The sequence below is a fragment of the Pantoea nemavictus genome (assembly GCF_037479095.1).
GTDB lineage: Bacteria > Pseudomonadota > Gammaproteobacteria > Enterobacterales > Enterobacteriaceae > Pantoea > Pantoea nemavictus.
Window position 1 is genome coordinate 1,383,422 of sequence record NZ_JBBGZW010000001.1, and the last position, 56,696, is coordinate 1,440,117.

Here is a 56,696-nt window from a genome sequence, read left to right on the forward strand (position 1 = left end):
CCGGACGGAACACCTGCACCGCGCCCTCTTCCGACAGCTGCACCAGCCCTTTCAGCAGCTGTTTCTGCTTCAGCGGATCGCGCAGACGAATGCGGCGGAACAGCTCTGGCGCGAAGTTCGGAATGCCGGTGAACTTCATGTTTTCACCCTGAGTAAAGGTGTCGCCGATCTGGATGGTGCCGTGGTTGTGCAAGCCAATGATGTCGCCCGGATAGGCCTCTTCCACGTGCGAACGGTCGCCCGCCATGAAGGTCAGCGCATCGGAGATCACCACATCTTTACCGGTACGTACCTGACGCAGCTTCATGCCTTTTTCGTACTTGCCGGACACCACGCGCATAAATGCCACGCGGTCGCGGTGTTTCGGGTCCATGTTTGCCTGGATCTTAAACACGAAGCCGCTGAATTTCTCTTCTTTCGCTTCCACCAGACGCGTGTCGGTGTTGCGCGGCATCGGACGTGGCGCCCACGAAACCAGGCCATCGAGCATATGATCAACGCCGAAGTTACCCAGCGCGGTACCGAAGAATACCGGGGTGATTTCGCCGCTCAGGAACAGCTCCTGATCGAACTCGTGCGAAGCGCCCTGCACCAGTTCCAGCTCATCGCGCAGCTGCTGTGCCAGATCTTCACCTACCGCCGCGTCCAGCCCTGGATTCGCCAGACCTTTAACAATGCGCACTTCCTGAATGGTGTGGCCTTTACCGGTTTGATACAGGTAGATTTCGTCGTTATAGAGGTGATAAACCCCTTTGAACAACTTGCCACAGCCAATCGGCCAGGTGATTGGCGCGCAGGCGATTTTCAGCTCGCTCTCCACTTCATCCAGCAGCTCCATCGGATCGCGGATGTCACGGTCGAGTTTGTTCATGAAAGTGATGATCGGCGTATCACGCAGGCGCGTTACTTCCATCAACTTTCGGGTACGATCTTCGACGCCTTTCGCGGCATCGATCACCATCAGGCAGCAGTCGACCGCCGTCAGCGTACGGTAGGTATCTTCGGAGAAGTCTTCGTGTCCTGGGGTATCCAGCAGGTTAACGAGGCTATCGCGATACGGGAACTGCATCACCGAGGTGGTGATGGAGATACCACGTTGTTTCTCCATCTCCATCCAGTCTGATTTCGCGTGCTGATTGGAGCCGCGGCCTTTGACGGTACCGGCGGTTTGAATCGCCTGTCCGAACAGCAGCACTTTTTCGGTGATTGTGGTTTTACCGGCGTCCGGGTGCGAGATGATCGCAAAGGTACGGCGGCGCGCCACTTCTTCTAAAAAGGGAGCATTAGACATGAGTGAATTCTTCTTCAAGGGCAACGCGCGGGCGGCGCGCTGCGATAAATCGTTTCGGGGTCATTCCTCGGGATAACGCGGCCAATGGCGACGCAGTAGCGTCAGTTCACAGCAAGAGGTGCGCGATCTACATTGGCGGCAGTCCTGAAATCCCATCAGTAATTGAGGCGGCATAGCATACAATATTTCGCCGAGGGGGGGAATCGCTGGCCAGGGCGAGGGGAAACAATCACAACTAACCCAGAACCCGCACCACCGCCGCCTTAAAGATCTTCACGCCAATCTCCAGCGAGCTCAATTCAAAGCGCATATCAGGATGATGCAGGCCCGGCACCAGATTGGTTCCCAGCCCCCAGAAACCGGCTTTCACCTGCGGATTTTTCACCGGGTAATAGAAGAAATCCTCGCTGCCCGGCGTGGTTTTAGTATCCAGCAAACCCTCTTCGCCCAGTACATCAACAATCGCCGCGCGAATCACCGCTGTGGCTTCCTCGTGAATTTCCGCGGCCGGCATCTCTTTCAGCACCACCACGTCCGCCGAGGCACCCAGCGCCGCCACGCTGTGCTGAATCGCCAGCGTCACCTTCTCTTTCAGCAGGTCCATGGGCGCGTTTTCCTGCGAACGCAGATCCCACACCACGCGCGCCTCATCCGGCACCGAGTTGGTCACACCGGCATCACACAGGAAGCGCGTCGCTTTGACGCTCCAGGTCAAACCTGGCGGCAGATGGATGGCGTTAACCGCCTGCACCGCTTGTACCGCCGCGTCCAGCGCGTTAACGCCCAAATGCGGACGCGCAGCGTGCGCGGGAGTCCCTTTAATCGTCGCTTCCAGCGTACTGCAGGCGGAGTAGATCACCGCCGGCGTCGCCTGCCCCACGTGACACTCCTCCAGCGGGCGCACATGGAAGCCAAGAATCATCTCCACATCATCAAGCGCGCCGCCTTCTATCATCGCCAGCGCCCCGGCACCCAGTTCTTCGGCTGGCTGGAACAGCAGTTTCAGGCGTCCTCTCTTAATTGCGCCCTCTTTCAGCAGCTGTTGCGCCGCCGTCAGCACCACCGAGGAGTGACCATCGTGACCGCAGGTGTGGCGAGCACAAGCCACGCCATTAATGATATGCCCCAGCGCATCCATATCCGCACGCAGCGCCAGCACCGGGCCAGGTTTGCCGCTGTCGATTTCCGCCACAATGCCGGTGGTGTTATTAATGCCGCGCGTCACCTTAATGCCGGCACTTTCCAGCTGATCGGCAATATAAGCGGAGGTTTTAAATTCCTGAAAACCCAGCTCAGGGATTTCATGCAGATAATGGTAATGCTCTAAGACGTTGGACACCGCTAAGCTCCTGACAAGTAAAGGCAAGCCTCAGCATCGCCCGATGTGCAGCTATAATCAATCCAGCGTGAATGAAAATTAGTCAAAGTTGAGAACTCCTCGCATTCAACAAGTGGAATAATTCCATTTACAATCAATAAGATAAATTCAACCTTTTTACGAAAAAGCCTTCACAAAAAAGTATAGATTGATGCATAATTCGCCGTACTTCACCTAATAAATTAAAAAGGAATCAGCCATGTTAACTGCTGAAATGACCTCTCGTTTGAACGACCAGCTGAACCTCGAATTCTTCTCTGCCAACCTGTATCTGCAGATGAGCGCCTGGTGCAGCGACAAAGGTTACGAAGGTGCCGCTTCATTCCTGAAAATGCACTCACGCGAAGAGATGCAGCACATGCAGAAGCTGTTCGATTACGTCAGCGATGCAGGTGCTCTGCCGGTTCTGGGCAGCATTGCCGCACCGGCAATTAGCTGGACTTCATTGAATGACGTGCTGGAAGAAGCGCTGAAGCATGAGCAGTTGATCACCAAAAAAATCAACGAGCTGGTGCACACCGCATTAACCACCCAGGATTACTCGACCTTCAACTTCCTGCAGTGGTACGTGGCAGAGCAGCATGAAGAAGAGAAACTGTTCAAAACCGTGCTGGATAAACTGGCGCTGGTGGGCAACAAAGGCGAAGGCCTGTTCCTGGTGGACAAAGATCTCGGCCACATGTCCGTCGACGGCCACGGCGCATAATAATAAAGATTACCCACAGCAAAACAGCAAACGCCCGACATGTCGGGCGTTTTTTTATGGCTGCGTTCAACATTGCGCAATAAATTGCGCCGCTACACTACATGCACGAATCTGTAGCGGCGCGATTGATCGCGCGATTTTAATCCAGCTCTTTCAAACGCAGTTCCGATGGCTGTGGACGCCCAAAGAAATAGCCCTGGAACAGCGTACAGCCCTCTTCGCGCAGCTTGGCGAACTGCTCGCTGCTCTCCACACCTTCGGCGGTGATCTGAATATCCAGGCTGCGGCTCATGCCGGTAATGGCGCGGATAATCGCCAGCGCCTCGCGGCTGTCGCCCATATCGTTGATAAACGACTTGTCGATTTTGATCTTGTCGAACGGGAACGAGCGCAAATAGCTCAGCGATGAATAGCCGGTGCCGAAATCATCCAGCGCAATCTGCACGCCAAGGGTTTTCAGGCTTTGCAGCGTGCGGATATTGCCAAGCGTATCGTCCAGCAGTACCGATTCGGTGATCTCCACTTCCAGCCGATGTGGCGCCAGCCCTGATTCCCGTAACGCCCCTTCCACCACCGAAACCAGCGAGCTGTTCTTGAACTGCAGCGGCGACAGGTTAACCGACACCGATTGTTGCGTGCCCCAGCTCTGCGCTTCGCGGCAGGCTTCATACAGCGCATACGCGCCGAGCATATGGATCAAGCCGGTCTCTTCAGCAATGGGGATGAAATCATTCGGCATGATCAGCCCCTTAATCGGGTGATGCCAGCGCATCAGCGCTTCATAGCCAATAATGCCTTTCTCGTCGGTGATCGGTTGGTAATAGAGTTTGAGCTGGCGACCGGTGATGGCTTCCCGCAGATCGTTCTCGATCACGCGACGGCTGCGCGCCTGATCGTCCATCTCCATGGTGAAGTGCTCGAAGCGGTTACGCCCATTGCGCTTGGCTTCATACAGCGCCATGTCGGCGCAGCGCAGCATATGTTCCGGCGTATTGGTGGCTTGCGAGGTCAGCGCGATGCCAACGCTCAAGCCCACCGACAAGTTATGCCCTTCCACGTTAATCGGCGGACGAATCGCTTCGATCAAACGTTGTGCCACCACCGCCGCTTCATCTGCGCTGCGCACATTCGGCAGCACAATGGCAAACTCATCGCCGCCGATGCGGGCCAGGGTATCGTGATCGCGCAGCGCAGTTCGCAGGCGCTTTGCCACCACGCGCAGCAGGTCGTCACCAATCTGGTGGCCGAGCGCATCGTTGACGTTTTTAAAGTTGTCGAGATCGAGACACAGCGTGGCGCTGGTGTGGCCGTTCTGGTTATCCACGCGCAGCGCTTCGCTCAGCTTCTGGCGGAACAGCACGCGGTTTGGCAGGCTGGTGAGGTTATCGTGGTGCGCCATATGGCGGATGCGCGCATCGGCTTCGCGCTGGTCGGTCACATCTTCCACAATCAGCATCACGTAGTTCTGCCGCATATCTTTGCCGCTGATGGTGGTGGCGCGGGTATGCAGAATGCGCTCGCCGCCGGCGGTTAGCATCAGCTGTTCGCGCGCATGAATACCTTCGCTGCGCAAGGCCACATCCGCCAGACTATTGAAGTAATCCCCCAGCTCGGCCGACATGCACTCATGCGGACGTTTATGCATGATCAGCGCTTTATTGACGCCAAACAGCTGCTCTGCTTTGTCATTCACCATCAAAATTTCGCGGCTGATGGCGTCTTCAACAATCACGCACGACGGAATATTACTGATGATGGTGTCGAGGAAGCCCGACAGCTCAGACATCTTCGCGCTCTGCGTCTGCGCTAAATCGCGCGCACGCAGCAGCTGCTGCTCATTCTCACGCCGTTCAGTGATATCGCGGGTAATTTTGGCGAAACCAATCAGTTTGCCGGTTTCATCGTGAATGGCCTCGATAACCACATGCGCCCAAAACGCCGAGCCGTCTTTGCGGTAGCGCCAGCCCTCATCTTCGAAACGGCCGGTTTTTAACGCAATCCCGAGGTTGGCTTCAGGCGAGTTAGCATTGCGTTCGGCGGAGCTGTAAAACACCGAGAAGTGCTGACCGACAATCTCATCAGCGATATAGCCTTTGGCGCGCTGAGCACCACTATTCCAGTTCACCACGCGGCCCTGCACATCCAGCATATAGATGGCGTAATCGCGCACGCCCTCCACCAGCAGGCGGAAGTTTTTCTCCTGCTCATGCTGTTTGCGCAGCAGCGCCTGCTGCTCAGTACAATCGCGGGTGATTTTGGCGTAGCCGATCAATTTACCGGCATCATCGCGAATCGCATCAATAATCACGTGCGCCCAGAACGCGCTGCCATCTTTGCGATAGCGGTAGCCTTCATCTTCGAAACGGCCAGTTTTAAACGCGGTGGTAAGGTTTTTTTCCGGGATGTGATTGAGGCGATCCTGCGCGCTATAGAAGCGTGAGAAGTGCTGTCCGACGATCTCTTCGGCCAGGTAGCCTTTCGCGCGCTGGGCGCCTACGTTCCAATTTTCAACGTTGCCGTCCAAATCGAGCATGTAGATGGCGTAATCGCTGACGCCCTCCACCAGCATGCGAAAGCGCTGCTCCTGCTCGCGCTGTTTACGCTGTTGTTCCTGCTGTTCGGTGCAGTCGCGGGTGATTTTGGCAAAACCTAACAGCTCGCCATACTCATCCCGAATCGCGTCGATCACCACATGCGCCCAAAACGCGCTGCCATCTTTGCGATAGCGCCAGCCTTCGGTTTCGAAGCGCCCCGTCGCTGTCGCCCCCGCCAGCCCGCGCTGCGGCGCGCCGTTTTTACGATCGTCTTCGCTGTAGAACAGCGCAAAATTCTTCCCAACAATTTCATCGGGCGTGTAGCCTTTGGCGCGTTGTGCCCCGGCGTTCCAGTTCGCCACGGTGCCATCGGGTTTGAGCATGTAAATGGCGTAATCCACCACGCTCTGCACCAATAATCGGTACATGACGTCAGAGTTATTATTCATTGTTATTCGCCTATTGCTGGCCTGGTATTATTCAGAAATATTAAGAAAATTCTTAATTAGCATGCAGACTTAAGCGCAAATACGCAGCGCTGACAAGCGCTATTCATCCACAGACAAATGTTGGTAGGTCAGTTATCGGCAGTGGCGAGAAAATGTTCAGCGGGATACTTCAGCAATCAGCAACTGTTGACGGTAAAAACCGTTATGCCTGCCACGGCAAAACGCCCTGCGGCAGGCGGCGCGTCAGCCTGCTAGCAAGCGCCATTAATAAGAAAACCACGAGGATCATCAGGCAGCCCACCGCCGCCGCCAGCGAAGCCGATCCGCCTTCATCAAGAAACACGATGGTCGGTCCGATAGTTTGCGTTTGCGAGGTCACCAGCAGTATCGAGACCTGAATCTCATTCAGCGCCGTGAGAAATACCAGTACGCTGCCGGCCAGGGCCGACGGCGCCGCCAGCGGCAGTAAAATATCGCGCATGCGGCGCATGAAACCCGCACCGCACAACCGCGCTGCTTCATCCAGCGCCGGTTCCAGTTGCGCAAATCCCGCCAGCGTCGGACGCAACACCAGTGCGAGAAAGTTCGCCAGATAAGCGGCAAGGATGATCCATACCGTGCCGTACAGCGAAATATTGATCATCGGCAGCGGACGCAGAAAGAACAGCATCGCCGCCACGCCGGTGACAATGCCCGGCAGCGCGTAGGTCAGTTCACTTGCCAGCCACAGGCCGCGCACTAATTTGCTGCGACGCCAGCTGAGGAAGTAAGCGAGAAACAGCGCGCAGAAGGTCAGCAGCAGCGCCGTTAGCGTGGTCAAGCCCAGGCTGGTGAGAAAAGCGTGACGCACCGCCGGATATCCCCATAACGCGGCGCGGAAGTTCTCCAGCGTCAGGGTTTGCCAGCTCAGCGCCTGGCCGAAACCACGAGTTAATGCGGTGATCAGTAAGGCGCTGAGCGGTAATAGCAAGGTCAGCGCCATCCACAGCCAGGCGACGCCGGCAATCGCCATCCGGCCACGCCCCAGCGATTGCTGCCACACACGCGGCGCACCGTTGACGCGCACATCATGTCGCCCACCTAACCACGCGCTCGCCGCCATGCCCGCCAGCGTAATCACGGCAATCAACAAGGCGTAAACGGCGGTATTCGGCAGCGCACTCGGACCAATGCCATTCAGCTGTTGATACACCAGCGTGATCAGCGTCGGGACGCGCGCCGGAATCCCCAGCATCGCCTGAATGCCGAAGTTGCCTGCCGCCGCGACAAAGGTCAGCGCGGCACCGGCAAAAATCGCCGGGCGCGCCAACGGCAGCACAATGGTGAACAGTATGCGCGCGCGTGACGCACCGCTGGCCTGCGCCGCTTCCACCAAATCGGCAGGTAAACGGCGCAAACCCGCGCGCACGGTGAGAAACACCAGCGGCGCATTATGGGTACCCAGCAGCAACACCATACCGCTTAAGGAGTAGAGCGGCTGTTCGCCCGGCGCAAACCACGGCCATCCCAGACGGGCAAACAGCAGCGCCAGCGGACTGCCGGGCGCCAGCGCCTGCAGCCACGCCAGCGCCGTCACCTGCGGCGGAATCATCAGCGGCAGAATAAAGGCAAACACCCAGGCGGTTTTGCCGCGCATATCGCTGAGTGCCACCAGCCACGCGGCGACCGTGCCCAGCAGCACCGAGATAAGGGTCGAACTGAGCGCAATGAACAAGGTATTGAAGCTGGCGATCAGCACGCGATCGCTCGCCAGCAGACGCGTCAAGCGCGCCAGATCCGGCACGCCGTGCGGCGCAATCGCGGTCCACACCAGCCGCAGCAGCGGCGCGACCGAGAGCAGGCCAATCAATAGCACCAGCAGCGCCAGGATGAGCCGTTCGCTGTTAAAGCCCAGGCGTTTAGCGCCGCGCGCCGTGCTGCGCCATTCGTTGCTCACCACGCTCATGATTAGCCGCCAAACAGCGCGGTAAACTGGTCGCGCACTGCGGCGTCTTCTTTAATCGCTTGCGCTACGTCCGGCGACAGCAGCTTAATTTTGTTGATGGGCGTGAAACCTTCCGGCGCCGCGATGCGATCGTCAACCGGACGGTTGCCCTGCTCAACCACGAGTTTCTGGCCCGGCTCGGACAGCAAAAAGTTCACGAACGCTTTGGCGGCAGGCAGGTTATGTACCGATTTCATGATCGCCACCGGTTCGGTGACGTAGGAGACGCCCTCTTGCGGATAAACCAGATCAACCGGCGAGCCCTTTTTCTTCGCCAGAATCACGTCGGCGTCGGTGATGATGCCGTATTTATCCAGCCCGCTGGCCACCGCCTTCAGCGCCGGACCGTTGCCGCCCTGCGGCGCAACACCCAGCGCCGCCAGCTTTTTATAGAAGCTCCAACCAATTGACGGCGTGTTGATATCGGTGTGCAGCTTGTAGAGCGCCGCGCCGGAGTACAGCGGGCTTGGCACCGCGATCTGGCCTTTATTGGCTTCGACCGCCAACGCACTCCAGCTGTCAACCGGCTGCGCGAGCTGGGTGTTATACGCAATCACCGTGGCGATAATTTTGGTGCCAAAGAAGGTCTTGTCCTGGTCGTAGAACGACGGATTGATGTGGCTGAGCGGCGCATCGCTGTAGGTGTAGAGCTGGTTCTCATTTTTCAGCGCGCCAAGGTTAATGGCATCGGCAATCAGCAGCACGTCCGGTTTGGCCTGGCCGCTCAGCATTTCGGTACGCAGTACGTTCATCAACTGCGTGGTGCCGTTGCGCGTCCACTCCACCTGCACATTGGGATAAGCGGCCTTGAATGCATCCATGGTTTGCTGCGCAATCTCCGGCGCTTGCGAGGTGTAGACCACCAGCTTGCCCGCTGGCGCCGGTTCGGCATGAGTGACGGCAGAAACCAGTAAACCGCTGGCTAACATCAAAACGTTGAAGGTAGTACGCATCGCATGTCCCTGAGTAGAAGAAGGTTAAGAAGGAAGAATCCAGCCGTCGCGCAGCGCCACACCGAGGGTCGCGTCGACAGCGGGTAAAGATTGATCGGCCAGCAGCAGCGTGAGGCGGGATTCGGGGGCAGCCAGCGGCGTGACGTTGAGCTGATGATGGCCGCCGCGATAGATCACCCGCTGTACGCGAGCGGCAAATTGCGGCTCGCCGGGCTGCGCCAGACGAAAATCCACCGCGTGGAAACTGGCCTGCGCCTGCGGCTGCGGACGCTGATGTGGCGCACAGCGTAACGCCATGCGCACCCCAAACAGCGTGGCAAAGGCGCGGCCCTCGCCGAGCGGTTCAACGTCGCTGATGGGCAGAACTTTGCCGTCATCAATAAAGCGCGCGACCATGGCATTCGCCGGCTCGCGCCACAGCGTTTGCGGCGTGGCGAACTGCATTACGCGTCCGCCATCCATCACCACAATGCGATCGGCCAGCGCCATCGCTTCATGCTGATCGTGGGTGATGTAAAGCAGGGTGGCGTGACTGTGGTGATGGAAGCGGCGGAACTCCTCTTCCATGGTAGCGCGCAGATGGACATCGAGGTTCGCCAGCGGCTCGTCGAGCAGCACCAGCGTCGGCTGCGCCACCAAACAACGGGCGAGCGCCACGCGCTGACGCTGGCCGCCGGAGAGATCGGCAGGACGACGTGCCGCGAAGTGTTCTAATCCCACCAGCTCCAGCGCCTGCTGGGTGCGGCGCTCGCGCTCAGCACGTGCTACGCCGTTCACCTTCAGGCTGTAGGAGACATTCTCCGCCACCGTCATATGCGGCCACAGCGCGTAGCTCTGGAACACCACGCCAAGCTGACGATCTTCCGGCGGCAGATGCACGCCCGGTGCGGCAAAGCAGCGATCGCCAACGTGGATTTCGCCGCCATCGGCGGTTTCGAAACCGGCCAGCAGGCGTAGCAGCGTGGTCTTGCCGCAGCCCGACGGGCCCAATACGGCGATAAATTCTCCCTGCGCAATCTGCAGCGAGATGTCTTGCAATACCGGCTGCGCCGCAAAGGATTTGCACAGCCCGCGCAGTGTGATTGACGCCATGTTTACGGCCTTTCTCTGACAGTCCGGCTAAGACCCTACGACACTCAGATGACAGCGCCGTGACATCATTGTCCGCCCAGGTTGTAGCGGCGCAATTTATTGCGCGTTCTCCAGGAGAGCGGAGTGTACAGAGCGCGATAAATCGCGCCGCAACGAGGACGTGCGTGCTGCAAGCCGATTCACAGATGCATCCCGATATAGCGCTCATAGCGCGCGGGCTTCACGCGGGTGAGATCCACCAGCACCAGGCCATCGATGCAGTTATTGAAATCGGGATCGCTGCCGAAATCGATAAACTGCACGCCGCCCGGTTCGCACACCTCGGAGTACTGTTTGTAGAGCGTAGGAATGGCAGTACCGAGATTGGCCAGCAGATGTTTGAGACGCCGCAAATCTTCGCTGTAGTTATCGCCGGTGAACTGGGCCAGCACTTCTGGCAGCGATGCCGGATAGGGACGACGTGAGGTGGCCAGCGGCAGTTCGGTGGGGAAGTAGAGGCGATAAAACGCCACCAGCAGATCGCGTGCCGCCAGCGGCATACCGCCGGAAATCGAGACCGGACCAAACAGATAGCGAGTTTCCGGATAGCGGGCGATGTAGGCACCGATGCCCATCCACAGATAATCGAGGCCGCGTTTGCCCCAATAAGCGGGCTGAATAAAACTGCGCCCCAGCTCCAATCCCTGATTAATGATCGGCAACATGCGCGCGTCGTAGTGGAACAGGCTGTCGCTGTAAATCCCCTCCAGCCCACGGCGCGCCAGCTGTTCGGCACCCGGAATAAAGCGATAAGCACCGACGATCTCCAGCGCATCGTCATCCCACAGAATCAGGTGATAGTAATCATCATCGTATTTATCAAGATCGCGACGGCGACCGCTGCCCTCGCCCACCGCGCGGAACGCGACTTCGCGCAAACGTCCCAGTTCACGCAGCAGCGGTACCCAGCTGGCGCCGTTGCGCCGCCACAGATAGATCTGTTTGCCATCGGGCAGCGTGCCCAGACGCTCGCTCTCCATGAGCGCTTTTTTCAGTTCGGCGCGATCTTCAGGACGCGCAATCGCCGCTTCGGTCTGGAACAGGCCGCGACGGCCCTGACCAATCCGGTAGAGATGTTTGCGCAGCCGCTTCGCCAGCTCTTTGCCCGGCGTGTGGCCATCGTGCCAATTGGCAAACGGGATCTGCTCGCCGATATGCAGTTTGATGCGTGACCCGCGCTGGCGGAACATCTCGCGTACCAGCATTAACAGCGCCAGCGGCGAGGCGATTTTGGCCGCCGCGTAGAACGCCAGGCTGTTACGGCCCACCACGTGCACCGGCACAATCGGCGCACGGGCGCGGGCCGCGAGGCGCAGGAAGCTGTGATGCCAGTGACGATCGCGCACGCCACGGCTGGAGAGGCGCGACACTTCGCCCGCCGGGAAGATAATCAGCACGCCCTGATTATCAAGATGCTGCTGCATGCGCGTGAGCTGCTCGCGGCTGGTGCGGTTGCCCATGTTATCCACCGGCAGCATCATGTTGTTGATCGGCTCCAGCATCATCAACATGCGGTTAGCCACGATTTTCACATCGCGCCGCACCTGTGAAACCGCCGCCAGCAGCGCCAATCCATCCAACGCACCGAGCGGATGATTCGCCACAATCACCACCGGCCCGCGCGTGGGGATCTGCTCTAAATCACGCTCACTCAGTTCGCAGCGCACATCCAGGTGATCCAGCACTTGCTCCACCATGTCCACGCCTTTGAGGTGGCGATAACGCGCGGCAAATGCCTGGAATTCATGCTCGCGAACCGCCCATTTCAGCGCGCTTTTTTGCCAGTTCGCCGCCTGATGACCTGGCCAGTAACTATCGAGAAGCTGATCAACTGAAAACATCATTCACCTTTTATGCGCAGCGGTTTATCGCCTCGACGTTAAAACGGCTTGTTTTCAGATTTATGACTCGTGTCCTGTTACGGCGGAAAAAAAAGCAACGTGCTTTGTTCTCGCACATAAAATCGATCAATTGATCTTAAATTCCCAAATTCAAGACAGAGCTTAAATCTTATTGTTAAGCCCCGTGAATTAATCTGGTCACACCTCTGGTTGTGTTTTTTTTATGGGTGTTTTTCACCCTTGGGTTTTTTCTTTTTTTTCTGGGCTACACATATGATTCATTCGGTATTTATTGTTGATGACCATCCGTTAATTTGTGCGGGTATCCAGGCACTTTTAGACTCTTATCACTATGCAATTGTTGGCATTGCGCAGAAAGGAGATATGCTGATTACCGAGCTGCACCAGCTGCGTCCAGACGTCCTGCTACTCGATCTCACCATGCCCGGCCGCGCCGGCATTCCGCTGATTGCCGATATTAAACGCGCGCTTCCTGAACAGAAAATCATCATATTTACCGCCTCAGAAAGTCTTTTTTATCAACGCTGTTGCCTGCAATTAGGCGTTGAGGGTTATGTCTACAAACGGGGGGAATTAGACACGCTCATTACCGCCATAAAAGAAGTCGAGCGCGGTAATCGTTTTTATCCGGTGACCCATGCCGCCGCGGATGCCGGAGAATTGATCGAGAGCGAGAAATTGATGAGCCTGACGCGACGCGAATTGGTGGTGTTAGTTAAACTGGCTTCGGGGATGAGTAATAAAGAGATCGCTTCGCAATTACAGCTGAGCAGTAAAACCGTCAGCACTTATAAAATAAAAATCCTGCGCAAATTAGGATTAAAAGGGATTAGCGGTATTAATATGACCGCCAAACTCAATGCGCTGATTTAATTGCGCGGTAACACGTTTTCTTATCTCATCATCGTTGCCTGATACGTAGGGTCGCCATTCATGGCGACCTGGTTACAACTTCAACGGGGGCAACTGCGAAAACACGCTCAACAACCCTTTGCTCCACAGCTGGCGAATCTGCGAATAATAGGGATGCTGTTCGGTGATGTGATATTGCTCGCTGTCGCTAAAACTGTCGCTGCGATACACCATCACATCCAGCGGCAGGCCAACGGAAATATTACTCGCCAGCGTAGAGTCCATCGAAATCAGCGCGCACTGCATCGCCTGGCTTAAGGGCGTTTCGTAGCGCAACACGCGGTCAATAATCGGTTTACCGTATTTGCTCTCACCAATCTGGAAATAGGGCGTATCGACGCTCGCCTCAATGAAGTTGCCCTGCGGATAGATCTGAAACAGACGTGGCTCCTCGCCGCGAATCTGGCCGCCCAGCAGCAGCGTGCCGCCAAACTCCTCGCCATCGCGCTTAATCACTTCACGCAGCGTTTCACCCACCATCAGCGCAATGTCATACAGCGATCGTCCATTCAGCAGATTGGGCTGATCGCCATCGCCGTTGTTACGTCGCAGCAGGCTCAGCACGCTCTGCGTGGTCGCCAGATTGCCAGCGCTTTGCAGCACCAGCGTGCGCTCATCATCCACCTGAAACACATGCAATTTACGGAACGAGGAAATATGATCAACGCCCGCGTTGGTACGTGAATCGGAAACAAAAATCATCCCTGACGATAAACGCATTGCCACACAATAAGTCATAGTTAAGCCTGCCAAGAAAATTACTGCTGCCCGTGCACCTGCAGCACCGCAGCCACCGCCAGCATATCTTCACCGCCGCCGCCCAGTCGCATACCGCGCACCGGACACGCATCGAGATAATCCACGCCGACTGCCAGCCGCAAATGCTGGCGCGTGCTACGGGTATTATTGGTGATATCAAAGCTGTGCCAACTGCCATCCAGCCAGGCTTCAACCCAGGCATGAGTGGCGACGTGCTCCACGTTTTCAGTATAGAGATAGCCGCTGACATAGCGCGCCGGAATCCCCAGGCTGCGACAGCAGGCGAGAAACACGTGACTGTGATCCTGGCAAACGCCGCTGCCGGCAGCAAATACTTTCGCCGCGTTATCACTCACCTGGGTGCTGCCGGGACGATACGGCATCTTCAGCAGCAGTTCATCCATCAATTTTTCCAGGCTGGCCAGCGGCTTTTCCGGCCGCCAGTAGCGCTGAGCAAACTCGCGGATTTCGGCATCGGGCTGGGTCAGCGGCGTGGCGCGCAGAAACACCAGCGGCGACAAGGCGCATTCCGGATCGGGCGCCCATTCGCCGGCATCAAGAATCTCCACCACGCCACGCGCCGCGATATCGAGCTGCTGATGCGGCGTATCCAGCGTCAGCACATGCATCACATTGCCATAGGCATCTTGCGTGCAGGTAGCTGCGCACGGCAGCTCCAGATCCCACGAGATAATCCGTTGATGCACCGAGTTTTGCGGCGTCAGGCGCAGATACTGGGTACTGAGTGTCACCTGCTGCTCATAGGCGTAGCGGGTTTTATGCTCGATGTTCAGTCTCATTTCGCCTCCAGATAGGTGTGATTGATGCTGTCTGCCAGCGCGTTGAGGCGCGTCAGGAAAGCCGTGAGCCAGTGCGTTAACCCTTCCTGCGTCAGGCTTTCCCAGGTGCTGAAACGCATCTCCGCCAGCAGCACGGTGATCAAATAGCGCGGTCGATCTTCCCCGCTGCTGCCGAGCTGCTCCAGCTGCGTAGCGATCTCATCAATGCAGGAGTGCAGCGATCGCGGGCTTTCGCTGCGCAGGATCAGCATCTCATTCACCAGATCCGGCAACAGCTGCTGCTTGAATATGGCGTTATAGGCTTCGCGGGCGGATACCGCGCGCAGCAGGGTGTCGAGGCGATAATATTCACGTACCGAATCCGACTGCTGCTCCATCAGTTGCTGATTGACACTCAACAGACGCGCGGTGCCGTCGCTGCGCTCCATTAATGTGCCGATGCGGATAAAGCTCATGGCATCGCCGCGTAGCAAGGTGCCGAACATCGCGCCGCGAAACAGGTGCGAGCGCTCTTTAACCCAATCAAAAAAGCTATCGGCATTGGCGCTGGTGATGCCGCGCCGCCGCGTGTTGCGCATCTCGATCCAGGTCGAGTTGATGCTCTCCCACACTTCCGATGACAAACTGCCGCGCACCGCATGCGCGTTGTTCCACGCCTCCTGCCAGCAGCTGAAAATGCTGCACGGATTGCGATCGTCAAGCGCGAAGAAGTTGAACAGCTGCGACATAGTGAAGCGACCGTTGAGGGTTTCGAACAGTTCACGCGTGCCGGTGAGGTTGAGCGGCAGCAGCAGATCTTCACCCTGATTACCGCGTACCGGCATTAACGACAAACGGTTGGTGACATCCAACACGCGAGCGAGTTGTTCTGCGCGCTCCAGATAGCGCGCCATCCAATAAAGGCCACTGGCCGTGCGGCTTAGCATGATGCGTCATCCTCCAGAACCCACGTGTCCTTGGTGCCGCCGCCCTGCGACGAGTTCACCACCAGCGAACCTTCGTTGAGCGCCACGCGGGTTAAGCCGCCAGGCACCAGCCGGATATCCGCGCCACACAGGGCAAACGGCCGCAGATCGATATGACGCGGCGCGAGGCCGTTATCAATAAAGGTTGGGCAGGTAGAGAGCGACAGCGTGTCCTGGGCGATGTAGTTTTCCGGCCGCGCTTTGAGGCGATCGCGGAAATCACTCAGCTCCTGCTGGCTCGCCACCGGGCCAATCAACATGCCGTAGCCGCCCGCGCCGTGCACCTCTTTCACCACCATTTTCGCCAGGTTGGCCAGCACATAAGTCAAATCCTGTGGTTTGCGGCACTGCCAGGTAGGAACGTTATTCAGGATCGGCTCTTCATCGAGGTAGTAGCGGATCATCTCCGGCACATAGGGATAGATCGACTTATCATCAGCGACGCCGGTGCCGATGGCATTCGCCAGCACCACGTTGCCGGATCGATACACTGACAGCAGGCCCGGCACGCCGAGCATCGAATCCGGACGGAATGCCAGCGGATCGAGGAAAGCGTCATCGACGCGGCGATAAATCACATCAATTTTGCACGGGCCCGCGGTGGTACGCATCATCACCGCGCCATCCTTAACAAACAGATCGGCGCTCTCCACCAACTCCACGCCCATCTGCTGCGCGAGGAAACTGTGTTCGAAGTAGGCGCTGTTAAAGCGGCCCGGCGTGAGCACCACCACCACCGGATCGTTGACCGGCGAGCTTTCACGCAGCGTTTGCAGCAGATGAGAAGGATAGCGTTCCACCGGCGCGATGTGGCGCTCGGCGAACAGCTCCGGATAGAGGCGCATCATCATCTTACGATTCTCCAGCATGTAGGAGACGCCAGATGGCGTGCGCAGATTGTCCTCCAGCACGTAATATTCGCCGTCGTTATTGCGCACCATATCTACGCCGACGATGTGCGCGTAGATATTGCGATGCAGATCGACGCCGTGCATGCAGGGCTGATATTGATCGTTCACCAGCACCTGCTCGGCGGGTACGATGCCTGCTTTGAGGATGAATTGCTGATGGTAGATGTCATGCAGAAAGGCGTTGAGCGCCTGCACGCGCTGGCGAATGCCGCGATCGAGCATCGCCCACTCGCTAGCAGGAATAATGCGCGGCACGCTATCGAAAGGAATTAAACGCTCTGCCCCGCCGTCGTCACCGTACACGTTGAAGGTGATGCCGACGCGATGAAACAGCAGTTCCGCCTCTTCGCGCTTGCGCGCCACGGCATCTTTGTCCGCCTGTTGTAACCATTCCCAGTAATGCTGGTAGTGAGCGCGGTGTTGGCCATCGCTCAGCAACATCTCATCATAGAAGTGCGGTGCTATCTGGTAGCTTTCTTTCATGATTTACCCGGCGCTTGTCAGAGGACATCACTCTCTCCTGCACAAACTGTGCCAGAGGCTTGCCCCGGCATGGCACACGCGCCGCGCGGCTGGAAATGGCGAAATTGCACTTTACTGGTGCATCAGCTGCTGCGCGATCGGCAGCCAAATCTCCGTCATCGCGCCTTCGCCACCGGTAAACGGATCGCGCTGCGGCAGTGGAACCTGCTGGATCTTCTCCTTCGACGCACGCAATCGCGACGGCTCATCGCGCATGGTTTCAGGAGACATTCCTTCAGGATAGGCGCCAACGGTGAAAAAATCCTCCGAGGCAAACACCTGCTTGTGGCCGACGCCAGCGGGAATCAGCACCGCATCGCCTTCGCGCAGCGTCACCATGCGGCCGCTATCGCCGCCAAACAGCACCTCCGCCCAACCGGCCGCTACGCCTAACACTTCATGGGTGTTGGGATGATAATGGGTGTACGGGAAGATCGGCGAACGCCAGGCGGCGGGCCAGCCGTTGCGGGTAAAGGTTTTTTCAAACCAGGCGGCGCTATCTTCCGCTTCATCTTCATCCGGCACGATCCCGGGCCAGATGATCAGCGGCAGCGGGCTATTGGGCACGCCACCGGAGGGCAGCGACAGCATCAAATGTTGCGGATTGCTGGACGATCCCGCGGAAAAGGTACCGGCGGCGAAAGACATCAGTAACAGCAGGCTGGAGTGGTTGGCAGTCATACTCTTTCTCCGGTTAAACACGATGCTTAATTGTGGCTTACCCAACCCACAATGCAATGTGCGCCCGCCAACAAAATTCACACAAAAGAATGATTTAGCTAACTAAAGCCAAATTACTGCGCAACATATTTAACATGATGTGCCGGCGTTAATTCGGTCGCCATCAATGGCGTAATGCCGATCAGTTAAGCGCTGAGCGACTTTCGTTCGCCATCGGCTGAGGCAGTTTCATCTACGCCGTGCGGCGACCGAGAAGAGGGCGTCTGGGCTGAACTGAACCCCGGATCCTGGACTTATTATCCAGAATCCGGAGATTTAAAAATGAAGCATCCTTTTTCTGTCAGGCTTGCAGCCGTCACAGAGTATCTGTCCGGTAAATCCACTCTTGCCGAAACAGCGCTTCAGTTCAATGTTGGGCAAACACCGCTAAGACGCTGGGTACGTGCTCTCAAGCATCAGGGAGAGGAAGGACTGGTCCCCCGGCGTCCGCGTATTTATCCTCCTGAATTCAGGTTAAGCGTTGTTCGTTATGTTCTTGATAATCGATGCAGCAGCGCGGATGCTGCAGCACACTTTGGTATTCCTAATGAGACAGTGATCCAGAACTGGTTGCGTAAATACCGGGCGGGAGGCAGTGTGGCACTTACTCCATCCAGAACCGGCCCTGCCATGATGAAAAAGAGTGCTCCTGACGACAAACCCCTTACCGAAATGACGCACAAAGAGCTGCTCAAAGAGCTTGAGTACCTGCGGGCAGAGAACGCTGTTCTAAAAAAGTTGAAAGCCCTGAGAGAAGAAAAGGCGCTCGGGGCTCAGCAGAAAAAACAAAAATAGTGTGCTCATTACTGCCTGAACATAGGCTTGCCAGCCTGCTACGGGCTATCGGTCTGCCCCGCAGCTCGTACTACTACCATGTCTCAAAAGACGCTACTGAAACCGACCGGTATGCCGCTGTCATACCGGTGATGACTGCACTTCACAGAAAGCATTCCGCCCGTTACGGCTATCGGCGTATGACGATAATGCTCAGACGAGAAGGCTTCACGCTGAATCACAAAACGGTACGAAAACTCATGAAGCAACATGGGCTGACATGCCAGATTCGCCGCAGAAAATACCGCCCGTGGATGAATGATGGCAACAAATCCTCAGCCAATCTGCTTTCCCGCCACTTTGAGGCAGAAAGAAGTGGTATGAAATGGTGTACTGATGTCACTGAGTTCAGGGCTGGAGGGGAAACGCTGTATCTTTCGGTCGTTCAGGATCTGTTCAACAGGGAAATAGTGGCCTGGGAAATGTCGACAAGGCCAGCCCTTAGTCTGACGTGTAAAATGCTGGAGAAAGCGTTGAAAACAGGCCTCCAGAAAGAGGGGATAATGCTGCACAGCGACCAGGGTTGGCAGTATCGAACGCCGATGTGGCGTTCCATGCTGGCAGAAGGTCAGGTATTGCAGAGCATGTCTCGCAAAGGCAACTGTCTGGATAATGCAGTGATGGAAAACTTCTTCAGCCACCTTAAAGTGGAAATGTATCATCGTAAAAAGTATGAGTCTGTTAATGCACTGAAGCGGGATATAGACAGGTATATCCGGTATTACAACTGTGAACGCATTAATCTTAGGATGGGAATGAGCCCGGCAGAATACCGGGCAATGAAAGAAAACCAGTAAAAGGTGTCCAGGTTTTGGGGTTCAGTTCATGGGCCACGCCCTCTTCACTCCCCGGCCCTGCGCCAGCCCATCCCGCCGCTACGCGGTGCCTTCGCTCCCTCACGATTCCTGACGGACCGGCGGCGATTCGCTCCTGCTCAGCGCCGCCTCTCGCCGCATCCCTGCGGCTCGCCCTGGAATCCCTCACTCGCTCAGCGGGCTGGGATGTCGCCTCAACACCCGCGCTGCAGCATCAATGCTTATCCCTGAATCATCATTGCTGTAACGCCTGTCGGGTCGCCATCAATGGCGCCCCTACGCTGGGATCGAGTGGTTTTGTCGGGGCGACATTTATGCGCACCTGGCCGCAAGGCGCATGGATTTCAGGCAAAAAAAAACCGGTGGATTTCGCCACCGGTCGAATCAAAGATGATTCAAAGGCACTGACAGGTTATCGCAGGCGTTCAGCGATGGGTTTTACGACGTTCTCCCCTTCGCGGCCATAAAATTGGAACAGGGTTTCGGCTGCTGCATCGGTTAATACCAGAATCTCGATGCGGCGGTTGCGCGCACTCATTGGATCCTCTCTGTCACGCGGCATGCGTGATGCCATGGCATTGACTTGCAATACGCGCGCACTCTCCAGCCCGCCACGCTCCAGCGCACGGCGCGCCGCCAGCGCACGATCACCAGACAGGTTCCAGTTGTTGTAAGCCGCATTACCGCTGTATTGCGCGGCATCGGTATGACCGCTGATCATGATTTTGTTGTCGATGCGGTTAAATACCGGACCGAGTTCCGTCAGCAGTTTCTGGAAGAACGGGGTTAACACCGCGCTACCGCGCGGGAACATCATGCGATCCTGATCGTCCTGAATCAGGATGCGCAGGCCCTGCGGCAGGGTTTCCAGCATCAGATAATTTTGCGCGTGATAGCTATTGATCAACTGCTGGATCTGGCTCTGTAACAGCGTCAGTTCGGCATCAGAACGCGATAATACGCTGTCTAAATCTTCCTGCGGCTTGCTGCCGCTCTCCAGCGTGTTATCCGCCGGTGAAGCGCTAACGGTCGCACTCTGCGTCGGCGGTGAAACCGCGAGGGTTTCGCCAATGATCGACGATCCCGCTGAGCCCATGGACTTCTCGACGTCAAACGGATTGAAGCCGGAGCCCTCAAACACCGACGTGCCGTTCAGCTGCGCCACAATCTCTTTGCGCTCGTCTTCGGTCACCGCACCCATAATCCACAGCACCATAAACAGCGCCATCATCGCCAGGGTAAAGTCGGCAAACGCCACTTTCCACGCACCGCCATGATGAGCGTGGTGCGCCTTCTTGCCGCCGCGTTTGATGATGGTGGTGTGATGCGCATTGTGTTTCATTACGCACCTTCAGTGAGCTGATTGACCCAGCCATCCAGCGTGGCAAAGGTCGGCTTGGTGTCGAGCGGCAGCATTTTGCGACCTGCATCCACCGCCAGCAGCGTGGGTTTACCCGCCACCTGATTGACCAGCACGGTACGAATACACTCCAGCACCGCCAGACGTTTTTTCTGGTTCTGCTCCATGGCGTTGGCTAAAGGATCCATCAGGCAGTAGCAGAAGAATACGCCGAGGAAGGTGCCCACCAGCGCAGCCGCCACTTTCACGCCGATCAAGGCAATGGAACCGTCGATGGACTGCATGGTAATGATGATGCCAAGTACCGCCGCACAGATACCAAAGCCCGGCATCGCTTCAGCGGTACGCTGCATCGAGCGGGACGGCTTCAGCAGCTCTTCTTCCACCGCCTGCAGCTCTGATTCAAGAATGCCTTCCAGCTCGTGCTCATTAATCTTGCCCATCGCCATCAAACGGAAGTTGTCCGAGACGAAGGAGATAAAGCTACGATCGGCGAGGATCAGCGGATATTTTTGGAACAGCTCGCTGTTTTCCGGCACTTCGATATGCGCATCCAGCGCTTTCAAACCGCCGTCCTGCACCAGCTCCAGCAGCTCATACAGCAGCATCAGCAACTGCTGCTGAAACTCTGCGGTGTAGATATTGCCTTTCACCGTGCCGCGCACCTGCGCCCACATATCTTTCAGTACGCTTTTGGAGTTACCAATCACCATGGCACCCGCGCCCGAGCCGAGAATGATCAACAGCTCGCCAGGTTGCCAGAAGGCGCTCAGCAAGCCACCGGCGTGCGTATAGCCGCCAATCACGCTGCCCAGCACCACAATCAGTCCTAATAGTTTCTGCATGATGTTTTACTCGAAGAATTGTTTAATCTTTTCGCCGATCTTTTTATTGATCTGGCAGACGCGCGCTTCGGTCAGTTCCAGCACCAGAGCGATCTCTTTCAGGCTCATTTCGTGCTGGTAATAGAGGCTCAGAATCAGCTGTTCGCGCTCACTCAGCGACGCCAGCGCGGCTTTCAGCGTGCGCTGAATCCCCACTTCTTCCTCCAGTGCCCGACCACTCAAGGCATGGCCGAGGCCCTCGCCCGCCAGCAGGTCATCAAAACTCTCCATGGCACTGGCCGATTCGAGCAGCAGATACTCCTGCACCTCTTCTGCCGTGAGCTTGAGGTGCAGACGCAGCTCTTCTTCGCTGGGCTCGTGCCCCAAACGCCGCGTTAACTCACGCACCGCATCGTTAATTTTGTGGGTTTTCTGACGTAACCGGCGCGGACGCCAGTCGTGCAGACGCAGCTGATCCAGCACCGCACCGCGCACGCGCTGTAAGGCGTAACCGGCAAAGTGATCGTCGGGATGGCCGTAGCGACGCAGCGATTCCAGCAGGCCCATTAAGGCGATCTGCTCCAGATCTTCACGATCCATAACCGCATCGGTTTGCGCCGAGAGCTGGCGAACCACGCGCTTAACCAGCGGCAGCCACTGTTGTAAATAGCGGCTCTCCTCCAGCGGGGTCAGCTCGGTGACTTCATTGAATACGCTCATGATCGCCCCTTACTGGAAAACCATTTTGGAGATCATCACGTCGGAGAACGGCTGATTGGTGCCGAACACGCCTTCATAACGCGCCATCATCTGCATATGGATGTCATCAATGGTCATGGTGCGCACCGCGTCGTACTCCATGCCGGAGAACATCGACACCAGCACGTTTTTCAACTTCGGCAGATTGTGTTCCGTGGCTTTCAGGCCTTCATCGCTGTTGGCAACGTAAGCCAGATCGAGCAGCAGATAGCGCTCTTTCGCGCTGCTGCCTTTCAGCGTGACCACCTGGTTTTTCACTTCCAGATAGAGGGTTTGCGTCGGCTGCTCTTTTTTCGCAAACAGCGAAGAGAAGCGGCTGGTTTCGCCGGTGCTGCTGGCGGGATTGATCAGTTCAGTGCCTGCCACAACCAGCGCGGCGGTCAGCACAGAGCTAGACACCACCATCGCAACGCTGCGAGCAATGTTTTTAGTTTTCATAAAATTAGACCGTTGTCAGTATGGAAAGATCGCGGTGACGTTGTTCTTCCGTCACTTCTGCAATGTTGTTACTCAACACCGCATCCTGCGCGTGTTGTTGTCGCGGCGCATGGCGTTGCTCGCCCTGCTGCTGCTGTGAAATCTGGACGTTAACCGCCACCTGATTTTGTTCACTCAAGGCACCGCGCAGCTCCTGGCTCACCTGCTGCAACGCGCGATAAACCTCTGGCTGTGCGGCCTGAATCTGTACCTGCAGTTTGCCGCCCTCGTAATGCAGGGAGATATCCAGCTTGCCGAGGTTCGGTGGATCGAGGCGGATGGTGGCTTTCTGGCTACGCTGATCGATCTGCATCTGCAGGCGTTCACCTAACGCTTCCCGCAGCACGGCGGCTTTCTCGTGGGCGGCTTCGGGCAACATCAGCGGCGCCTGCGTTTTGACGCCAGGCTGTACCGGCGGCTGGTTGGCAGCGATCAACGCATGGGTTTGCGCCAGCGCCTGCGCCGGCAACATTTTTGCCAGCGGCTCATCCGGCTGCGCCTGCATCAGCGCCAGCACCTGCTTGCTGGCTTCACGCGCATCCTGCGGCGTACGCAGTTTTACTGGCTGACCCGGCGCGGTGTCCGTTGGCGTCACCACCTGCCCGGCGAGCGTGGCGGGCTGGGCGTTTTGCGGCAGTGCCGCTGGGCGCGTCAGCGTCGCCAGCTCAGGCAGTGATGACGAGGTAATCTGCGGAGCCTGAGCCATCCCAGCCGCAGATGGCTGCGGCAAGGGCGCAGGCTGCGGTGGCAAAGGCGTGGTCATTGGCGCCGTCAGCGTCGGATCCAGCAACAGCTGCATCAACTGCTCGGGATCGCTGGTTTCCGGCAGCGCGGCCTCTTCACTCAGCTCAGGCTGCGGAGTCTGAAGCGTTGCTGGCACGTTGCCACCGAGCATAAACATCGGTACCAGCGGCAAGGGCGCATTGGTCGTCGACGGTGCGCCCGGCATAGCCGGTGCGGCAGCGGGCGCGCTGCCCGTCGGCAGGACGAAAGAGGAGAGTGACGGAATCATCATGACTCTCCCATTTCGTCGCTAAACAGGCTGTACGCCTGTAAAACAGGACGTTGGGTCTGAACCTGCTGCAGTTTGTGGCTCAGCTCATCAACACGCGCCCGGCACTGCGCCGCAACCTGCTGATGGCGCTGCTGGAGCATTTTTACCTGCGCTAACGCCGCCGCACTCAGACTCTGCTGACGCAGTTGCAGTAACAGTGCATTGATCTGCTTATCGACCTGCATCACCTGCAACCAGTCATCGTTGTGCGCGGCCTGCTCTAACGCGGTGCCCAGCGCCACAATCTGCTGCTGGATCATGACTGCATCCCCTCCCAGCCTTCGCGCAGGGTGACCAGCACCGCTTCCACTTCTTCTACCTGGGCGACAGAAAGATTGTGGCTGGCGTCATACAGGCGATAGACGCAGTAGTCATACAGCGACGCCAAACGCAGCGCCAATTCGCCACCGCGTTCAAAATCCAATGCGCTGGTGAGCGCATTGAGAATGTCGATGCTTTTAGAAATGCTGCTGGCTTTGCGTTCAAAGCGTTTCGCGGCAATGTGCCCTTTGGCACGCACCAGTTCATCCTGCAAACCGGTGAACAGCATCAGCACCAGCTGATGCGGCGTGGCGGCGGCGGTGCGGATCGCCAGATCCGCATCGTTATAGCCATGAATTTCCGAAGAGTTACCGTACATATTTCACCTTCATTACTGATTTTTGTTCTGACTGAAGAAGCTTCCCAGCGTGTTCTCCATCTGCGCCATGGCGGCTTGCGCGCGCGAAAACTGCTTCAGGTAGCGGGCGTAGCTGGTGTCGTAGCGCTGCTTCAATTGCTCGGTTTTGGTGGTTAGCTGGCTGTTTTGGCGGTCAAGCGACTCCTGACGGCTCTTGATCGAACCCGTCGAGGTGCTAAGGAAGCTATCCAGACTCTTGTCCATCTGCTTGATCATGCCGTCCGCGCCGCCGAACATCGCATCGAGCGCGGAGGGGTTATCACGCACCGCGTCGAGGAATTTTTCGCTGTCGATCTCCAGCTTGCCTTCCTTGTCGGTGGCAATACCAAAATCCGACAGCTTTTTGCCGTTGGTGGTCTGACGCAGCAGCGAAGTCATCTGCTGTTCCAGCACGCGCAGGCCGGAGTCGCCAGCCAGGGCGCCGCGTTTATCTTTATCGCCGCCGCTCTTGGTCAGCTCATCGAGTGTGGTAAACAGCGCGTTGTAGGCGTCGGCGAACTTCTGCGCCTGCTCTTTGGTTTGCGCCTCATCGTTTTCCACGCTGATCACCAGCGGACGCGCCGGATCGGTTTTCTGCACCACGTTGATTTCAACGCCGGGGATCACGTCCTTGAAGGTGTTGGTGGCGCTTTTGATTTTCATGTCGCCAATCGAAATCTCTGCATCACGTGCTTCGGAAATGGTTTTGGCGTCAGTAATGGCATTTTGGAAGTCCGCACCCACGGCACCGCTGACGTCAATCTCAAAGCTGTTGGCAAAACCGGTTTTTTCGCTGCCCATCAACATGCGCGTTTCGCCGTTGACCTTCATCAGCGACGCGGTCACACCCGGATTATCCGGATGCTTATTAATTGCATCACGCAGCTCAGCCATGCTGTTGACGTCAGCGAGATCGATTTCGATCTCTTTGTCATCACCCACCGTGATTTTCATGATGCCGCTGGCGTCTTTCACGCTGTCATCAGTCATCTTTTCAAATGACTGCTGCTGCGCGGCCGCCGTTTCGGTGACCTTCACTTCATACAGCCCTTTGCTGGCACTGGCGCTGGCTTTCAGGTTGACGTAGCCTTCCTGGTTGGATTTGGCGATGTTTTTCACCAGCTCGCCATTGGTACCAAAACCTTTCAGCGCGGTACGAAAATCGTTCAGCGCGGTTTTCAGTGCGGTTAACGCACTCTGCTGGTCGGTGACTTTCTTCTGCTGCGCATTCAGACGCGATTGCATCGCAGCAACACTGTTTGAAGCTAAAATTTCCGCCCACTGGGACGGGTCCATATCCAGGTTCATACTGTTCTCCTCGAGAATGACTGTCTTATAGCAATCAGCGTGCCAGTTTTTATTTTCGAATTAATTCAAATAGTTAAACATAAATGCAGGAAAAGTTGCTTCCGCTGCAGGGGAAGGCCATTTACGCCCAGGCGGAAACAAAAACACCGCTGCATGAGCGGTGTTTTTCACTACAAAAGGGGGGGGTTAACCCAGCATGCCCAGAACCATTGAGCCCATGCCGTTAGCTTGTTTCAGCATCGCCTGGCTGCTCTGCATCAACATGTTCTGACGGCTCATTTTTGACGCTTCGTCAGCGAAGTCAGCATCACGGATGGTGCCGAGGTTCAGATCGGTGTTGTCTTTCATGTTGGCCAGGTTAGCCGCGGTGTGACCCAGACGGTTGATGTTGGCACCCAGGTCAGAACGGATAGAACCCACAGCGTCCAGCGCGCCAGTCACTTCCTTCAGCATGGCGTTACCCTCTGCTGCACCACCCGAGATACCTGAAGCAGTCAGCTTGGCCAGCGCACCGCTAACAGCTGTCAATTTAGTGCTCAGGTCAACGCTCAGTTTCTCTTCTGCAGACGCACCGATCTGGAACTGCATCGCAGTGCTCATCTTGCCGCTGGCGCCGAACATTTTTTCGGTGCCGTAAGAGGTGTTGTCCATGATGTTTTTCAGTTCTGCGTTCAGCGCAGTGAACTCAGACTGCAGCGCAGTGCGGTCGTCGGCGTTGTTAGTGTCATCGGCAGCCTGAGTGGCCAGGTCTTTCATACGGAACAGAATGTTGTTCACTTCATCGAAAGCACCTTCAGCGGTCTGCAGCAGCGCTGTGCCTTTCGCAATTTTGTTCTGTGCAACAGCCATGCCACGAGACTGACCGTCGAGGCGGGTAGCGATCTGCAGGCCGGCAGCATCGTCAGCGGCTGAGTTAATACGTTTGCCAGTACCCAGACGCTCCATGGCGGTGGACAGTGCAGAGTTTGCACGGTTCATAGAGTTGGTAGAGGACATAGCTGCTGAGTTGGTGAACATGGTTAACATGAGTGTTATCTCCAAAGGGTGTAATCAAAGGGTGGAATCAGTCGATTCCGTTTCAAGTAACAGGAGAAAACGGCACGCTAATCGCGTCTCTTAAATAGGTTTTTTATTTTTTAGCGAAATAAAAATTTATTTATTAGGGTTTTTTAAATAGAAGAGAAAATAGAAGCGACAAACAAAATAAATATATTAAATGCATTAAAAGAAAGGCGGAATTAAATTAAGCAACTGAAAATTAAGGTATTATATAAAAATACTCCATTTTCTTTCGTTATATCGCCCTACTTTTAGGAATCACGCGATTTCTTCGGAGTGTTTTTTCACGTTTTTTCCTGTAGCAAAGGTCGCGTTTCTTAAATCAACACATTGAAATGACGTTCTTTTAAGACTAATCTTGCTTAATAAATAATTTCCGTCTGACTGTGTGTTTTTTGCGCTGCGCCAGATTGGCGATGACAGAGCCCGCCGCACCAAGGAAATAAAGTAACGATGACGTCAGATTGCATTATCAATAACTGGTTACTTGATATCGCCAGCGCTTCGCTCATTCATCAGGAGAGCGGCGAACAGCGACGGCTCGGTGAATATCAGCTGAAACTGCTGGTGGTGCTGATTCAGCATGCAGGGCAAATATTATCGCGTGAAGAGTTGAATCAGTTGGTGTGGGAACGCCGGGTGATCGGCAGCAACAGCTTGCCTAATGCGATTCATGCGCTGCGCGTCGCGCTGGAAGATGATGGTAAGCAGCAACTGATCATTAAAACCGTGCCGAAGAAAGGCTACATCCTCGAAGCGGAGTTTTGTCAGTTTCAACGTCGTATAAATGAAGACGAGGATGAGGAGAGCGATGCACAGCTGCTGAGCTTCACCCCGCCGCCAATAGCAGCCGCGCCTGCCGAGCCCATGGTTATCGATGAGCCCAGCCACTCCCCTGCCGCATCCGTACCGCCGCTAACAGCTGCGCCAGCAGCAAAATCGCGTAACCACTGGAAAGTGTTATTTAGCCTGACGCTGGTTATTTTTCTCGCTGTCGCGGTGATGGTGCTGCGTTCGGTCAATCAGGCGAAGCCGCATTTTGCGCCGGTGGCCATTGAGGGCGCCAGCCAGATCCGGTTACTGCGGCTGGCCAATACCCCACGCGATACCAGTACCAATGAGGTGGATATGCCCGCGCTGCTCGGCAGCACGCTGCGCCAACTCAATGCGCCCTTGCAACAACGCAACGTGCGCATGGATATCTACTATTCGGCCACCGCCAACGTACTGAATCTGACGCTGAATCTCAGCAGCAGCTGCGCACATGAGCAGTTAGTGATGACCGTATTTAACGCGGTGGAGAAGCCGCAGGTGTTACGCGAACTGGTGATTGAAGAGATGGGGAGAAAGCTGAATGAAATGGCAACTTGCAACGCTTAGTCTGGCGCTGCTGACCGTGCTGCTGCTGGTGACGGCAGCGCTACGCGGCTGGCTGCCCTCGTTCAGCCATCAGATCTTTGACGAAGATTTTGACGGCAGTGGACTCGAGTTAGGGCTGTATGATGCTGCCAGCGGACAACGTGAACTTTACCTGCCGTTTTTTGCCGTGAAGTCTGACAGCGTAATGATGACGTTAACCAGCAAGGTCGAAAGCCAGTTTGTCGCCAAAATTATGCTGACGCCGCAGGCGGAAACCCGTATCGGCATGATTTACAGCTATCAGCCGATGGTGCTGCATGCGGTTAACGATCGGCCGCTGGTCAAAAGCATTTTCAACTTTAATGCCCATAACGGCGTGACCTTTAATAGCATTGAATTTGAAGGCAACCGCATGCTGGTGATGCCTTCAGGCTTGATTATTAACGAACAGCATTAAGCTCAGGCGCGCAGCAACGCTGCGCTGCCCAGCACATTTTTCACCGTCGCGCGCGGCACATTCGCCTGCGCGCCCAGCGCATCCGCCACACCACGATAACCTTGCTGACTCATTTGCTGTGCCACACCCTCGGCCGCGCTGCTGGCCTGGGCGCTGCTGAAGTTCGCCATGCTATCAACGCGTTGCTGCACTAATCCTTTGGTGCGAACCAGCATCTTGCGCTGACGCGTCAGCTGCTCCAGCGTGCTATCCAGCGTTGGCTGCAACGACTCCAGCTGTGATGGATTCGCCAGCACGCGCGACACTTCATCTTCCAGCGTGGTTTCCGCCAGCGGTTTAACCGGGAAGAACTGGCTGTGTGGATAACGCTCGCCGCCGCCCTGCACGCTCAGATGTTGATTCACGCGTGACCACTGCTGCTCATCCACCTGAAACTGCACTTCACGCTGCGCATCCAGTTTGCCCTGAATGCCCCATTTTCCCAGCGCCTGATTCAGGCTGAGCAAGGTTTGCTGCGGCGTGCTGTCGGCGGCAATCGCGGCCGCGCTGATTTCGCGCTGCTGGCCGGCCAGTGAAAACGTCAGTAGCTCCGGCTGGGGATTATTCACCAGCGCCTGGCCGTCGCGCAGCTGGAAATTGACCTGCGTTTTCCCCTCCAGCGACACCTGCAGCTGACGATTGACGCTGCCGCCAGACAAGGTTTGGCGTTGCGCCAACAGCGATTGCAACACCTGCGTCTGAGCAAGCGCATCCTGACGATTACCGCGACGGCTTAATGCATGGTTCACTTTCAGCAGCTGGTTTTCTGTGGCCTGCAGAAAGTGATCCGCCTGCTGCACGCGCGTCAGTTGCTGATTGAGCTGGACGTTATAGCGCAGCGGCTGCGATGAAATCAGCGGCGCGTCAGGGAAGCTATTGGTTTGCGTCTGACGCGCGGTGGTGCTGGCAACATTGCTGACCGGCGTTTTCGCGCTGAGCGGGGTGTTTTGTAGCGTCGGCGCACGTAAGCCCGGCGACAGTCGATTTTCCACCTGCATCATGCGTATTACCTTAAGTTAAACAGCGACAGCGTGGCGATCTGGTTGTAGGTCTGATACGAGGTCTGCGCCGACGCCATGTAACGATTGAGATCGACCAGCGCGGTGGCCATATCCAGCCCCTGCAGTTCACCGGCCACTTCATCATGGATCATTTTATTATCCTGATGCGCTTCATCGAGTAATGTCATGTTGTTCTGACGTCCACCCAGCTCGGTGAAAATCGTTGCAACCCGATCCGAGGTGGTTTGCACCTCGCCAATCATCGCCGTCATCTCATCGGCATAACTCGCTGGATTCACGGTGGGATCGGACATTTTTTCCAGCAGCGACTCCAGCTGGTTCAGCATTTTCAAATCATCACCAAAGGCGGCGGCCAAATCAGTATTCGATTTCATCAATACGCCATGTGCCACCGGCGTGCTGTTGCTGTCATGGTTGCCGGCAAAGGTCCATTCTCCTGTGGTGGCATCACGCACCACCGGCTGCTGATTGGTTTTGGTGCCAGCAAACAGATAGCGGCCGCTTTCGTCTCGGCTGTTCATCTGCTCAACCAGCATCTCTTTCATCGATGAAAGCTCAGCGGCATAACCGGCCATATCCACCGCGCCGTTGTTGCTGTTATTGGCTTCGCGCAGTTTATCCAGCATGTTCAGCAGCTGCTTGCTGCTGGAATCCACCAGCGTTTCCTGCTGACCCAGGCTGTGGCCTAAACGCTCGATGTTGCGCTGATACTGACCGATCGACGCTTGCTCGCGGCGAATCTGCGCCAGCTGCGTGCTGGCGATCGGATCGTCGGAAGGGTTGATGACGCGCTTCTGTTCGTTAATCTGCGTCATCAGCTTATTAAGCTGCGCGTTGTTACGCCCGAGGCTGTTCAGCATGTTGTTGGAGAAACTTAAACTATTCACTCGCATGATTTTTTCCTTAGAACAGCGCCAGTAGATCGCTAAAAATCTGATCGCCAGTAGAGATAACTTTCATGTTGGACTGATACGCCTGCATGTAGTTGGTGAGGCCAACGTACTCTTCGTCATAATTGACCGCGCTAAAGTTATCGCGCTGAGTGACCGCATCCTCGAGCAGCGCAGCGGCGGCGGTGAGCTCGGTTTGGTTCTGACGGCTTTTAATGCCGATGGTGCTGATCAGCGAGGCGCTGGCGCTATCCAGCGTCGATTCGCCAATGCCCGGAATGGTGAAGGTCTGGGTTTTGATGCCAATCAGCGCCAGCAGGTTTTTGTTATCGCCGGGTGTGTCGGCAGCGCCGGAAAACGCCAGTTCATCCCAGGCGAGATCGTTGACCTGCAACATGCCATTGGGATTCGCTACATCGAATGTAAACAGCGGCTTACCCGGATCGCCCTTCAAATCAAAACCTTTACCCAGCTGATCGTTAAAGGCTTTCGCCATGGCATCCGCCATGCCAATCACGCTCTTTTCGATGCCGTCGAGGGTGTTGACCTGATAATCATGCAGCGCGCCGAACGCGCCACCGGTCGCCATATCCACCTGATAACTGCTGCCAGCAAAATTCAGCTGCAGGAACGGTTGACCGCTGCCATCCATCTCCATCGATAACTTACCGACATCGCTGCCGCTGACCAGCGGCTGACCGGACGGCAGCATCAGGCTGTATTCGCCTTTGTCATTTTCCTGCACGCGCACATCAACATAGCTGCTCAGCTCGTTGACCAACTCGTCACGCTGATCGCGCAGAATGCTGGTGTCGCCACCAATCGCTTCGGTCTCTTTAATCCGCTTGTTGTACTCGGCAATGTTGCCGCTCACGCTGTTGATCGAAACCGTCAGATCGCGCTGCTGCTGCTGACTGTTGGTGCGCTGCTTCTGCATAAATGACTGAATGTTGTTAAAGCGCGTGGCCAGTGCACGCGCTTCGGTCAACACATCCTGGCGCATCGCCTGGTTGTCTGGCTTCTCACTGGCGCCGCTCAGCGATTTAAAGAAGTTATCCAGTCCATCGCCAATGCCGCTGGTTTCGGTACCCAGCAGCTTTTCCAGCGCGCCGAGATAAACCTGGCCCTGATCGAAATAATTGGCTTGGGAGGTGGTACGCCAAACCTGGCCGATACGGAACTGGTCGGCCATACGACGAATATTGTTCACTTCCACGCCGTTGCCGCTCGACAGACGCTGATTGCCCATCGGGCCAATCGCCTGCTGCTCAACGCGCTGGCGGCTGTAGCCACGGGTTCCCGCGTTGGCAATGTTTAACGCCGTAACGTTCAAGCCAATGCGCGCCGCGTTGGCACCGCTGTAACCGATATTAATGATGCTCATGTTTTCCTCTCGCACTCACCGTTTCTGCCTGGGCAGAGCGACAAAAATGCAGCCTTTATTAAGTCTACTTCGGTGATAACTGCTGAATCAGCACGTTGGCGATGCCGGTGCTGCGCTGGCTCGCCAGCTCATGCGCCAGCGCATCGTCGTAAAAATCACGCAGATTGCGCGCTTCGCGACTGCTAAACATGCCGTCTTCACCGGCAAAGGCATCGGTGCCTTTACGCATTTCGCTCAGCATGGTGCGCAGGAACATCGCTTCGAACTTCTCGGCGGCCTGCTCCAGATTGTTAGGTTTAGCACCGGCAATAAAATCGCCGTTAACCGGGCTAAACGGGGTTGAGATACGATCAATCATCTTTAGATCACCACCAGTTCTGCATCGAGAGCGCCCGCTTCATGCAGCGCCTGTAAAATCGCCATGGTGTCGTCCGGTGCGGCACCCAGGCTGTTGATGGTATTCACAATGCTGCGCAGGCTGGTGCCCGCTGGCACGGTAACCATTTGACCGCGTCCGCGATCGACATTGATATCCGTTTCCGGGGTCACCGCCGTTTCACCGTTGCTGAACGGGCCAGGCTGGCTGACGTTTGGACGCTCGGAAATGGTCACGGTGAGATTGCCATGCGCGACCGCGGCGGCACGCACCACAATGCCTTCGCCCAGCACGATGGTGCCGGTACGGGCGTTAAACACCACGCGTGCCGGCTGCTTACCGGCGTTGATTTGCACATCTTCCAGCATCGACATAAAGGCCACGCGCGCCGCAGCATCACGCGGCGCGTTGACTGACACGTTGGTGGCGCTTTTTGCCACTGCGGTGCCGGCACCAAATGCCTGATTCAGCGCCACGGCAATGTTGTTAGCAGTTTTGAAACTCGGGCGCTTCAGGTTGAGCATCACATCGCTGTTGTCCTGGAAATCGCTCGGCACTTCACGCTCTACTGAGGCGCCATTGGGAATACGGCCCACCGTCGGGGTATTAATGGTGACGCTAGAACCGCTGTCGCCTTCGGCTTTCACGCCGCCGACCACCACATTGCCTTGTGCCAGCGCATACACTTCGCCGTCGGCTCCGCGCAGTTGGGTTAACAGCAAGGTTCCGCCACGCAGGCTCTTGGCATCGCCAATTGATGAGACGGTGACGTTAATGGTCTGGCCGCGTGCGTACATTGACGGCAGCGTTGCGCTCAGCGCCACGGCCGCGACGTTTTTCACTTTCGGATCGATTTTTGGTGGCATCTGCACGCCGAACTGGCGCAGCATGTTTGCCAGCGACTGGCCGGTAAATTTCACCTGGCTGCGATCGCCGGTGCCATCAAGGCCAACCACCAGGCTGTAACCCACCAGTTGGTTATCACGTACGCCCTGCACATCCACCAGCGAACTCAGCGCTTGTGCTTTGGCCTGATTGGTCGCCATCATTCCCGCCGCAAGGAACAGCGGCAGCAGATAGCGAACGGTCATTCTGATCATGATCTTCACCTTAAATTGGGAACAGCGGATGGTTGAAGAAACGCGTGAGCCAGCCCGCTGCATTGGCATCACTGAGCGCGCCGCGACCGGCATAGGAGATGCGCGCATTGGCGATGCGCTGTGACGAAATACTGTTGTCACGTTCGATATCATCGGCGCGGACTAAACCGGTAACGCGCATATATTCGTCGCCCTGGTTCAGCGTCAGCCACTTCTCGCCGCGAATCACCAGCACGCCGTTGGGCAGCACCTTGTGCACCGCGACAGAGATTGAGCCGCGCAGCATGTTTTGCTGCGCCGAGGTGGCATTGCCGTTGAAGTTGCGGTTGCCCTTAATCGAGCCGCTCAAATCATCGAAGGTTTTGCCCATCGCGGAAGGAATCCCCAGCTCCACATCGTTCTTTTTGCCAAAGTTGGTGCGCGCCTGTTTGCTCGACTGGGTAGATTCATCGAGGCGCACGGTGAGGATGTCACCCACGCGATAGGCACGACGATCCTGCATCAGCGACCATTGATATTGGGTGTTATAGAGTCCACCCCCGCTCACGCGGGTATCGGGCTGGACCAGCTCTTCCGGCGGCGCATAGGCGGCGTCATCTTTTTGCACCAGCAGCGCCGGGCTTTCACAGCCGGTCAGCAGCAGTGCGGCGGCGAGTAATACGCCGCCCATCATTTTTTCTGTCAGTGTCATTGTTTTTATGGCCTTACAAGCTGGGCGGAAAGCGTTCTTCCGCCCGAAAAAATTACATCTGTTGGGTGACGAACTTCAGCATGTCATCGGCAGCCGACACCATCTTGGCGTTCATCTCGTAAGCACGCTGAACGGTGATCATGTCGACCATCTCTTCCACCACCTGCACGTTAGAACCCTCCAGCGAGCCCTGTTCCAGCTGGCCAAAGGCTTCTTCGCCCGGCACGCCTTCAACCGCTTCGCCGCTGGCGGCGGTTTCGCGATACAGGTTGCTGCCCGTCGCTTCCAGCCCGGCCGGATTGACGAAGTTCACCAGGGTGATTTGGCCCAGCTCAACCGGATCGGTTTCGCCGCCGACGGTGGCGCTGACGGTGCCGTCTTTGCCGATAGTGAGATTTTTGGTGCCTTCCGGCAGCTCGATCTGCGGGATTAACGGCAGGCCCTGCGCGTTGGTCAACACGCCGTCGGCACTGATTTTCAGGTTGCCTGAGCGGGTATAGGCGATATCGCCATCGGCGGTTTCAACCTGCAAAAAGCCCTGTCCGGCGATCGCCACGTCCAGCTCCTGCTGGGTGTTTTTCATCGAACCCTGGGTGAACTGCTTCTGCGTACCCATGATCTTGACGCCGCTACCAAACTGGATGCCGGTTGGCGTCTGGTTGTTCTGGTTCAACTGGGTGCCGGGCGCACGCTGCGTTTGATAGAACAGATCTTCAAACACCACGCGATCGCGCTTAAAGCCGGTGGTATCAACGTTCGCCAGGTTGTTGGAGATAGCGGCCATCTTGGCGTCCTGCGCCGCCAGACCGGTTTTACTGACCCAAAGAGCGGGATTCATAATGTTCTTCCTGTTAGCTGCCGCGGATCAGGCGATTGCCTGCCTGCACGAGGGTTTCTGCGGCTTTCATCATTTTGATTTGCGCTTCAAACTGGCGGCTGAGCGACAGGGTTTGCACCATCTCATTCACCGCCGAGACATTACTGGCTTCCAGATGCTGGTTCGCCAGCTGCACGTTTTCGCTGCGCGGCGCGGTGAGGCGATTCGCCGTCATCCAGCCGTCGTTGTTTTTGCGTAGCTGATTGGTGGGAATATCCACCAGCTTGATGCGCTCGACATCCATCGCCGCCGCCACGTTGCCATCTTCCGGAATGATGGTGATGGTGCCGTCATCGCCAATCGCGACCTGAGAAAACGGCGGTAGCTGAATCGGGCCGTTCTCGCCGAGCAGCGGTTTGCCGCTGATGGAGAGGTTGCCCATATCATCGATATCGATGTGGCCGTTACGGGTGTAAAGCTCACGACGACCTTCACGCACCGCAATCAGGCCATCGCCTTTGATACCAATATCCAGCTCGCGACCGGTTTCCTGCAGCGCACCGTGCGCCATGTTGATGCCGCCATTTTCACTGCGCACCTGATGGCGACTGTTGTAGCCGCCACCCTCGATTGCCTGGGTAGACGCACGTTCGAGATCGGCGCGAAAGCCTTCGGTATTGGCATTCGCGAGGTTGTTAGCGTGAATCATCTGCTGCGTCAGGCTGCGATTAGCACCGCTGACGGCGGTATAAATCAGGCGATCCATAATTACAGCGCCTGGAACAGGGCGTTCATCATCGAATCGTTGGTCGAGATGACTTTGGTATTCGCCTGATAGTTACGCTGGGCGCTCATCAGCCCGACCAGCTCTTCGGTCATATCGACGTTAGAACCTTCCAGCGCAAAATTCTGGATGCTGCCGTTGAGGCCGCTTTTCGGTACGCCCAGCATCGGCTGACCCGACAAGTTGGTGGCCGACCACGCGGTGCCATCTTCGGAGCTCAGGCCGTTGGGATTGCTGAAGTTAGCCAGCACCAGTTGGCCTTGCAGCATGCGCTCGCCGTTGCTGTAGGTGGCGTAGATCTTGCCGTCATCATCAACCTTTTCACCGGTTTTCTCACCGGCGGCAAAGCCGTTTTGGCTATTTTTTGACACGTTAAATTCAGTGCCGTACTGGCTGGTACCGGCGTAGTCCAGTACGATGTCCAGGCCATCGGCACCGGCAATGGGTGCGCTAACGTTGATAGCACCGGTTGGTGCCGTCAGAACGCCATTGGTGCTGAATTCCAGTGCCTGGGTTGCCGGCGTGGCGGCCTGGCCATCGACAAAATAGTGCGCTTCCCATTTGTTCTCGCCGGTTTTGACGAAGTACTGCTCAAGGGTGTGTTCACGACCCAGCGAGTCATACATTTTGCTGGTGTAGGTGTTGTTGTAGCTGTTGCTGTCGTTCTTATCGAAGGTGGTGACATCGGGCACTTTGGAATTGGCATTCAGGTTGCCGGTGAAGCCGAGGCTATCGGTGGCTTTAGCCGGAATGCTGCCTGAGGAAATTTTCAGGTCGCCCACCACACCGGTCTGTAACTCACCGTTGGCACCCACTGGATAACCCTGCACGCGTTTGCCGAGATTGTTGGTCACGAAGCCCTCGCTGTCGGTGCCCATGTAGCCGGCACGCGAGTAACTTACGCTGCCGCTGCTGTCTTTAGTCATAAAGAAGCCGTTGCCAGCGATGGCCAGGTCAAGGCCACGCGCGGAACCATTTACGCCGCCGTTTTTGCTGATGCTTTGTGAAATACTGCTGACGCCCACGCCCATCGCCTGGCCGCCGGCATACAGCGAGGCGAATTCCGCACGCATGGATTTGTAGCCAACGGTGCCACCGTTAGCGATGTTGTTACTGATGGCGCTCAGTTGTTGGGTAACTGCGTTGAGGCCAGAGGTTGCAATGTTAAAGCTCATGGAAAAAATCCTTAGGAAAAGCGACGTGATGCGTTCGCGTCGGGAGTAGGTAGCGGCACGGGGGCCGGATTTTTACTGCTGCCAAATTGACGAATGGTGTTGTATGCCACTTCGCCGAGGCCCGGAATGTTGATCATCGGTGCGCCGGTCTGTGGGTCGAAACGCACGCTGTTGACGGTGCCGGCGATCTCAATCGGAATCTTGGCTTCCCCCACATCGGTGACCACGCTCAGGGTATATTCGCCATCGGCCAGGCCTAACGCTTCAGGATCGATAGTGAAATCGACATCACCCTGCGGCTGTTTGCCCAGCTCCAGCTTGACCTCTTTACCGGCGCTGTCTTTGATGTGCAGGGTGACGTTTTCTGCCGGATGCTGCAGATTGAGGCGACCCTCAATTTTGTTGCCGTCCACCTGAATCTTGTCGCTGCTGGCAAACACATGCTGCCCCACCAGATTGGCCATCCCCATCGCCTGCATACTTTCGGCCATGTAGTAGACGCCGGTCATGGTGTCGGTCAGCGTCTGCATCGACTCCATCTGCGACATCATCGACAGCTGATTGATGTAATCCGCGCTGTCGGTTGGATTGGTGGGATCCTGGTTCTGGATCTGCGCCACCAGCAGCGTCAGGAACATGCTGCTGGTTCCGCCGTTGCTCTGCGGCGTCTGGCCGTAGTTGTCAACGCCATTGCTGCTGTTGTTAACGTTATTCACGCTCATACTTAGGCTTCTCCCAGACGTAACAGGCTTTGCTGCATGCTTTTCACGCTGTTCAGTACTTCCACATTGGTTTCGAAATTGCGCGAAGCGGACATCATGTCGGCCATCTCTTCGACGGTATTAATGTCGGGATAGAAGACATGGCCCTGGGCGTTGGCCAGCGGATTGCCCGGCTCATAGCGGCGCACCGCCGTGCCGGTTTCCACCACGTCCAGCACCTGCACGCGCGCGCCTGCCATGGCGGGTGAATCCATCAGCTGGCTGTTTTGATAAATCGCGGCAAACACAGGACGGCGCGCCTTGTAGGTCGCGGCTTCGCTGGCAGCCGGTGATTCCGCGTTGGCCAGGTTACTGGCGATGGTGTTCAGGCGGACGGTTTGTGCCGTCATCGCTGAACCCGAAACGCGATAGATATCGTTGAAAGACAAAATTATTTCCCTTCAATGGCCTGCTTCAGGCCGATAAATTTGCTGCTGAGAAATTGCAGGCTGGTTTGGTAATCCAGCGAGTTTTTCGAGAACTCGGCCTGCTCAACGTCCAGCGCCACGGTGTTGCCATCGGACGATGGTTGATACGGCACGCGATACTGAATATCTGGCGAAGAAGTGAACGAACTTTTCAGCATTGAACGTTGCATCTCAGCGGCAAAATCAATATCTTTAGCCTGGTAATTCGGGGTATCCACATTTGCCAGGTTGGCCGTTAACAGCTCTGCTCGCGAAAGTCGAAGCTGTAAGGCGGCGGGATGTACCCCCAGCGCTTTGTCAAAACTTATCCCCATGTGGTGTTCCTCATCAGTTGCGATTCACACGCTCTTAAGCAAACAGCGTGCCAACTTTTAAATCATTGATTTGGTGAGAATTACATGAACACAATGCGTCCTACCGGGAAGTCACTTTTCCGCCTGATTCCGCTTAGCCTGCTGTTTTTATCAACGCAGATTTTTGCCGCACCTGAAGCGCAAACCGCGCGGAAGCAGATCTACAATCAGGCGGTTGCCAACGCCACGGCCGACATTCAGCGCACCGCCAAACAAAAAGGCTGGAAAGACTTCAGCAGCAAACTCAACGTCTTTATTCCCACCGAAGTCAGCCGCTTTCAGCGCTGTGCGCGCCCCTTAACCTCCGCCTTGCCGGCTGGCGATCGTTTGGATTTGGCACGTCTGCGTTACGACATTCGCTGTGATGGGCCGAACGGCTGGGAGATTGCCGTGACGGTGAAACCGGATGTCTATTTGCCGATTCTGGTGGCAAAAAACACCCTGGATCGCGGTCGCCAGCTGGCCGCCAGCGATGTGGAAATTAAGAAGCGCAACGTGGTCGGCCTGCGTGATGGCTTTATGACCAAGCCGGATGAGGCGATCGGATTTACGCTGAAGAAGCGGGTGCGTGAGCTGCAGGCCATCGCCCCGGCGCATCTTGATCAACCGGTGATGATCGAACGCGGCCAGCAGGTGGTGATGATTGCCGAGCAGGATGGCGTGCAGGCCAGGATGATGGGCGAAGCGTTAAAGAAAGGCCGTAAAGGCGACATCATTAAGGTGCGTAATCTGCAGAGCCAGCGCGTGGTTAGCGCGCGGGTGGACGATCGCGGCGTGGTGCGCATGCTGGTGGCGCCCGGCACGCCCTAAAAGCGGAATTTAAGTTTCCGCGCAGCAGTGTCGTTGTGCTGGGGTATGCCGTAATCGACCCGAGACACTTAACCATGAAAATCACCCGTAATGAGACTGGCGTTGCGCCAGTTGCTAAACCTGTCACTGCCGCCCTTAACGATGCGCCTGCTGCGGCGAAGAGCGATCGCGCCGCTGCGCGCAGTGACAACGCCGCCCAGGGCCCCATGCAGACTGCGCAACAGCAGCTGCGTGAGATGCCAGAAGTGGACGCGACTTTTGTTAGCGCCATGCAGGACGCGCTGAAAGCAGGCCGTTTGCAGGTAGACACCGACGCGCTGGCACAGGCGATGATGGACTTTTATCGCTCATGACCAGCACCGCAGAACGGGTAAAAACGCTGCTGCGCGATATCAAGCAGGATACGCAGCACTACGATGCGCTAACGGCACTGCTGCAGCAGCAGCGTGAGGCGATGATCGCCTGTGATGCGGCGAATCTGCACACAGTGAATGAGCAACTGCTGGCGATTTATCAGCAGCTGCACGGATCATCCCAGCGTCGCAGCGAAACGCTGCAGGCGCTGAAGCTGGCTTCAGATAGCCGCGGAGTGACTCAGCTGCTGCCCTACTTGCCGGCTTCCCTGGCGCAGCAAGCTGAAAGCTGGTGGCGCACGCTGGAACTCAGCGCATTAGCCTGCCAGCAGATGAACGAACGCAACGGTTTATTGCTCTCCATGCAGCAGGAAACGCTCAGTTCATTAACCGGCCAGCCGCACAACTTTCTCTATCAGCGCTAATCGCACCAGCCAAAAAAAAGTCGCCCTTCCCGGCGACTTTTTTGTTTTCTGCGGCGCGTAAAGACAAAACGGGTCGCCACAAAGGACGACCCGTTCGATTATTTCAGCAACGACAACCCAATCAGCAGCGCATTTTCTTCGCTCAGCGCTGGCAGCGACTGACGCTGCCAGGCGGCGAACAGCGCAGCCAGCGTCTCATCATCCAGATCGCACTGCTCGGTCAGCAACAGGCTGATAATCACCTGCATGCCAAAAACCCGCTGGCACAGCGTAAGGAACGCGGTTTCCCACTGCGCATCCGCGCTGCCTGGGAAGACACCGTGATAAGCGTTCCATAACAGATAGTTACGCCATACCTGACTCTTCTGCAGCATAAACGCCTGCACCTGAGCATCGTCACGCAGTTCACTCAGCAACGGCAACAGCTGCGCATCGCTCAGCATGGCGAGCTCATTTAACTTCATCACCAGCGTCATTCCGGTTAAAGGATCGAGATCGGCATCCAGCTCAACCTGCGCCAGCTGACGCAACGCCGCCAGCGGATAAACATCGATGGCCGGTAACGTGGCGAACGCTTCCGCCAGCAGGCCGCTGTTCATCAGCATCAGCAGCTCTTCACCGACCTGCTGAATCTCCTCCGGTTGCTGCAGCGACTGACATTTACTCACCAATACGCCGGTGGCATACAGCTTCTCCGCCAGCGGTGCATCCTCATTCCCCAGCATGAAAATCGCCTGCTGATTCAGCACCTGCAGACGCGTGCAGAGCGCTGGCGCATCCTGGGCAGCGGCAAGCGTATGCTGCAAGGCGAAGGCATGGTGATCAAATAAAATGGCGGATGCCGCGCTATCGCAGCTCAGCTCGGCGCTGGCGCGCTGCTCTTCACGCCAGCGCAGTTGGCGCAGCGGCTTGTCACCGTTGCACCCTGCACATTGGCAGTTCCAGGGCTGCGCCTGGATGCGCGTGACATATTCCGGGGTATAACTGTTTGCGGTATTCATTGTGGCTCCTGTGCACCGACGTGCGGTACGACACCTAATTTACGGAAAAAGCGCGCCGTACATGCCTGCCCATCGTCGTCTTCGCTACGGAAAAACATGCTGGGGTAAAGGGCAAACCAGCGCAGGTCTGCGGTATTGAGATAACCAGCTTTCGCCAGTTGATCCTGTAAACGTTCGATTAATGGTGCATAGGCTTGCTGATTAACGCAGCAGGCCAAATGCGGCAGTGATTGCACGCTGGCGCTGATCACGCCCGGCAGCTGGGTCAGAATGTTGCCGGCCTCGATTTCGGCGGCCAGATGAAAACCATCCCAGCTGATGTGCTTGAGCGCGCGCAGCAGGCGGTTAAGCGCATCAATACAACGCTGCTGACGTACCCAATCGAGACGGCTGTCCAGCAGCAGATAGTTCGGCCAGTTCTCACGTTGGGCACGCTGCGTGACGGCCAAATGCGTCAGCCGCGCGTCCCCTTCCACCGGCGCCATGCATTCCACCTGCGCGGCCGATAAACCGGCAGCCAGCAGCTTGTGGTTGAAGGCTGACAGCAAGGCGTCGTCCTCACCCACCAGTACGACGCGATGGAAAAACATCCAGTCCGGCTGCTGCGATAGCGGTGCCTGATGCAGGCGCTGATAAAATTTGCGCACAAATGCGTCGGGCACCGCCTCGTCCAGTGTGATGTGCTGCGCTTCACAACTGCCCAGCACAAAGTCTTTATCGAAGGTATTGCTGCTGTGCGAGACGCAGAGAATCGAGCGCCACGGATCGAGCAGCAGCACCGGCGCGGTAAAATTGTGGGTAAAGCCCTGCTCTTCGCCGAGGGTGGCGCTGTCGTCGTAACGGTGCTTTTTCAGGAAGTTACGATGATAGGCAAAGGTGCCGTTCAGCACGTTGCGTTTACCCTGGTCGCTGCTCATAAAGATGCGGTTAACGTGGCTGTACCAGATAGGAATCACGTGGCAACCGGCAAACAGCGCATTGTGACGGCGCATCTCGTTGATGGTGTAACTGAGCTTATCGGGACGATAGAAGTCATCATCGTCCATGCAAACAATGTATTCACCGCGCGCCAGCTCATTGACCCGATTACGTTTGGCACCAATGGTGAGGCGTTCGCTGAGATGGTAATAGCGAATCAGCTCCGGGTGCGGTGCATAGCGCGTCAGCGTGGCGACCAGCTCAGCACTGCTCTCGGCTGAATCATCCAGAATCACCAGTTCACGGCGATCGGCCGGATAATCCTGATACTGGAACATATAGAGCAGATAAGGCAGAAACGCGCGGCGATTCCAGGTTGGCGTGACAACGCTAATAAACGGCAGCTCGCCCTGTTTGAGCGGCTGGCGTTTGGCCATCAGCTGGGTAAAGAGCGGGTTGTTCATGCAAATTTTCTCCGGTTGCGCAGCCAACACTGCATCGCCTGGGCATCGGTGAGCTTCTGCTGCTGCTGCTGACGCGCCTGCATCAGCGCCTGCTGCTGCTGCTCCAGCACCAGCGATACAGTTTTCTCCTGACACGCGTGGCTGATCAGTTCAGATTGCAACGCATCCTGCTGTTTTTCTGCCAGCGCCGACGCCTGGGTTTGCCAGGCGATCACCCGCTGAATATTGGCTTTGTAGCGCGCCAGATTGCTGAGCTGCGTGGCATCCGCCACTTCTGCGCCGGTGCCGCTGCCTAAACGGTTTAGCGCCGAGATATTATTCTGATAGCGCAACACCAGCTGTTTTTGCTGCGCCAGCTGGCTACTCAGATCGTTCACTTTGCGTTCGCGCATCTCACGCAGCTGCGTCAGGGTGGCGATCATTTTCTGTTTTCTGATCATGACTGGCCTTATGCCTGGCTCAGAGCCAACAGGTCATTAATGGATTGCGCCAGCGCGGCGGGTTGATCCACCGTCTGGCACAGGAAACTGGTAATGGCGGGCTGCAGGCGCACCGCGCGGTCGGCCTGCGCATCCACGCCCGCCACATAGCCGCCGAGCGGCAGCAGCGGTTTGATCGCCATGTAATCGGCATACAGCTGCTTGAGGGTGCGCGCCGCCAGCTGGTGATCTTTATTCGTCACCTGGCTCATGCAGCGGCTGATGCTTTGCCCAATATCAATCGCCGGATAGTGGCCCGCTTCCGCGAGTTGGCGCGTCAGGACGATGTGGCCATCCAGCACCGCGCGCGCGCAGTCAACGATCGGATCTTGCTGATCGTCGCCTTCGGCCAGCACGGTGTAAATCGCCGTCATGCTGCCGTGCGATGCGCTATTACCGGCGCTCTCCACCAGCCTGGGAATGATGCCAAACGCCGAAGGCGGATAGCCTTTGGTGGCGGGCGGTTCTCCCAGCGAAAGCGCAATCTCACGCTGTGCCATGGCGTAACGCGTAAGCGAATCCACCAGCAGCAGCACGTCATAACCAGCATCGCGATACCAGGCTGCCAGCGTGTGGCACAGCTCCGTGGCTTTCATGCGCATCAGCGGCGATTCATCCGCCGGTGCAGCTACCACCACCGATTTCGCCATCCCGGCCGGCCCAAGTGAGTGATCGATAAACTCTTTCACTTCACGGCCACGCTCGCCAATCAGGCCGACAATCACCACCTGCGCATTGGTGCTGCGAGTGATCATGCCGAGCAGCACGCTTTTACCCACACCCGAACCGGCCATGAGTCCCACGCGCTGACCTTTCCCGATGGTCAGCAGGCCGTTGATGGCGTTGACGCCCACATCGAGCGGTTCCGCCACCGCTTTACGCGTCAGCGGATGGATTTGCGTCGGTTGCGTCGGCAGCACATCGCTACCGCCCAGCTTGCCGTTGCCGTCGATCGGTTCGCCGAGGCCGTTGACCACGCGTCCTAACCAGCTGGTGCCAATCAGGATGTCGCCCTGCTTCTCCTGAGGAAAAACGCGGGCGCCGGCGATCAAACCTTCCGGGCTTTTGAACGGCATCAGCCAGGTGACGTCACGATCGAATCCCACCACCTGTGCCGCCAGCAGCGTGCCGTCGGCCTGCTCCACGTTGCAGCGCTGGCCAACCGCCAGGCGGCAGCCGACGCTCTCCAGCAGGATGCCGTTGACGCGCACCAGCCGTCCGGCGACGCGCGCCAACGGGATGTTTTCCAGCGATTGCAGTAGGTTGTTGAAGGATTGCGTCATGATGGTTCCTGTTGGTTTTGTGCGGTTTTTCCCTCACCCCAGCCCTCTCCCGCAAGCGGGAGAGGGAGTATTTAGTCCCCCTCCCTGCGGGAGAGGGAGTATTTAGTCCCCTCTCCCATTCGACAAGGGAGCTAAATCGTCCCCTCTCCCTGTGGGAGAGGGTTAGGGTGAGGGCATCAAACCGCACCGCCCTACAAATTCTCCTGCAGCACACTCATGCACTGGCTCAAACGCTGATTGCAGCCGATATCCATTTCACTGGCGTCGGTCACAATGCGGCACTCACCGGGCTCCATCTCGCTATCGGCGACCAGGCCCCAGCTTTTCACCTTCTGCGGCTCCAGCTCCTTGATGCGGCTGAACTCTTCCGCATTCATCAGCACCCGCAGCTGCTTCGGCAGCTCGGGCAAACTGCTCAGCGCTTCGTCGACCAGCGCCAGCAGCTGCGAAGGCTGCAATGCCAGCTCAACGCGAATCACCTGACGCGTGACTTTTTCCACCAGCGCTAACAATTCGCTTTTGCGCCGCTGCTCGTGTTCATCCAGCTGCTGCTGCAGCTGCACGCTGAGCGCATCCAGCGGTGTCGCGGCGGCCAGGAAGTGATCCAGCGCCTGCTGCTTACCGCTGTCAAAACCCTGCTGCTGGCCCTCATCGCGCCCACGCTGCAGACCTTCCTGGAAACCCTGACTCGTGCCCTGCTCCAGCCCCTGCGTAAAGCCATCGCTGATGCCCTGCTGAAAACCATCCATCAACTGCTGTTGCAGCGTGGCCGCATCGGCGGGCACGCCTGATTCATCCGCGCGCTGCCAGGCTTTGCGCAGCGGCGGAAACTGATGCAAACGCATCTGTTTGCTGGTCATGGCTTACTCCACCGTTTGTTCGCTAAACAGCTGAATCTGGATCTCGCCGCTTTCCGCCAGTTCACGCACGCGCGCCATGATCTCTTTGCGCACCTGCTCAATACGGCTGATCGGCACCGGGCCGAGGCGCGAGGTGGTGTTTTGCAACAGCTGCACCTGACGGCGCGGCATGGCCTCGTAAATCGCCTGGCTCAACATAGGCTCGGTGCCTTTCAGCGCCACAGCCCATTGATCCATCGGCACTTCTTCCAGCAGACGCTGGAGAACCGCACTGTTCTGACGGCTGAGGATGAAGAACTCGTACATTTCACTTTTCAGCTCATCCACCACCGCCTCATCACGCATCTCCAGCTGTGCCAGCAGCGCCTGCTGATTGCCGCTGATGCGGTTAACAATGTTGGCGGCCTGACGCATGCCCTGCACTTTCGAACCGTGCTCTGACAACACCGCCACGCCGCGATCGATCAGGCGATCAAGTTCATCCACTACATCGCGGTTGATGTCGTCCAACCGCGCGACGCGATAAAGAATCTCGTCCTGACGTGACTCATCCAGCTGCGCCAGCACACCGGCGGCGACATCCGGCGGCAGGAAGGCGAGGAATACCGCCTGCAGCTGCAGATGTTCCTGGGCGATCATCGCCGCCAGCTGCGGCGTATCCACCCACTGCAAGCGCGCCATGCGATGGCGAATCTCGTCACCGTAAATGCCGTTGATCACGCTGCGGGCAATTTCACCGCCGAGGGCACGTTCAAGAATGTTGCGCAGATAGCTGCGCGAGGCGCCGTTGATGCCACTTTGTTCACGGTACTCCTGGAAAAAGTTGTTCATCGCCAGCCGCGCATGCGTCAACTTAACGCCATGCAGGCGCGCCATGGTTTCTGACAAACGCAACACCTCTTCGCGGCTCATCTTGCTCATCACCTGGGCCGCGGCCTCTTCACCAATGCTCAGCAGCACGATGGCCGCCTGCTCCAGACGCGAGCGCACCTTGGTGGACGGCTCGCTGCTTTTGCTGGTTTTACTTTCTGTTGCTTCGCTCATTGCTGCTGATCCATTGTTTCAACACTTCGGCGACGCGATCGGTTTCGCTCTGCGCCAGGGTTTGGAGATGATTGATTTTGGTTTCGAGGCCGGAGCTCTGCGGCGGCAAGTTGTCGTCGCCGTTAAAGCTGCTGCCTGGCAGCGCCGGTGTCTCCTCGTCCCCTTCTGGCGTCGCTTCGGGCTCCACCACGCTGTTAGCCAGCGCTTCATTGGCTGCGGGTTGACGCGCCACGCGGCGCATCATCGGCAGCAGGCCAAACAGAATCACCAGCAGGGCCAGCAGACCAATGCCGCCGCGCTCCGCCCACAGCAAGGTGCTATCGCGTTCCCACCATGGCGTAATCTCGTCCTCAGGAACGTCCGGCTGACTGAAGGCCAGCAGCGCCAGCGACAACTCATCGCCGCGTTGGCTATCGATACCGGCAGCTTTGGTCAGCAGCGCATTGATTTGCGTTTGGTTTTCCGCGTTCCAGCCCTGCACCACCGCCGCATTTTGATTCAGCACCACGGCAACGGTGAGCTTCTGCACCTGATAGCCCTGATGTTTGATATGGCGGATATCGCGATCCCAGTTGAACTGGCGCTGCGCCTGGTTGCGCGTTGACAGCTGCGGCTGCGCGTTGTTCTGTGCGGGCGCATTCGCCGGGCGATTGCTCAGCGAACCGGGAATGCCGACCGCCAGCTGCTCCGTGGTGTTGTCCTGTGCCAGCTGTTCACTTGCCACGCGCGGTTCATTCAGGAAGCGCTCCTGCGTCTCTTCGACCTGGCTGAAATCAACGCGCGGCACCACGCTGACGCGGAAGTTTTCGTGTCCCAGCACTGGCACCAGCAGGTTGGCAATGTTGCGCTCAATCTGTTCACGCATCTGCTGCACCATCTCGCCGCTATTACGCAGGCCAGGACGGCCGTTGAGTTGCTCGGCGATATTGGCTGAGAGCAGCCCCCCTTTCTGGTCCACCACGCTGACCTGTTCCGCCTTCATGCCCGGCACGCTGTTGGCAACCAGGCTGACAATCGCGCCCACCTGTTCATCGCTCAGCTGGCGACCGTATTTGAGGCGCAATACCACCGAGGCGGTGCTGTTCGGTTTATTGGAAAGCACGAACGAACTGGTTTCCGAAATACCGAGGTGCACGCGGGCGTACTCCACGCTGTCCAGCGCCATAATGCTCTGCGCCAGCTCGCCTTCCATGCTGCGGCGCAGACGCACGTTCTGGACGAACTGGCTGCTGCCGAGCATCTCCTCTTTGTCCATCAGCTCGTAGCCATCCGGCGAAGACGCACGAATACCTTTCGCCGCCAGCGCCATGCGCGCCTGCGGTAAATCACCTTCGCGCACCAGAATCATGCCGCTGTCAGGTGCGACGCGATAGCTCAAGCCTTCGCCGCTCAGGGTTTCCACCACTTCAGACATCGGCAGGTTCTCCTGCGAGCCGAACAGCGTGGTCCACTTGTTATTGCTCTGCCACAACAGCGCCACGATCACCGCGGTGATCACCGCAGCAATCGCCGCCGGGAGCAGCCATTTTTTCACTATTGCCAGCACCTTCGCCGGCAACAGTGTGTGTAATTTATCCAGCACGACTCAGCTCCATTTACAGTGGACTATTGATGACTTCATCGAAGCCCTGTTGCAGCTTGTTGCGCACCTGCATCAGCGCCGAGAAGGCCACGCTGGCTTTCTGGCTTTCGATCATCGCGCCACTCAAATCATCACTCAGGCCCATGTCGATGGCGGTTTGCTTCTGCGAAGCCACTTGCTGTTGACGATCAACGTTACCGACCGCCCCCTTCAGCACATCAGTGAAACTCGGTGTACCCAGCGAAACCGTTTGACCGGCAGGCGCGATCGGGCTGGTTTGCGCTTGCAGCTGCATACGTTGCATCTCGGCCAGCATGTTGCCCTGCACGCCAATAGCGGGAAGTTTGTCTAACATTGCGTAGTTCTCTTTTATCAGGCGCAGCCGAGGTCAAAGCCCTGCTCGCGCATTGAGGCCAGTCGATAGCGCAGCGCGCGCGGAGTAATGCCAAGAAACTCGGCGGTTTTGGATTTGTTGCCCTGGTGGCGTTTCAACAGGTCAAGGATGTATTGCGATTCGGCGCGACGGCCGTGGCTCTTAATCTGGCATTCGTCGGCGTTGGCCGCGTCACCCAGCTGCTGGACCATCACTTCGGGCAGCAAGGCGGTGCTGATTTTCAGGTTAAAGCAGCCCGCGTGCAGATCGCCGTCGGCGCACATAATCAGGCCGCGCTGCACAATGTTTTCCAGCTCGCGCACGTTGCCCGGCCAGCTGTAACTTTGCAGCGCCTGGCGGCCACACTCGGTGATGCGCGGGCGGTGTTTGACGAAGGCCTGATATTTTTCGATAAAGCGCTCGGCCAGCGGCAGGATATCGGCGGTGCGTTCACGCAGCGGATCGATATGCATCGGCACCACCGACAGGCGGTAAAACAGATCCTGACGAAAACGCCCTTCAGCAATTTCCACTTCCAGGTCTTTATTGGTGGAGGCAATTAAACGGATATCGAGCGGAATCTTTTTATGGCTACCGAGGCGCTCAACTTCCTGCTCCTGTAATACACGCAGCAATTTCACCTGCAGCGCTAACGGCATATCGCCAATTTCATCCAGCAATAAGGTTCCGCCATTGGCCAATTCGAATTTACCCGGCTGGCTACTCACCGCACCGGTAAAGGCGCCTTTTTCATAACCGAAGAGAATCGCTTCCAGCATATTTTCAGGAATAGCGGCGCAGTTAACACCGACGTAAGGTGCCGACTCATTAAAAGCATGCTGATGAATATATTTCGCCACGCACTCTTTACCGGTGCCGGTTTCACCGGTAATCAAAACCGGCACGTTGAACTTTGCCACACGTTGCGCCAGCGCAAACAGATTTACACTCGATGCTGCCTGAGCAATAAAACGTTCATCATTATTCTTCTGCATTGATTCAGCCATATTCATAGATGAAAGATTTCCTAAGAACCGATTAATATCTGCGTCTTTATGAAAAAAGACCTTCCTTATTACGCATCTGGGTTTATGCGTTTTAATAAGGTGAACACCAGACTATTCGCTATTAAGAATCGGCTTAGCTTAAGCCAGGTAATGATGTCGAATTGCTGGTTCCGCCTGTGATGTGCGCTGAGTATACGCATCAGAACATTCTTAGCTATCATCTTCGCAGTATTAAAACATTAATCTTTTATTATCAATAAGTTAATCAATTTAATTAATATTAATGTGCGTTTTAAATTAATGGATTAATAAGTTTTGCCACCTTGTTTTAATCATCCAGAAAAGCTTTAATTTGCGCCTGAGAAAACATCTCGCCAAAAAAACATAGAAGATTCCTAATTAGGTTAAGTCTGATAAAGCAAGACTCAACCCTGGCAGGGAAATGTTTAGCGGGATCGCATTCATTCTATATATAAGACAGGTTAACCCCTGACGGACGGAAGCATGAAGATGCGTACGAAATCCAATCGGATGAGAATTTATACGCCAGAGAATCAGCCCGAACTGATGAAGCTGGAAGTCAATAAACTAGGTCGCCCTTATCATAAGGTCCCTAAAGTTTTTAAAGATAACAGCGATCGCTTAGACGCCAAGCTGAGCATCTATTTCCTGAAGAAGTTTCGCGTCGATGTGAGTTTGCGTGATATGCAATTTCAGATGGATTGCGCCGTTAAGCAGGCAACGATTTTTAGCTCTGAGCTGGGCAACCTGGCATTTTGCCTCGACCGCACCTTGTTGCTGAATATCCTGCATGACTATTACGGATTATCACGTGATGAGCAGCACCAATTAACCGCAGATAATTTTCCGGTAACCAAAACGGAAGAGCGTCTGCAAATGAAACTGGCCAGCGAGCTGGTGCATTTAATTTGTGGCGATGAGTTGTTTACCGAAGCGCTGACCATTAAACCCGATCCGGCTTCGTTATTAACCCAGTGGTCGTATCGCGTGGATTTCTTCCTTGATGGTTACAGCAACGGCAATTTCTCACTGCTGTTGGATGCCGCGCACGTTGACCGTTTACTCAGCACGCTGCGTCAGCCTGCTGATAGCAATCGCAATACGCCGGTGCCGACCAGCCCGCACAGTTTTAAACAGTTACCGGTGCGTCTGCGCGGTCGCCTGGCGACGCTGCCGATGACGGTGGCTGACCTGGCGCGCCTGAAACCCAACGACGTGCTGCCGTTTGCCATGAATGACCGTATTCCCCTGCTGGTTGGCGATCAACCGCTGTTTAGCGCCGTAATCTGCGAAGAGCGCGGCAAACTCTTTTTCTCCGAATTCAGTGACCGTACGAGTGAATAACATGAGCGATTTAAACGATTTAGCCAATGCGCTGGACCTCGATTTTTCCCTGGAAAACCAGCCGGATACCGAGGTAGCCGAGCCCGTTACTGCCGTCACGCGTGACGCACCGCGTAATCTGGCGCTGTTCAGCCGCATTCCCGTCACGCTGACGCTGGAAGTCGCGTCGGTGGAGATTTCCCTCGCCGACCTGATTGGCGTCGGCAACGACTCAGTGATCGAGCTGGATAAACTGGCCGGTGAGCCGCTGGACGTCAAAGTGAATGGCATTCTGTTTGGTAAAGCCGAAGTGGTGGTGCTGAACGATAAATATGGCCTGCGCCTGATTGAGTTCAACAACAGCGATCTCAGCGAACTGGCGGGCTAATGATGATGCGCAATTCCGGCTGGATTAAAGGAGGGCTGGCGCTGGCCGGCCTGCTGCTGGTGCCATCGCTGGCGCTGGCAGAACAGAACGGACTGCCGTTGTTCTCCGCTGTGCCCTCCGCCAATGGCGGCCAGGAGTACAGCGTAAAAATTGAAATTCTGATTCTGATGACGCTGCTCGGCCTGCTGCCGATCATGATGCTGATGATGACCTGCTTTACCCGCTTTATTATCGTGCTGGCGCTACTGCGCCAGGCGATTGGCCTGCAGCAAAGCCCGCCGAATAAGGTGCTGACCGGTATTGCGCTGGTGCTGACGCTGCTGGTGATGCGTCCGGTGTGGACCAACGTCTACGACAACGCGGTGCTGCCGTATCAAAACAACGAAATCAGCCTGCAGCAGGCGCTGAGTACCGGTCAGGTGCCGTTGAAAAAATTCATGCTGTCGCAAACGCACAGCACTTCGCTGGCGCAGATCATGACCATCGCTAACGCTACGGGCGAGCCGGAAGCGCAGGATCTCACCATCATCGCGCCCGCTTTTGTGCTGAGCGAACTGAAAACCGCCTTCAAAATTGGCTTTATGATCTACATCCCGTTCCTGGTGATCGACCTGATCGTCGCCAGCATTTTGATGGCAATGGGGATGATGATGCTGTCACCGCTGATTGTCTCGCTGCCGTTCAAACTGATTCTGTTTGTTCTCTGTGACGGCTGGTCGCTGATTGTTGGCACGCTGACGCAAAGCGTGCAGGGGCTGGGATTATGATGAATATCGACGTCGCTGGCGACATTCTGGCGCAAGGCCTGAAACTGGTGCTGATCATCTCCGCCGTGGCCATCGTGCCGAGCCTGATCACCGGTCTGCTGGTGAGCATTTTTCAGGCCACCACCCAGATCAATGAACAGACGCTGAGCTTTCTGCCGCGTCTGATCATGACGCTGTTAGTACTGGTGTTTGCCGGTAAATGGATGCTGACGCAGCTGATCGACTTCACCCAGCTGATCTTTCAGCAGGCCGCGCAGTTGGTGGGCTAACGATGGGCATCGCCATCAACGATCTGATCCAGCCGATCTTCGCGCTGTGGCTGCCCTTGGTGCGCATCTATGCCTTCATGCACTTTTGCCCGCTGCTGGATAACCGCGCCTTTACGCGTAAAGCCAAGCTGGGACTGGCGCTGCTGCTGAGCATCGTGATGACGCCGATGCTGACGCACAACGTGGTGCTGCGTGAGCTGATGTCGGTACAGAGCCTGATTCTGACCGGCGAGCAAATTCTGTGGGGATTCGTGTTTGGACAGATGCTGTGGTGGACCTTTTGGGCGCTGCAGACGGCGGGCAATATTTTGTCGATGAACATGGGCCTTGGAATGGCGGTAATGAACGATCCCGCCAGCGGCAGCTCCACCATGGTGATCTCACAAATTATTCAGATCTGGGCTGCGCTGCTGTTCTTCAGCATGGACGGTCATCTACTGCTGCTCACCATTCTCTACAGCGGCTTTACCTACTGGCCGATTGGTCAGGCGATTAATGAATTTTCGCTGCGCACGCTGGCCGGCGGCGTGGGCTGGATCTTTAGCGGCGCGCTGCTGCTGGCGATGCCGACGGTGGTGATCATGATGCTGGTCCAGGGCGTATTTGGTTTGCTGAACCGCATTTCGCCGACGCTGAACCTGTTCGCGCTCGGCTTCCCCATCAGCATGCTGTTTGGCCTGTTTTGCTTCACGTTACTGATAGGCAATGTGGGCAGTCACTATCTCGACCTCACCAACCAGGTGTTGGCGATGCTGGAAAAAATGAGGAGCTACTGATGGCGGATGCTGGCAGTGGAGATAAGAGCGAAAAACCCAGCCCGGGTAAGCTGCGTAAAGCGCGGCAGAAAGGGGATATTCCCCGCTCCAAAGAGGTGAATCTGGCGGTCTGCCTGGTGATGGCGCTGATCATGATGACGCTGTTCTTTCCGTATTATCGTGATTTGATTCAGGCGTCATTTCTTGCGGTGCGCCAAATGGCGGAGCGCATTCATGATGATGGCGCGCTGCATCAATTCATGCTGACGCAGGTGCTGATCATGCTGAAATTCATCGCCACGCTGATCCCGATTCCCTTCGCGGCCGCGCTGTCGACGCTGGTGCCCGGCGGCTGGATCTTTGTCATCACGCGCATCAAGCCCGATTTTAAAAAGCTCAACCCGATCAGCGGGGCGAAGCGCATGTTTTCCATGCAGCACTACGTGGATGTGCTGAAGATGATCGCCAAGTGCCTGCTGATGCTGGCGCTGCTGTGGAGCACCATCAAAGGCAATCTGAGCGAAATGATGGGCCTGCAAGGCCTGTTTTTGCGTGATTCGATCAACCACGGGCTGGCGTTGTATGAGTCGATGATGCGGCTATTTATCTTCACCATTGTGCTGTTCGCGGTGATCGATGTGCCGCTGACGAAATTCTTCTTTACCAAGAAGATGAAGATGTCGAAGAAAGAAGTGCGCGATGAACACAAGAACAACGAAGGTAACCCGCAGGTAAAAGGCCGTATTCGTAACCTGCAGCGCCAGATGGCGATGGGGCAAATCAACAAACAGGTGCCGCTGGCGGATGTGGTGATCACTAACCCGACGCACTTCGCGGTGGCGCTGAAATACGATCCGAAAAAAGCGCCGGCACCTTACATCGTCGCCAAAGGCGTGGATGACGTGGCGCTGTATATCCGCAGCGTGGCCGGCAAACACAAAATTGATGTGGTGGAGTTTCCACCGCTGGCGCGTGCGGTTTATCACAGCACGCGCGTTAATCAGCAAATTCCCGCAGCCCTGTTCCGTCCGATTGCGCAGGTGCTGACTTACGTGATGCAACTGCAAACCTGGCGCAATGGCCAGGGTGAAAAACCCCGGCTGGATACCCAACTGCCGAACCTGGATGAGGTAATGAAAGTTCATGAGTCAGTTTAAACCGCGCCAGTTTAGTCAACTGCTGCGCCAGGCACACATTGGCGTTCCGATACTTCTGCTCAGCGTGCTGGCGATGGTGATCTTGCCGCTGCCGCCGATTGTGCTGGACGTGCTGTTCACCTTTAACATCGTGCTGGCGATCATGGTGCTGCTGGCGAGCGTTAACAGTAATCGCCCGCTGGATTTCTCCATCTTCCCCACCATTTTGCTGATCACCACGCTGATGCGCCTGACGCTCAACGTGGCCTCGACACGCGTGGTGCTGCTCGATGGTCATGAAGGAGTTGGTGCGGCCGGTAAGGTGATTGAAGCCTTCGGTAACGTGGTGATTGGCGGCAACTTTGTCGTCGGCTTTGTGGTGTTCATCATCCTGATGATCATCAACTTTGTGGTGGTGACCAAAGGGGCCGAGCGTATTTCAGAAGTCTCGGCACGCTTTACCCTTGATGCATTACCCGGCAAACAGATGGCGATCGATGCCGATCTCAATGCTGGCCTGATCAATCAGGAGCAGGCCGGTAGCCGCCGCAAAGACGTGGCGAATGAAGCCGATTTCTACGGTGCGATGGACGGTGCCTCGAAGTTCGTGCGCGGGGATGCGATCGCCGGGATCATGATCCTGCTGATCAGCGTGATTGGCGGTATTTTGATTGGCGTGTTCAAGCACGGATTACCGGCGGGACAAGCATTTGAGCAATATGTGCTGCTGACCATTGGTGACGGCTTAGTGGCACAGATTCCCTCGCTGCTGCTGTCAACGGCGGCGGCGATTATCGTGACGCGCATCAGCGATGGCGCGGACATGGGCGATGACATTAAATCGCAGCTGCTGGCGAAACCCAACACGCTTTACACCGCCGCCGCCGTGATGTTTGTGCTGGCGATCGTGCCCGGCATGCCGCATTTGGTGTTCCTGATCTTTACCGCTCTGCTGCTGTTCGCTGCCTGGCGTCAAGGCCGTAATGTGCAAAAGCCGACGCAGGATCATGCCGATATGGACGCCATCCATCAGGCGCTGGCGCAGCCGGAAGAGCAGCCGGCGATTGGCTGGGACAATATCCCGATGGTTGAGCCAATCGGCCTCAATCTCGGCTACAAGCTGGTGACGCTGGTGGATAAAGGCAAAGGTGCGCCGCTGACGTTGCGTATGCGCGGCGTGCGTCAGGTGGTGTCTGAAACCAGCGGCGTGCTGCTGCCGGAAATCGCCCTTCGCGAGGATTTCCATCTCAAACCGGCGCAGTACGCGATTAAGATCAATGGCGTGCGCACCGCAGTTGGCGAAGTGCACGCCGATCGCCTGATGGCGATCCCCACGCCGGAGCAGTACGGCGAGATCGACGGCGTGCTGGACACCGATCCCGCCTACGGCATGGCGGTGACCTGGATCCTGCCGGAGCAGAAAGCCAAGGCGCTGAATCTGGGTTATCAGGTGGTAGATTGCGCCAGCGTCGTCGCTACGCATGTGAATAAAGTGGTGCGCGAGCATCTGCCGGAGCTGTTTAATTATGATGACATCACGCAGCTGCATCAACGGCTAAGCAACGTGGCACCCAAGCTATCGGAAGATGTGAATGCCGCGGTGAATTTCAGTCTGCAGCTCAAGGTTTATCGTCTGCTGCTGAACGATCAGGTGTCGTTGAAGGACATCACCACCATTGCGACTACGCTGCTGGAGAGCTCAGCGATCACCAAAGATCCGATTCTGCTGACCTCCGATGTGCGCTATGCGCTGCGGCGCGCGATGGTGGCGGCGATTGCGCCGGACAACAAGCCGTTGTCGGCTTATACGCTGGAGAACAGTCTGGAGAATCTGCTGCTCTCCGCGCTGAACCAGGCGCAGCAGGCCGGCAAAGTGGCGCTCGATAGCTTCCCGGTTGATCCCAATATCCTGACGCAGTTGCAGAGCACGCTGCCGGTGATGATGGAGCAGCTTAAAGCGCAGAATCTGACCCAGGTGCTGCTGGTAACGCCGCAGCTGCGTCCACTGATTGCGCGCTATGCCCGACTGTTTGCCAACGGGCTGAACGTGCTGTCGTATAACGAAGTACCGGATGACGCTAATTTGCAGATTGTGGGGCAGGTTTCTTGATTCGGTCCTCTGCGGCCTGACATTTCAGCCTGTGCTGGCTGTCCCCCTCCTCGGTCCTCCCCCACAAGTGGGGGAGGAAGATGCTGTTATATGTTAGTTCTGAAGCTGCATGTGGCAGCGTCTCCTTCCTCCTCTTGTGGGGGAGGAAGATGCTGCTATGTGTTAGTTCTGAAGCTGCATGTGGCAGCGTCTCCTTCCTCCTCTTGTGGGGGAGGAAGATGCTGCTATGTGTTAGTTCTGAAGCTGCATGTGGCAGCGTCTCCTTCCTCCTCTTGTGGGGGAGGAAGATGCTGCTATGTGTTAGTTCTGAAGCTGCATGTGGCAGCGTCTCCTTCCTCCTCTTGTGGGGGAGGAAGATGCTGCTATATGTTAGTTCTGAAGCTGCATGTGGCAGCGTCTCCTTCCTCCTCTTGTGGGGGAGGAAGATGCTGCTATGTGTTAGTTCTGAAGCTGCATGTGGCAGCGTCTCCTTCCCCCACTTGTGGGGGAAGGCCGGGATGGGGGACCGCCAGCTCTATCCCTTTAAAGCCAGCATAATCACAGCGTGAACAGCCGCTGGCTCAAGCAGCACCTCATTATTCCAAAATCTCAATACTCGCCAGCCATCTCTATTTAATTCATGGGTGCGTCTATTGTCATATCTGACATTTTCAGCGTGCTGGGAGCC

58 protein-coding genes (2 of these 58 running past the window's edge) are annotated in these 56,696 nt (G+C 56.5%); 15 read left to right on the forward strand and 43 right to left on the reverse strand.

Annotated elements, in window-relative coordinates:
• Window positions 1-1,291, reverse strand: the 5' portion of a protein-coding gene (gene prfC / locus WH298_RS06210; protein ID WP_180822469.1) for a peptide chain release factor 3. Its footprint begins 299 nt before the window's first position; 1,291 of the gene's 1,590 nt are visible here — the first part of the coding sequence; its start codon is at window positions 1,289-1,291; its stop codon lies off the left edge, out of view.
• Between the two features lie 235 nt (window positions 1,292-1,526).
• Window positions 1,527-2,630 (reverse strand): amidohydrolase, encoded by a 1,104-nt coding sequence (locus WH298_RS06215; protein WP_180822470.1) that lies wholly within the window; start codon window positions 2,628-2,630, stop codon window positions 1,527-1,529.
• A gap of 238 nt (window positions 2,631-2,868) precedes the next feature.
• Here WH298_RS06215 and ftnA point away from each other — a divergent pair, with 238 nt between their 5' ends.
• Window positions 2,869-3,375, forward strand: a complete 507-nt coding sequence (gene ftnA, locus WH298_RS06220) for a non-heme ferritin (protein ID WP_007893200.1) — start codon at window positions 2,869-2,871, stop codon at window positions 3,373-3,375.
• Between the two features lie 139 nt (window positions 3,376-3,514).
• Here ftnA and WH298_RS06225 read toward each other — a convergent pair whose 3' ends face one another.
• The 5 genes from WH298_RS06225 to olsF form a co-directional block, all read right to left on the reverse strand.
• Window positions 3,515-6,358 (reverse strand): EAL domain-containing protein, encoded by a 2,844-nt coding sequence (locus tag WH298_RS06225; RefSeq protein ID WP_180822471.1) that lies wholly within the window; start codon window positions 6,356-6,358, stop codon window positions 3,515-3,517.
• A 202-nt stretch (window positions 6,359-6,560) separates the two neighbouring features.
• Window positions 6,561-8,303: an ABC transporter permease gene (locus WH298_RS06230; protein ID WP_180822472.1), complete on the reverse strand. Its 1,743-nt coding sequence runs from the start codon at window positions 8,301-8,303 to the stop codon at window positions 6,561-6,563.
• A 2-nt stretch (window positions 8,304-8,305) separates the two neighbouring features.
• A complete protein-coding gene (locus tag WH298_RS06235) occupies window positions 8,306-9,295 on the reverse strand; it encodes an ABC transporter substrate-binding protein (RefSeq protein ID WP_180822473.1) in 990 nt (329 codons plus the stop codon).
• A 24-nt stretch (window positions 9,296-9,319) separates the two neighbouring features.
• Window positions 9,320-10,387 carry an ABC transporter ATP-binding protein gene (locus tag WH298_RS06240; RefSeq protein ID WP_180822474.1) on the reverse strand — a complete coding sequence of 356 codons (1,068 nt, stop codon included), beginning with the start codon at window positions 10,385-10,387 and terminating at the stop codon, window positions 9,320-9,322.
• 179 nt (window positions 10,388-10,566) lie between these two features.
• Entirely contained in the window at window positions 10,567-12,267 is a 1,701-nt protein-coding gene (gene olsF, locus WH298_RS06245; protein ID WP_007893205.1) for a bifunctional ornithine lipid synthase OlsF, read from the reverse strand.
• 210 nt (window positions 12,268-12,477) lie between these two features.
• Here olsF and WH298_RS06250 point away from each other — a divergent pair, with 210 nt between their 5' ends.
• Entirely contained in the window at window positions 12,478-13,161 is a 684-nt protein-coding gene (locus tag WH298_RS06250) for a response regulator (RefSeq protein WP_235440713.1), read from the forward strand.
• Between the two features lie 72 nt (window positions 13,162-13,233).
• Here the strand turns inward: WH298_RS06250 and WH298_RS06255 are convergent, their stop codons facing one another.
• The 5 genes from WH298_RS06255 to WH298_RS06275 form a co-directional block, all read right to left on the reverse strand.
• On the reverse strand, window positions 13,234-13,938 hold the full coding sequence (locus tag WH298_RS06255) for a proteasome-type protease (RefSeq protein ID WP_007891878.1): 705 nt from the start codon (window positions 13,936-13,938) through the stop codon (window positions 13,234-13,236).
• 20 nt (window positions 13,939-13,958) lie between these two features.
• Window positions 13,959-14,759 (reverse strand): transglutaminase family protein, encoded by an 801-nt coding sequence (locus WH298_RS06260; protein WP_180822475.1) that lies wholly within the window; start codon window positions 14,757-14,759, stop codon window positions 13,959-13,961.
• Window positions 14,756-15,685, reverse strand: a complete 930-nt coding sequence (locus WH298_RS06265; protein ID WP_180822476.1) for an alpha-E domain-containing protein — start codon at window positions 15,683-15,685, stop codon at window positions 14,756-14,758. Before WH298_RS06265 ends, WH298_RS06260 begins: the two co-directional genes overlap by 4 nt.
• Window positions 15,679-17,118, reverse strand: coding sequence for a circularly permuted type 2 ATP-grasp protein (locus tag WH298_RS06270; RefSeq protein WP_007891881.1), 1,440 nt, complete (start codon window positions 17,116-17,118; stop codon window positions 15,679-15,681). Before WH298_RS06270 ends, WH298_RS06265 begins: the two co-directional genes overlap by 7 nt.
• 111 nt (window positions 17,119-17,229) lie before the next feature.
• Window positions 17,230-17,838, reverse strand: coding sequence for a cupin domain-containing protein (locus tag WH298_RS06275; protein ID WP_180822477.1), 609 nt, complete (start codon window positions 17,836-17,838; stop codon window positions 17,230-17,232).
• Window positions 17,839-18,159: 321 nt separating this feature from the next.
• Here WH298_RS06275 and WH298_RS06280 point away from each other — a divergent pair.
• A protein-coding gene (locus tag WH298_RS06280) for an IS3 family transposase (RefSeq protein WP_180822478.1) occupies window positions 18,160-19,508 on the forward strand; the annotation gives its coding sequence in 2 pieces (ribosomal slippage) (window positions 18,160-18,616 and window positions 18,616-19,508; 1,350 coding nt in all).
• A gap of 430 nt (window positions 19,509-19,938) precedes the next feature.
• On the opposite strand, the gene lafU is transcribed toward WH298_RS06280, so the two are convergent.
• The 9 genes from lafU to WH298_RS06325 form a co-directional block, all read right to left on the reverse strand.
• Entirely contained in the window at window positions 19,939-20,868 is a 930-nt protein-coding gene (gene lafU, locus WH298_RS06285) for a putative lateral flagellar export/assembly protein LafU (protein WP_009128191.1), read from the reverse strand.
• Entirely contained in the window at window positions 20,868-21,731 is an 864-nt protein-coding gene (gene motA / locus WH298_RS06290) for a flagellar motor stator protein MotA (RefSeq protein WP_180822479.1), read from the reverse strand. The genes lafU and motA overlap by 1 nt, the downstream gene beginning before the upstream one ends.
• 6 nt (window positions 21,732-21,737) lie before the next feature.
• Window positions 21,738-22,430 carry a FliA/WhiG family RNA polymerase sigma factor gene (locus tag WH298_RS06295; protein ID WP_009128185.1) on the reverse strand — a complete coding sequence of 231 codons (693 nt, stop codon included), beginning with the start codon at window positions 22,428-22,430 and terminating at the stop codon, window positions 21,738-21,740.
• A 9-nt stretch (window positions 22,431-22,439) separates the two neighbouring features.
• Entirely contained in the window at window positions 22,440-22,907 is a 468-nt protein-coding gene (locus WH298_RS06300; protein WP_009128183.1) for a flagellar basal body-associated FliL family protein, read from the reverse strand.
• Between the two features lie 4 nt (window positions 22,908-22,911).
• Window positions 22,912-23,961 (reverse strand): flagellar hook-length control protein FliK, encoded by a 1,050-nt coding sequence (locus WH298_RS06305; protein ID WP_238344415.1) that lies wholly within the window; start codon window positions 23,959-23,961, stop codon window positions 22,912-22,914.
• Complete coding sequence (gene fliT / locus WH298_RS06310; protein ID WP_009128179.1) at window positions 23,958-24,260, reverse strand: flagellar protein FliT; 303 nt, start codon at window positions 24,258-24,260, stop codon at window positions 23,958-23,960. Before fliT ends, WH298_RS06305 begins: the two co-directional genes overlap by 4 nt.
• On the reverse strand, window positions 24,257-24,640 hold the full coding sequence (gene fliS / locus WH298_RS06315) for a flagellar export chaperone FliS (protein WP_009128177.1): 384 nt from the start codon (window positions 24,638-24,640) through the stop codon (window positions 24,257-24,259). Before fliS ends, fliT begins: the two co-directional genes overlap by 4 nt.
• Window positions 24,641-24,652: 12 nt before the next feature.
• Window positions 24,653-25,966, reverse strand: a complete 1,314-nt coding sequence (gene fliD, locus WH298_RS06320; protein ID WP_180822480.1) for a flagellar filament capping protein FliD — start codon at window positions 25,964-25,966, stop codon at window positions 24,653-24,655.
• A gap of 186 nt (window positions 25,967-26,152) precedes the next feature.
• Window positions 26,153-26,992: a flagellin N-terminal helical domain-containing protein gene (locus WH298_RS06325; RefSeq protein WP_180822481.1), complete on the reverse strand. Its 840-nt coding sequence runs from the start codon at window positions 26,990-26,992 to the stop codon at window positions 26,153-26,155.
• 486 nt (window positions 26,993-27,478) lie between these two features.
• On the opposite strand from WH298_RS06325, the gene WH298_RS06330 reads away from it, so the two are divergent.
• Window positions 27,479-28,405 carry a winged helix-turn-helix domain-containing protein gene (locus tag WH298_RS06330; RefSeq protein ID WP_180822482.1) on the forward strand — a complete coding sequence of 309 codons (927 nt, stop codon included), beginning with the start codon at window positions 27,479-27,481 and terminating at the stop codon, window positions 28,403-28,405.
• Complete coding sequence (locus WH298_RS06335; protein WP_180822483.1) at window positions 28,380-28,841, forward strand: hypothetical protein; 462 nt, start codon at window positions 28,380-28,382, stop codon at window positions 28,839-28,841. Before WH298_RS06330 ends, WH298_RS06335 begins: the two co-directional genes overlap by 26 nt.
• Window positions 28,842-28,843: 2 nt before the next feature.
• Here WH298_RS06335 and WH298_RS06340 read toward each other — a convergent pair whose 3' ends face one another.
• From WH298_RS06340 to WH298_RS06395, 12 genes are all read right to left on the reverse strand, one after another.
• On the reverse strand, window positions 28,844-29,881 hold the full coding sequence (locus tag WH298_RS06340; RefSeq protein WP_180822484.1) for a hypothetical protein: 1,038 nt from the start codon (window positions 29,879-29,881) through the stop codon (window positions 28,844-28,846).
• Window positions 29,882-29,886: 5 nt separating this feature from the next.
• Window positions 29,887-30,795, reverse strand: coding sequence for a flagellin N-terminal helical domain-containing protein (locus WH298_RS06345; RefSeq protein ID WP_180822485.1), 909 nt, complete (start codon window positions 30,793-30,795; stop codon window positions 29,887-29,889).
• 10 nt (window positions 30,796-30,805) lie between these two features.
• Window positions 30,806-32,176: a flagellar hook-associated protein FlgK gene (flgK, locus tag WH298_RS06350; protein ID WP_180822486.1), complete on the reverse strand. Its 1,371-nt coding sequence runs from the start codon at window positions 32,174-32,176 to the stop codon at window positions 30,806-30,808.
• Between the two features lie 64 nt (window positions 32,177-32,240).
• A complete protein-coding gene (locus WH298_RS06355; RefSeq protein ID WP_009128149.1) occupies window positions 32,241-32,534 on the reverse strand; it encodes a rod-binding protein in 294 nt (97 codons plus the stop codon).
• 2 nt (window positions 32,535-32,536) lie between these two features.
• Window positions 32,537-33,643, reverse strand: coding sequence for a flagellar basal body P-ring protein FlgI (locus WH298_RS06360; protein WP_081496533.1), 1,107 nt, complete (start codon window positions 33,641-33,643; stop codon window positions 32,537-32,539).
• Window positions 33,644-33,662: 19 nt separating this feature from the next.
• Window positions 33,663-34,325, reverse strand: a complete 663-nt coding sequence (gene flgH / locus WH298_RS06365; RefSeq protein WP_036621303.1) for a flagellar basal body L-ring protein FlgH — start codon at window positions 34,323-34,325, stop codon at window positions 33,663-33,665.
• 70 nt (window positions 34,326-34,395) lie between these two features.
• Window positions 34,396-35,181, reverse strand: coding sequence for a flagellar basal-body rod protein FlgG (gene flgG, locus WH298_RS06370; RefSeq protein ID WP_009128131.1), 786 nt, complete (start codon window positions 35,179-35,181; stop codon window positions 34,396-34,398).
• 13 nt (window positions 35,182-35,194) lie between these two features.
• On the reverse strand, window positions 35,195-35,926 hold the full coding sequence (locus tag WH298_RS06375; protein ID WP_180822487.1) for a flagellar basal body rod protein FlgF: 732 nt from the start codon (window positions 35,924-35,926) through the stop codon (window positions 35,195-35,197).
• A 2-nt stretch (window positions 35,927-35,928) separates the two neighbouring features.
• Window positions 35,929-37,119 carry a flagellar hook protein FlgE gene (gene flgE, locus WH298_RS06380; RefSeq protein WP_180822488.1) on the reverse strand — a complete coding sequence of 397 codons (1,191 nt, stop codon included), beginning with the start codon at window positions 37,117-37,119 and terminating at the stop codon, window positions 35,929-35,931.
• An 11-nt stretch (window positions 37,120-37,130) separates the two neighbouring features.
• On the reverse strand, window positions 37,131-37,841 hold the full coding sequence (locus tag WH298_RS06385) for a flagellar hook capping FlgD N-terminal domain-containing protein (protein WP_009128125.1): 711 nt from the start codon (window positions 37,839-37,841) through the stop codon (window positions 37,131-37,133).
• Between the two features lie 2 nt (window positions 37,842-37,843).
• Window positions 37,844-38,269 (reverse strand): flagellar basal body rod protein FlgC, encoded by a 426-nt coding sequence (flgC, locus tag WH298_RS06390; protein ID WP_009128124.1) that lies wholly within the window; start codon window positions 38,267-38,269, stop codon window positions 37,844-37,846.
• 2 nt (window positions 38,270-38,271) lie between these two features.
• A complete protein-coding gene (locus WH298_RS06395) occupies window positions 38,272-38,622 on the reverse strand; it encodes a flagellar basal body protein (RefSeq protein ID WP_009128123.1) in 351 nt (116 codons plus the stop codon).
• Between the two features lie 84 nt (window positions 38,623-38,706).
• On the opposite strand from WH298_RS06395, the gene flgA reads away from it, so the two are divergent.
• The 3 genes from flgA to WH298_RS06410 all read left to right on the forward strand — a co-directional run bounded on the left by flgA (window position 38,707) and on the right by WH298_RS06410 (window position 40,249).
• Window positions 38,707-39,471 carry a flagellar basal body P-ring formation chaperone FlgA gene (gene flgA, locus WH298_RS06400; RefSeq protein WP_180822489.1) on the forward strand — a complete coding sequence of 255 codons (765 nt, stop codon included), beginning with the start codon at window positions 38,707-38,709 and terminating at the stop codon, window positions 39,469-39,471.
• A gap of 74 nt (window positions 39,472-39,545) precedes the next feature.
• A complete protein-coding gene (flgM, locus tag WH298_RS06405; RefSeq protein ID WP_009128121.1) occupies window positions 39,546-39,824 on the forward strand; it encodes a flagellar biosynthesis anti-sigma factor FlgM in 279 nt (92 codons plus the stop codon).
• Complete coding sequence (locus tag WH298_RS06410; protein WP_009128119.1) at window positions 39,821-40,249, forward strand: flagellar protein FlgN; 429 nt, start codon at window positions 39,821-39,823, stop codon at window positions 40,247-40,249. The genes flgM and WH298_RS06410 overlap by 4 nt, the downstream gene beginning before the upstream one ends.
• Before the next feature lie 98 nt (window positions 40,250-40,347).
• Here the strand turns inward: WH298_RS06410 and WH298_RS06415 are convergent, their stop codons facing one another.
• The 9 genes from WH298_RS06415 to WH298_RS06455 all read right to left on the reverse strand — a co-directional run bounded on the left by WH298_RS06415 (window position 40,348) and on the right by WH298_RS06455 (window position 49,248).
• The gene (locus WH298_RS06415) at window positions 40,348-41,250 is read right to left on the reverse strand and encodes a hypothetical protein (RefSeq protein WP_009128118.1); all 903 of its coding nucleotides are present in this window, start codon (window positions 41,248-41,250) and stop codon (window positions 40,348-40,350) included.
• Window positions 41,247-42,632: a glycosyltransferase family 2 protein gene (locus WH298_RS06420; protein ID WP_202883435.1), complete on the reverse strand. Its 1,386-nt coding sequence runs from the start codon at window positions 42,630-42,632 to the stop codon at window positions 41,247-41,249. The genes WH298_RS06415 and WH298_RS06420 overlap by 4 nt, the downstream gene beginning before the upstream one ends.
• Entirely contained in the window at window positions 42,629-43,072 is a 444-nt protein-coding gene (locus WH298_RS06425) for a flagellar export protein FliJ (RefSeq protein WP_009128116.1), read from the reverse strand. The genes WH298_RS06420 and WH298_RS06425 overlap by 4 nt, the downstream gene beginning before the upstream one ends.
• Window positions 43,073-43,080: 8 nt before the next feature.
• Window positions 43,081-44,394: a flagellar protein export ATPase FliI gene (fliI, locus tag WH298_RS06430; RefSeq protein ID WP_180822490.1), complete on the reverse strand. Its 1,314-nt coding sequence runs from the start codon at window positions 44,392-44,394 to the stop codon at window positions 43,081-43,083.
• Window positions 44,395-44,585: 191 nt separating this feature from the next.
• Window positions 44,586-45,254 carry a flagellar assembly protein FliH gene (gene fliH, locus WH298_RS06435; protein WP_180822491.1) on the reverse strand — a complete coding sequence of 223 codons (669 nt, stop codon included), beginning with the start codon at window positions 45,252-45,254 and terminating at the stop codon, window positions 44,586-44,588.
• Between the two features lie 3 nt (window positions 45,255-45,257).
• Window positions 45,258-46,298 carry a flagellar motor switch protein FliG gene (locus WH298_RS06440; RefSeq protein WP_009128113.1) on the reverse strand — a complete coding sequence of 347 codons (1,041 nt, stop codon included), beginning with the start codon at window positions 46,296-46,298 and terminating at the stop codon, window positions 45,258-45,260.
• Window positions 46,276-47,880, reverse strand: coding sequence for a flagellar basal-body MS-ring/collar protein FliF (gene fliF / locus WH298_RS06445; RefSeq protein ID WP_180822492.1), 1,605 nt, complete (start codon window positions 47,878-47,880; stop codon window positions 46,276-46,278). The genes WH298_RS06440 and fliF overlap by 23 nt, the downstream gene beginning before the upstream one ends.
• A 13-nt stretch (window positions 47,881-47,893) precedes the next feature.
• The gene (gene fliE, locus WH298_RS06450; protein WP_009128111.1) at window positions 47,894-48,235 is read right to left on the reverse strand and encodes a flagellar hook-basal body complex protein FliE; all 342 of its coding nucleotides are present in this window, start codon (window positions 48,233-48,235) and stop codon (window positions 47,894-47,896) included.
• A 17-nt stretch (window positions 48,236-48,252) separates the two neighbouring features.
• Window positions 48,253-49,248 (reverse strand): sigma-54 interaction domain-containing protein, encoded by a 996-nt coding sequence (locus WH298_RS06455; protein ID WP_238344416.1) that lies wholly within the window; start codon window positions 49,246-49,248, stop codon window positions 48,253-48,255.
• 516 nt (window positions 49,249-49,764) lie between these two features.
• Here WH298_RS06455 and WH298_RS06460 point away from each other — a divergent pair.
• From WH298_RS06460 to WH298_RS06490, 7 genes are read left to right on the forward strand one after another with little or no spacing between them, the layout of a single operon-like run.
• Complete coding sequence (locus WH298_RS06460) at window positions 49,765-50,625, forward strand: FliM/FliN family flagellar motor switch protein (protein WP_009128109.1); 861 nt, start codon at window positions 49,765-49,767, stop codon at window positions 50,623-50,625.
• A 1-nt stretch (window position 50,626) separates the two neighbouring features.
• Complete coding sequence (gene fliN / locus WH298_RS06465) at window positions 50,627-50,992, forward strand: flagellar motor switch protein FliN (protein ID WP_009128108.1); 366 nt, start codon at window positions 50,627-50,629, stop codon at window positions 50,990-50,992.
• Entirely contained in the window at window positions 50,992-51,759 is a 768-nt protein-coding gene (fliP, locus tag WH298_RS06470) for a flagellar type III secretion system pore protein FliP (protein WP_180822493.1), read from the forward strand. The genes fliN and fliP overlap by 1 nt, the downstream gene beginning before the upstream one ends.
• Window positions 51,756-52,028, forward strand: coding sequence for a flagellar biosynthesis protein FliQ (fliQ, locus tag WH298_RS06475; RefSeq protein ID WP_009128104.1), 273 nt, complete (start codon window positions 51,756-51,758; stop codon window positions 52,026-52,028). Before fliP ends, fliQ begins: the two co-directional genes overlap by 4 nt.
• A 2-nt stretch (window positions 52,029-52,030) precedes the next feature.
• Window positions 52,031-52,804, forward strand: a complete 774-nt coding sequence (gene fliR, locus WH298_RS06480; RefSeq protein ID WP_009128102.1) for a flagellar biosynthetic protein FliR — start codon at window positions 52,031-52,033, stop codon at window positions 52,802-52,804.
• Window positions 52,804-53,940, forward strand: a complete 1,137-nt coding sequence (gene flhB / locus WH298_RS06485) for a flagellar biosynthesis protein FlhB (RefSeq protein ID WP_009128099.1) — start codon at window positions 52,804-52,806, stop codon at window positions 53,938-53,940. The genes fliR and flhB overlap by 1 nt, the downstream gene beginning before the upstream one ends.
• Complete coding sequence (locus WH298_RS06490; RefSeq protein ID WP_180822494.1) at window positions 53,927-56,029, forward strand: flagellar biosynthesis protein FlhA; 2,103 nt, start codon at window positions 53,927-53,929, stop codon at window positions 56,027-56,029. Before flhB ends, WH298_RS06490 begins: the two co-directional genes overlap by 14 nt.
• 514 nt (window positions 56,030-56,543) lie before the next feature.
• Here WH298_RS06490 and WH298_RS06495 read toward each other — a convergent pair.
• A protein-coding gene (locus WH298_RS06495) for an endonuclease domain-containing protein (RefSeq protein ID WP_180822495.1) crosses the window boundary here: on the reverse strand, window positions 56,544-56,696 show its 3' portion. The gene runs 183 nt beyond the window's last position; the window shows 153 of its 336 coding nt (coding positions 184-336); the start codon falls outside the window, past its right edge — the gene reads right to left on this strand; its stop codon occupies window positions 56,544-56,546.

Bases quoted from the DNA above. Each gene is read 5' to 3' on its own strand.
- ftnA (WP_007893200.1), top strand. From the start codon at position 2,869: ATGTTAACTGCTGAAATGACCTCTCGTTTGAACGACCAGCTGAACCTC.
- WH298_RS06225 (WP_180822471.1), bottom strand. From the start codon at position 6,358: ATGAATAATAACTCTGACGTCATGTACCGATTATTGGTGCAGAGCGTG.
- WH298_RS06230 (WP_180822472.1), bottom strand. From the start codon at position 8,303: ATGAGCGTGGTGAGCAACGAATGGCGCAGCACGGCGCGCGGCGCTAAA.
- WH298_RS06235 (WP_180822473.1), bottom strand. From the start codon at position 9,295: ATGCGTACTACCTTCAACGTTTTGATGTTAGCCAGCGGTTTACTGGTT.
- WH298_RS06240 (WP_180822474.1), bottom strand. From the start codon at position 10,387: ATGGCGTCAATCACACTGCGCGGGCTGTGCAAATCCTTTGCGGCGCAG.
- olsF (WP_007893205.1), bottom strand. From the start codon at position 12,267: ATGTTTTCAGTTGATCAGCTTCTCGATAGTTACTGGCCAGGTCATCAG.
- WH298_RS06255 (WP_007891878.1), bottom strand. From the start codon at position 13,938: ATGACTTATTGTGTGGCAATGCGTTTATCGTCAGGGATGATTTTTGTT.
- WH298_RS06260 (WP_180822475.1), bottom strand. From the start codon at position 14,759: ATGAGACTGAACATCGAGCATAAAACCCGCTACGCCTATGAGCAGCAG.
- WH298_RS06265 (WP_180822476.1), bottom strand. From the start codon at position 15,685: ATGCTAAGCCGCACGGCCAGTGGCCTTTATTGGATGGCGCGCTATCTG.
- WH298_RS06270 (WP_007891881.1), bottom strand. From the start codon at position 17,118: ATGAAAGAAAGCTACCAGATAGCACCGCACTTCTATGATGAGATGTTG.
- WH298_RS06275 (WP_180822477.1), bottom strand. From the start codon at position 17,838: ATGACTGCCAACCACTCCAGCCTGCTGTTACTGATGTCTTTCGCCGCC.
- lafU (WP_009128191.1), bottom strand. From the start codon at position 20,868: ATGAAACACAATGCGCATCACACCACCATCATCAAACGCGGCGGCAAG.
- motA (WP_180822479.1), bottom strand. From the start codon at position 21,731: ATGCAGAAACTATTAGGACTGATTGTGGTGCTGGGCAGCGTGATTGGC.
- WH298_RS06295 (WP_009128185.1), bottom strand. From the start codon at position 22,430: ATGAGCGTATTCAATGAAGTCACCGAGCTGACCCCGCTGGAGGAGAGC.
- WH298_RS06300 (WP_009128183.1), bottom strand. From the start codon at position 22,907: ATGAAAACTAAAAACATTGCTCGCAGCGTTGCGATGGTGGTGTCTAGC.
- WH298_RS06305 (WP_238344415.1), bottom strand. From the start codon at position 23,961: ATGATGATTCCGTCACTCTCCTCTTTCGTCCTGCCGACGGGCAGCGCG.
- fliT (WP_009128179.1), bottom strand. From the start codon at position 24,260: ATGATCCAGCAGCAGATTGTGGCGCTGGGCACCGCGTTAGAGCAGGCC.
- fliS (WP_009128177.1), bottom strand. From the start codon at position 24,640: ATGTACGGTAACTCTTCGGAAATTCATGGCTATAACGATGCGGATCTG.
- fliD (WP_180822480.1), bottom strand. From the start codon at position 25,966: ATGAACCTGGATATGGACCCGTCCCAGTGGGCGGAAATTTTAGCTTCA.
- WH298_RS06325 (WP_180822481.1), bottom strand. From the start codon at position 26,992: ATGTTAACCATGTTCACCAACTCAGCAGCTATGTCCTCTACCAACTCT.
- WH298_RS06330 (WP_180822482.1), top strand. From the start codon at position 27,479: ATGACGTCAGATTGCATTATCAATAACTGGTTACTTGATATCGCCAGC.
- WH298_RS06335 (WP_180822483.1), top strand. From the start codon at position 28,380: ATGAAATGGCAACTTGCAACGCTTAGTCTGGCGCTGCTGACCGTGCTG.
- WH298_RS06340 (WP_180822484.1), bottom strand. From the start codon at position 29,881: ATGATGCAGGTGGAAAATCGACTGTCGCCGGGCTTACGTGCGCCGACG.
- WH298_RS06345 (WP_180822485.1), bottom strand. From the start codon at position 30,795: ATGCGAGTGAATAGTTTAAGTTTCTCCAACAACATGCTGAACAGCCTC.
- flgK (WP_180822486.1), bottom strand. From the start codon at position 32,176: ATGAGCATCATTAATATCGGTTACAGCGGTGCCAACGCGGCGCGCATT.
- WH298_RS06355 (WP_009128149.1), bottom strand. From the start codon at position 32,534: ATGATTGATCGTATCTCAACCCCGTTTAGCCCGGTTAACGGCGATTTT.
- WH298_RS06360 (WP_081496533.1), bottom strand. From the start codon at position 33,643: ATGACCGTTCGCTATCTGCTGCCGCTGTTCCTTGCGGCGGGAATGATG.
- flgH (WP_036621303.1), bottom strand. From the start codon at position 34,325: ATGATGGGCGGCGTATTACTCGCCGCCGCACTGCTGCTGACCGGCTGT.
- flgG (WP_009128131.1), bottom strand. From the start codon at position 35,181: ATGAATCCCGCTCTTTGGGTCAGTAAAACCGGTCTGGCGGCGCAGGAC.
- WH298_RS06375 (WP_180822487.1), bottom strand. From the start codon at position 35,926: ATGGATCGCCTGATTTATACCGCCGTCAGCGGTGCTAATCGCAGCCTG.
- flgE (WP_180822488.1), bottom strand. From the start codon at position 37,119: ATGAGCTTTAACATTGCAACCTCTGGCCTCAACGCAGTTACCCAACAA.
- WH298_RS06385 (WP_009128125.1), bottom strand. From the start codon at position 37,841: ATGAGCGTGAATAACGTTAACAACAGCAGCAATGGCGTTGACAACTAC.
- WH298_RS06395 (WP_009128123.1), bottom strand. From the start codon at position 38,622: ATGGGGATAAGTTTTGACAAAGCGCTGGGGGTACATCCCGCCGCCTTA.
- flgA (WP_180822489.1), top strand. From the start codon at position 38,707: ATGAACACAATGCGTCCTACCGGGAAGTCACTTTTCCGCCTGATTCCG.
- flgM (WP_009128121.1), top strand. From the start codon at position 39,546: ATGAAAATCACCCGTAATGAGACTGGCGTTGCGCCAGTTGCTAAACCT.
- WH298_RS06410 (WP_009128119.1), top strand. From the start codon at position 39,821: ATGACCAGCACCGCAGAACGGGTAAAAACGCTGCTGCGCGATATCAAG.
- WH298_RS06415 (WP_009128118.1), bottom strand. From the start codon at position 41,250: ATGAATACCGCAAACAGTTATACCCCGGAATATGTCACGCGCATCCAG.
- WH298_RS06420 (WP_202883435.1), bottom strand. From the start codon at position 42,632: ATGAACAACCCGCTCTTTACCCAGCTGATGGCCAAACGCCAGCCGCTC.
- WH298_RS06425 (WP_009128116.1), bottom strand. From the start codon at position 43,072: ATGATCAGAAAACAGAAAATGATCGCCACCCTGACGCAGCTGCGTGAG.
- fliI (WP_180822490.1), bottom strand. From the start codon at position 44,394: ATGACGCAATCCTTCAACAACCTACTGCAATCGCTGGAAAACATCCCG.
- fliH (WP_180822491.1), bottom strand. From the start codon at position 45,254: ATGACCAGCAAACAGATGCGTTTGCATCAGTTTCCGCCGCTGCGCAAA.
- WH298_RS06440 (WP_009128113.1), bottom strand. From the start codon at position 46,298: ATGAGCGAAGCAACAGAAAGTAAAACCAGCAAAAGCAGCGAGCCGTCC.
- fliE (WP_009128111.1), bottom strand. From the start codon at position 48,235: ATGTTAGACAAACTTCCCGCTATTGGCGTGCAGGGCAACATGCTGGCC.
- WH298_RS06455 (WP_238344416.1), bottom strand. From the start codon at position 49,248: ATGCAGAAGAATAATGATGAACGTTTTATTGCTCAGGCAGCATCGAGT.
- WH298_RS06460 (WP_009128109.1), top strand. From the start codon at position 49,765: ATGAAGATGCGTACGAAATCCAATCGGATGAGAATTTATACGCCAGAG.
- fliN (WP_009128108.1), top strand. From the start codon at position 50,627: ATGAGCGATTTAAACGATTTAGCCAATGCGCTGGACCTCGATTTTTCC.
- fliP (WP_180822493.1), top strand. From the start codon at position 50,992: ATGATGATGCGCAATTCCGGCTGGATTAAAGGAGGGCTGGCGCTGGCC.
- fliQ (WP_009128104.1), top strand. From the start codon at position 51,756: ATGATGAATATCGACGTCGCTGGCGACATTCTGGCGCAAGGCCTGAAA.
- fliR (WP_009128102.1), top strand. From the start codon at position 52,031: ATGGGCATCGCCATCAACGATCTGATCCAGCCGATCTTCGCGCTGTGG.
- flhB (WP_009128099.1), top strand. From the start codon at position 52,804: ATGGCGGATGCTGGCAGTGGAGATAAGAGCGAAAAACCCAGCCCGGGT.
- WH298_RS06490 (WP_180822494.1), top strand. From the start codon at position 53,927: ATGAGTCAGTTTAAACCGCGCCAGTTTAGTCAACTGCTGCGCCAGGCA.